Below are 57,671 nucleotides of genomic sequence, written 5' to 3'. Positions count from 1 at the left end.
ACAGCATATCCTAGAAAATTTCCTACTATTAGCAATTATGATAAAGCCATTACAATAAATATAAGATAATAAGTAAAAGAAATACTTAGAGTAATAAGAACTTTAAGTATTTCTTTACTTATGTAGGAGAATTATCATGAGAAAAAAACTAAGCGTATCTATATTTTTAATTACTGTGCTAATAGTTTGCGCATCATATTATTTATATCCTAGAAAAGGAACTTTAAATAATTTTTTATTTAGTAATTATAACAAGGAAAATATAGAGGAAATTGAGATTAGAAGTACATCTGGAGGTGAAGATAAGACAATTAAAGATAAGATTGAGATAAACGATATTTTATTTAATTTATCTAAAATAAAACTAATTCAACATTATGGTAGCATATCAAATAGGGCAAAAGGTTCTTATCATATATATATTTACGATAAAAATAGTATATCTGCTGAAGTTACTATACAAGGCAAGGAATATATCAGTATTGCTAATAATATTAATAATTCTAATAAAGAATATAGAATTATTGAAAATACTTTAGATTTGGATTATATAAATAAACTAATTTCGCAGTGAGGAATATCCAGCGTTCATATAAGTCAATAATATGTTTTTAATATTTGGATACTAAAATACAAATAAGCTTCGAGTAGTATGTTTCTATAGCTATAATTACATATAGATTAAGCATTTATATTTTAAGTAGGCAAAATAAAATTTTTATAAATTAAATGTTGTGTATATTGTATAGACAAGCAATACAGTATATATTTTCTAGATAAGATTAAGGAAATTTAGGCTTTTTATAAGGTAATTGAGGTATAAGAACAATACTAATAACATAAAAAAGAATACTAAAATAAGTATTAAATTTAGATAGGCAATTTATAAGTAGATTGTATTACAATTCCCATATGAAAGTATTTGAATGGAATATAGGAGCAAGAAAGTAGTTATGACAACATATATAATAGTGTGCTAAGATTGAATAGTAAGATAGTAATGTATTACAATAATGTTATTGCAACTATTGAAATCGTATAATAATTAGAGGATGATTAAAAATGAAAGTTGATCTAAGCAAAATTGTTAATAATAAAAAAATCACACCTATAGAAGAACAAGTATTAGAATATATAATCAATAATATTGATAGTGTAATGGATCTTGGCGTTAGAGGGCTTGCTGCTGAAAACTATACATCGACATCAACTATTATGAGACTTTCAAAAAAATTAGGTTTTACAGGATTTATTGATATGATTTATAATATAACACCATTAATAGATGGTGGTAGCAAGGGAATTATAGAAGAGTCAGAAGCATTAATAGGTACTGATATTAAGTTTTTGTCTAAATATATAGATGAGGAAAATGTAAAAAAATTTATAGAGATATTAGCAAGTGGAACCAAAAAGTATATTTTTATTTATGCAAGAGGCTACTCCGAAATTACTGGAGAATACTTTAACAAAAAGCTGCTTGGGGTAGGGATAAAGAGCATATTGATAGATTCTAAGGGCAGCTTTGAAAATAATTTAGAAGATATGGAAACGCTAATAGTAATATCAAAATCCGGAGAGACTAAAGAAGTGCTAGATAAGGTTCAAGTGGCGAAGAAGAAAAATAAAGTAGTAATTTCCTTCACAAAGGAAGTAGAAAACAGTATTTCAGCTCTTTCGGATATTTCATTTAAAATATTTGATATGCATAAATTGGATGACAGTAATGTGCTGGCTAACTCGTTTTTTGCAAATATGCTTATGTTTATGGAATACTTAATTTACAGATATTATCAAGAAACAAGAAAAGAAAATAAATAGTCAAATTAAGAAACCTGTTATCTTTTAAGCTAACAGGTTTCTTAATGCTTGAAATCTATTTCAATTCAATGAAAACGTATATATAATGAGCCTATGGATGACACAATAATTTGATAAGAGGTGGAATATATGAAGGATAAAATTATGAATGCTATGCAAAGATTTTCGAAGGCTATGTTTATTCCAGTATTAATACTTCCGATTGTAGGTATATTAATAGCTTTTGGAAATATTCTCACAAATACCAAATTAGCAGAATATGCACCGTTCTTAAAAAATAGTGTAATATTTGGATTTGGGAAAATATTATCAGGATCCTTGGTTCCTATACTATCAAACCTTGGAATAATATTCTGTGTTGGTTTAGCTGTAGGACTTGCAAAAGAGAAAAAAGCAGAATCAGGTTTCACATCAGTATTAGTTTATTTAATATTTAATAATGCGATGAATATTTTCTTGAGTTTATCAGGGAAGTTAGTAAATCCAGATAATTTAAGAGGTTCTGGTCAGGCGATTGTGCTTGGGACTCAAGTTTTGGATATGGGAGTTTTTTTAGGAATAATTTTAGGTATAGTGGTAGCGTATTTTCATAATAAATATTGCAGGAAAGAATTTAATGGAGCATTTCAAATATATGGAGGTTCAAGATTAGTATTCTTAATATTAATTCCAGTAGTTGTTGTATTAGCTGTAATACTTTCTTATGTTTGGCCATCAGTACAGTGGGGAATATCAAGTTTAGGGTATTACATACAAAAGAGTGGTAACTTTGGAGTATTTATGTATGGAATGCTAGAAAGACTTTTAATTCCAACAGGATTGCATCATTTGGTATATACTCCATTCTTATATAGTCAGCTTGGAGGAATAGAGACTATAGGGGGAAAGGCGATAGAAGGAGCAAGAAACATTTATTTTGCACAAATTGCAGATCCTTCAATTAAAGTTTTATCTAGCACAGTTATATGGGATGCTAGAGGATTATCAAAGATGTTTGGATTAGTAGGAGCGTGTTTAGCACTTTATCACACAGCTGATGCTGATAAGAAAAAGAAGGCTAGAGCGATTCTTATACCAGCAGCAGTAACCTCAATAATAGCAGGTGTTACAGAACCTATAGAATTTTCATTCTTATTTACAGCACCAATATTATTTGGAGTACATGCAGTTTTAAGCGGTCTTGGAATGGTAGCTTTAAATATATTAAACGTAAGGGCTATAGCACCTAATGGATTTATAGATTTCTTACTTTATAATTTACCATTAGGTATAGAGAAAACAGGTTGGCCAATGTTTATTTTAGTAGGTGTAGTGCAATTCGCAGTTTACTATGTAATATTTAGATTTCTAATAGTTAAGCTTAACTTAAAGACTACTGGAAGAGAAGACAGTAATGAAGAAGTTAAACTTTATACTAAGCAAGATTATAAGGATAAAGTAACAGGAGGCCAAGGGTCTGGAGATAAAGAATCAACATCAGGAAATGAAGCACTTGTAATAATAGAGGCCCTAGGAGGAAAAGAAAATATTAAAAAAGTAGATAACTGTTTCACAAGACTAAGATTAATCCTTGATGACACATCAAAAGTTGATGAAGCTACATTAAAGGGAACAGGAGCTACAGGAGTAGTTAAAAAAGGAGAAAATGTTCAAGTAATTTATGGGTTACATGTAACTAGAATAAGATCTATAGTGGATGAAGCATTAGGAATTGTAGGAGAATAATAATATAAATCGTAGAAGTATTTGAAGAATAATATAAATTAAAGGAAAGAGGTAATATATATGAAAAAACATTCTATTGTTATTGCAGGAGGCGGAAGTACATTCACTCCAGGAATAGTTATGATGCTATTAGATAATCTACACCGTTTTCCAATTAGAAAATTAAAATTATATGATAATGATGCTGAGCGTCAAAGTGTCATTGGTGAAGCTTTAGAAATTGTATTAAAAGAAAATGCACCAGATATCGAATTTTCTTATACAACAGATCCAAAGGAAGCGTTTACGGATGTTGATTTCTGTATGGCCCATATACGTGTTGGAAAATATGAAATGCGTGAGAAGGATGAAAAGATTCCTTTAAAATATGGAGTGCTTGGTCAAGAAACTTGTGGACCAGGAGGAATTGCTTATGGAATGAGAAGTATAGGAGGTATGCTAGAGTTAATAGATTTGATGGAAAAATATTCACCAGACTGTTGGATGTTGAATTACTCTAACCCAGCATCAATTGTTGCTGAAGCCTGCCGCAGATTAAAATCAAATTCGAAGGTATTAAACATTTGTGACATGCCGGTTGGAACACTTCGTCGTATGGCTGGTATTGTGGACCTAGAACCAAGTGATTTAGAAGTTAAGTACTTTGGATTAAATCACTTTGGATGGTGGACTAGCATTAAGGATAAACAAGGGAATGATCTAACAGATAGAATTAAAGCCTATGTTGCAGAAAATGGATATTTGACAGTAAAAGAAGTAGAGACACAACATACTGATCCAAGCTGGCAGGAAACTCATAAAAAAGCAAAGGATTTATTAGCAGTAGATCCAAGATTTTTACCTAATACTTATTTAAAATATTATCTATATCCAGATTATGTTGTAGAGCATTCTAATGCAGAATATTCTAGGGCAAACGAAGTAATGGACGGAAGAGAAAAAGATGTATTTAATGCAGCGCGTGCTATTACAAAGGCAGGAACAGCAAAAGGCGAAGAATTCCATATTGATGCTCATGCTACCTTTATCGTAGATTTAGCTAGAGCGATTGCCTATAACACTCACGAAAGAATGTTATGCATTGTAGAAAATAAAGGTGCTATTTCTAATTTTGATTCTACAGCTATGGTGGAAGTTCCATGTATTGTTGGAAGTGATGGACCAGAACCTTTAGCACAAGGAGAAATTCCACAATTCCAAAAGGGATTAATGGAGCAACAAGTATCAGTAGAAAAATTAGTTGTTGAGGCATGGATTGAAAATAGCTATTTGAAATTATGGCAGGCACTTACTTTATCTAAGACTGTACCAAGTGCTAGAGTTGCTAAATTATTACTAGATGATCTTATTGAAGCTAATAAGGGCTATTGGCCGGAATTAAAGTAGGAGTATGTATGTTTAAGAATTTGTTTAATAAAAATAAGAATAAAGTATTTTATGCTTTTGCTAATGGTGTAAGTGTTGACCTAAGTGAGGTTAATGATGAAGTGTTCTCACAAAAAATGATGGGGGAAGGAGTTGCGATTAAACCAAGTGAAGGAAAAATATATTCACCTTGTGATGGAACGATAGCGGCAGTTATGAAGGAAAGTAAGCATGCTGTTGGAATAAGGACCAAAGATGGAGTAGAATTTCTAATTCACGTGGGAATTGATACTGTAGCTCTAAACGGAGAAGGTTTTGAACTATATTGTGAAGAAGGAAAAGCGGTAAAAAAAGGTGATCTTCTTTTAAGCTTTGACAGAAAATTTATTAAGGAAAAGGGCTTAGACGATATTACTATGCTAGTAATATCAGAACTTAATAATCATAAAATTGTGGATATTCATATTGATTTGGATATGAAGGCAAATGAGATAATCCTACTAGAGTACAACTAGTTTGTTAAAGATATAATAAATTAAAATGATAAATTATGAAGGTTGATTTAAATAATCTAGAGTATAATATGCGAATATATGCTCTAGATTATTTTTTACTCTCTAAGATTATAGTTGTTAAATAATCCTTTGTATAAATCAATATACTGGCAAGAGAGTCAAGTCTATATACTGGAGTGACTTATGCAAGTGATAATGTTTATATAATATAAAAAACAAAATACGAAAGAAGTCGAGAGATTTTATAATTTTTATACTATATTTTTACAAAAAATGTAAAACAAGTGTGATATTGTATGTAATGTATAAATCGTAATTACATTATATACATTACGTAGAATGGGGGGATACGATGAAAGATGCTACCATAATGCTCAGAGTTACAACAGAACAGAAGCTAGCTATAAAAAGAATGGCTAGAAAGCAAGGAATGACTATTACAGAATTTATGCTATTTAATATGATGAAATCGATTAGTAAATCTGAATTATCTGAAATAAATGGAGATATTGATTTGGATTTAGAATCCAAAGAATAGCAAGTTGATCTTGAGTTTTATCTGCTTGCATATAAAGTATAGACAAGCAATACATTGTACAAATACTGTTTAATGGCCTAAGGTAATAGCAGTATGATAGCTATATAAACTACATACAAAGGAATATTAATGGAGAAACATTTCATAAGGATAAATAATTTTTAGGTGAACAGTGGTATAAACGCCATAAAAAGATATTCAAATAGAATGTAAAAGTAAAAAAGGGGGATTAAAAAATGAGAATCAGTGCAGATATAGGCTACAATACAACAAATTTTATTGGACATAACATAGAAGGCTCCTTTTCATCGACAGTAAAAGAAAAGATGCACGAGTTAGAGACCGCTAAATATACTGTTGAGTACAATAATAAAACATATTTAATTGGTAATGATGATGGATTTACCAGCATAGAACATTCAAGAGATAAGGATATTATATTTCATATTTGCCTATATACAGCTATAGCAGCTACAATGAGTTCAACAATAGATAACAATGTAAGGGTTATAACAGGACTTCCTGCTCAATTTTTTGCAGAACAAAAGAATTCTCTGATAAAAGCTCTTGAAAATAGACGAGTCTTTATGAAACTTAATGGAGAAAATAGAAGTTTTACAATTACCAAAGTAATTGTATTTCCTCAGTCGGCAGGATTATTTTTATATGATAAATCATTAGTAGAAAAGGATACGCTAGTAGTAGATATAGGTGGTGGTACATTAGATATAGCATATATGAGCAATGGCCAATTTAAAGAAGGTAGAACATATCCATTGGGAGTAAATCCCACATATGATGTACTTCTACAAGAGTTAACCAAATATGGAGTGAACTATTCTAATCGTATGAAAGCAGAACAAATAATTGCAGATAAAGCTATATTTGTAGAAGGAAAAGAAGTAGATGTAAGTAACGATATTGATAATGTATTAAGTTTGAGAGCAGGAGAAATAATAAATGCTATAAAACAGGCATTTCCAGAGCAATCAAAATATTCGAGATTTGTTTTCATAGGTGGGGGAGCCTTATTGCTTAAAAATTATTTAAAAGACTACAGAGTATTAGATGATGCACAGATGATTAATGTAAAAACTTATGACATAATAGGTAAGAGTAAGAATGTGTAAAAAGTTAAAAACTACAATTACTTTAGCTCCCCATATTAAGGAATTTGCATCTAAAGAAGCCAAATCTCTTGGCTTAGATTTTTCTGCATATATAACTGTACTAATAGGTGAAAAAATGAGAGGTACTATGATACCTTCAACTATTAAAAAAGTTAGTAATGATAAAGTTGATGAGGCAGCTATATCTATAGATGAAAAAGAATCTATAAAAATAGATAGTGATCAAGAAAATGAGATAGATAGATTGCTTCAGTGGTAGAGAACAGATGAATTTTTTCATCTGTTTTTATTCATCTTATTATTAGTAAAAGCATATGAATTTATGGTTGTTGGATTATAGAAATTTATATGAAATCTATGTAATATTTCACAAAAAGTAAAGGAACTAATACAATTTATTTCGTTTAATATGTATAATAGTAATTAAGTATAAGTGAAATGAGATTTTCATCAAGATAAATTTTAATTTTATACTTACTATACGATATGAATTAATTTAAAATATTTACTATAGGTATAAATGTTTAAAGGGGAGTGAGAATATGGAAGTTGTTTTAGAACAGTTTATTCCATCAGATAAGCCTAAGAGAATTAGTAACATACTTCAAAAAATTTCAATTGTTTTTTTAGTAGTTGGATTAATGATTGTTTTTGCATCACCAATAATCGGAATAGCGCTAATAATAGTAGCATTAATATTTTTTGTGGGAAGTTACTTTATGTATATTGATTATGAGTATGAGTTATATAATGGTGATATAACAATAACTAAGGTCTATAATGCAAGTAGAAGAAAGATTGCTCAAAAGATTAGTAGAGATGATGTGAAAAAAGTATACATTACAGAACGAAAAAATGCTCTTAAGAGCGGGGTGTCAGCATATTATAATACTAATATAAATGGACTAAAGATTTATACTTTTGAATTAAACAACAATAAAATAATACAATTAGCCTTAAATGAAGAACTTGAAAAAATAGTTAAGATAATTTATGTTCAAAAAATTACATTTTAAAAATAAAGTATAGTTAATAAGTGTGTTCCTTAAACTACAAAAAGGAGTACACTTTTTTATTTTCTGAGAACTGATTGTTTTATATATAAATTTAATTTTTAAAATTAGTAATGCTAGTGGGAACAGTACCATATGAAATGAATTGTAGTTTTTGAAAATATAAATCATATGAATAGGAAGGCATAATAGATAATATATTAGAAAATATGCATTATACATGGGGCAGAAAGGAAATCTATATAATTTATTATTTACGTAAAAAACGTATTGACACATTATATATGGAACTGGTATCATATTAACATGAAAACGGTTTTTGAAGTTAATTAAATTAGGAGGGGACATTAATGAAGGAACAAATAGTAGCAAAAGAAATTCTAGAGAATATTGGTGGAAAAGAAAATATAAAATCAGTAGAACATTGTGCAACTAGATTAAGACTTATACTTAATGATAAGGAAAAAATAAATGAAAAAGCTATTGAAAATATTGATGGTGTAAAAGGACAATTTTTCTCGGCAGCGCAATACCAAATAATTCTTGGAACAGGATTTGTAAATAAAGTTTATGATGTCATAGTTGGACAAAATTCTGACTTAGTAACTGGAAATAATAAAGAGGAAGCTTATAGCCAAATGACATTAATTCAAAAAATATCTAGAACTTTTGGAGATGTATTTGTACCTATAATACCAGTATTAGTTGCAACAGGTTTGTTTATGGGACTAAGAGGTCTTCTGACAAATCTAGGAGTCCAAATGAATGAGAATTTTATTCTCTTTACTCAAGTATTGACAGATACTGCTTTTGCATTTTTACCAGCATTAGTTGCATGGTCAACCATGAAAAAGTTTGGAGGTACACCAGTAATAGGTATAGTAATAGGATTAATGCTTGTATCACCTAGTTTACCAAATGCTTATGCTGTGGCAGCGGGAACAGCAACTCCAATTAATCTAACTATACTAGGATTAAATATTCCTGTAGTTGGATATCAAGGATCTGTATTGCCAGCATTAGTATTAGGAATTATTGCAGCTAAAACTCAAAAGGCACTTAAGAAAGTAGTTCCAGATGTATTGGATCTAATAGTAACTCCATTTATTACATTATTATTTTCAATGGTATTGGGATTATTAATAGTTGGGCCAATTATGCATAATGCTGAACAATTAATATTTGGAGCAATCAAAGGATTCATGGGGCTTCCATTTGGATTAGGTGGACTAGTTGTAGGAGGAGTACATCAACTTATAGTTGTTACTGGAGTTCACCATGCATTAAATGCTTTAGAAGTTGAATTGCTATCTAGCACAGGAAAAGATGCATTTAATGCAATGATAACTTGTGGTATTGTAGCACAAGGTGGGGCAGCTTTAGCAGTAGCATTCAAAACAAAAGATAAAAAGAAGCGTTCATTATATATTTCATCAGCAATTCCAGCATTTTTAGGCATTACTGAACCAGCAATATTTGGTGTTAACTTAAGATTTATAAAGCCGTTTATATTTGGATGCGCAGGAGGAGCAGTTGGAGGAATGCTTTCAGGAATACTTCACCTAGCAGGCACAGGAATGGGAATTACAGCATTACCAGGTATGCTATTATATGTGAACAATCTTGGAAGTTATATTTTAGTTAACGTTGTAGCTATAGCAGTTGCTTTTTGCTTAACATTGTTCTTCTTTAAGGCAGAAGAATAGGAATAATAAAAAATATTTAGATGAATTATAGATAGATTTAGTAGGGATAATTTTGCTTGCTAAATCTATCAAGCTATATAAAGCTATATTTTATATATTAATATCCATATAAGTTTATAAGTTATCTTTTCAATAATATGTATTAATGATATATAATAATATTTATATAAAACATATATGGAGGATAATATGGATCGAAAAGTCACAATTCAAGATATTGCTAATATGGTTAATGTTTCAAAGAGTAGTGTTTCTAGATATTTGAATAATGGATACGTGAGCGAAGAAAATGCTAAAAAGATAAAAGAAGCGATCGAAAAGACCGGATTTGAAACTAATTTTTTTGCAAAAAGATTAAAGACTAAAAAAAGTAGATTAGTTGGAATTGTAATTCCTAGAATCGATTCTGTTACAATAGGCAAAGTATTAACTGGTATCAATAAAAAATTAATGGAAAATGATTATCAAGGAATTATCTTGATCAGCGAACTAGATATAGAGAAAGAACTAGCAAATATCAATAGCCTTTATCAGCAAGGAGTTGATGGAATAATCATTAATTCTATGGCTATTACTAAAAAGCATATTCAATTAATTAGCAGGCTTAGTATTCCAACTATATTTACAGGGCAAAAAAATGAATTTACTAATTATATAAAAATAGATGATTATGAAGCAGGAAAAATACTTGGAAGCTATTTTAAATCTAAGGGACATAAAAATATAGTATTTTTAGGAGTAAATGAATGGGATATAGCAGTGGGAGTGGATCGTAAAAATGGATTCATTGATGCTGTGAAGAAAGATAATCCAGATTGTAATGTTCAATTTGTTGAAACTGATTTTTCATTTACCAATGCATACAGTAAGGCTAGACAGATATTAGAATATAAGCCGACAGCAATAGTTTGTGCAACTGATAATATTTGTTTAGGAGTACTTAGATATTTACATGAAAATAATATTAAAGTTCCAGAAGAAATTTCAGTAGCTGGATTTGGAGGATATGATATAGGAAGTGTTTCATACCCTACACTTACAACAGTAGCTTTTGATTATGAATTAATTGGTATAAAAGCAGCTCAAGGAATCCTAGATTTAATAGAGGGAAAAGAGTTAGAAGAGAATAAGGATACTTCCTTGAAGCTAATAGAAAGAGAAAGTGTGGGTGGGATTAATTAAATTAATAGGAGAAGAGGAAAGATGCCAAACCCAAAATCATACCAGGAAATAAACCAAAATTTAAATAATTATTACAGTAATAAAGAAATGAGTATATGGCGAAACAACTTTCACATTGAGATGCCATTTGGTTTGATCAATGACCCAAATGGATTAAGTTATTACGACAATAAGTTTTATATATTCTATCAATGGAATCCATTTGGATGTGAGCATAAAACAAAGCACTGGGGATTAGTAACAACAACCAATTTCACTAACTTTACTAAGCCCCAAATAAGTTTAAAACCACAAGATTGGTTTGATAGAAATGGATGCTATTCAGGTTGTGGATTGGTTAAAGATAATGAGTTAAAGTTATACTACACAGGAAACGTGAAAGGTCCAAATGGCGAAAGAGAGTCATATCAGTGCTTAGCCACTTGTAATAAAGATGGAATAATAGAGAAACATGGAGTAATTATAGATAAGCAGCCAAACGGATATACAGCTCACTTTAGAGATCCATACGTATTTATAGAAGATGACACTTATTACATGATATTAGGCGTTCAAAGTGAAGATTTAAAAGGAAGGGTTTTAATTTATGAATCTATAGATTCAGTTAAATGGAACTTGCTTGGTGAGTTAAAAACCGATATGAAGGACTTTGGATACATGTGGGAATGCCCTAATATAATAAGGATAAGTAAAGATAAACACGCATTTATATTTTCACCACAAGGTTTAGAAAAAGAAGAATTGAAAAATCAAAATTTATATCAGTCGGGATATGTAATTGGTGAGCTAGATATAAAGAGTGTTGAGTTGAAAAATCATAGCAGATTTAAAGAATTAGATATGGGATTTGATTTTTATGCTCCGCAAATATTTAATCATAATGGTAAAAATATAATGATTGGATGGATTGGAATGCCAGATAGGGACTCTGAATACCCGACATATGAGCATGGTTGGATGTATTCACTAACTATGCCTAGAGTTTTAGAGTATAAGAATAATGTCCTTTATCAAAAGCCTATTGATGAAATTAGAAATTTAAGAGAAACTCAGTTAATAGATATTAAAGGGTTAACTTTGAATAACTACAATTTAGCTTTAGAGTCTCGTTCAGTAGAAATAATGATAAGTATAGAAGTTGAGAATGTTGAATTTACAGAAGTTAAATTTAAATTTAATGACGAGTATATTTCCATAACATATGATAATAAAAGACAACTATGTACAGTTGATAGAAGTAATATGAATATTGGCGGGAAAGGTATAAGAAAATTTAAATTGAATTCTTTGAAAGAACTAAAAATGAATGTATTCATTGACAATTCTGTGATGGAAATATATTATCAAGATGGATTAGAAGTAACAACATTAACATATTACCCTAAGAGTGAAGGATTAGAACTTCAAATAAGAAATGATAGCAAAATTACAATTAATGAGCTAAATATATGGAACTTAAGGAGTGTGAAGTATGAATAATAATGTTTTTTGTATTGGGGAACTTTTAATTGATATGGTTTGTGTAGATAATAAAGGTTTAAAAAATGGAGAGAAATTTGAGAAAAAAGCAGGTGGAGCACCAGCAAATGTAGCGGCGAGTATTTGTAAATTAGAAGGTAATGCTTATTTTTTAGGACAAGTAGGTAATGATTTTTTTGGTAAGCATTTAGTTGAGTTGCTAAAAAGCTTGAATATAAATACTGAGATGACCGTAGAAAGAGGAAGTACAACAATTGCATTAGTTGGAATTGATGCAAATGGTGAACGTAACTTTGACTTCTTAAGAGGTAGTGATGGGGAATATTCGTTTGATAATATAGATTTATCAAAGATAAGTAATTCGGATATAATTCATTTCGGGTCCGCAACGGGATTTTTAGAGGGAGAGTTAAAAAAGACATATTTTAAACTATTAGAATATGCGAAATCTAATAACATATATGTATCATTTGATCCTAATTACCGCGATGCATTAATCACTCAAGACAAGTTAGAGTTATTTGTTGAGGATTGTGTTAAATTCTTGAAATACAGTAACTTTACGAAACTAAGTGATGAAGAATTATATTTAATAACAAAAGAAAAAGATATAGAAAGCGCTGTTAACAAGTTACATGAAATTGGAGTTAAGGTTGTGACGGTTACTTTAGGGTCTAAGGGCACATACTTAAGTGTTAATGGAAAAAATGAAGTAATACCATCTATAAAAATTAAGCAAGTAGATTCCACTGGTGCAGGAGACGCATTTGTTGGAGCTGTATTAAGACAGGTATCTGATATTGATGACAAAGAGAGTATAAGTTTTGATAGATGGAAAGAGATAGTTTCATTTGCAAATAAGGTAGGCGCAATAACATGCACTAACTACGGTGCTATAGCTTCAATGCCGACACTAAACGAATTAAATTAAGCCGAGCTAGATGAATTCATATATAGGAGGGAGATATTTTAAATATATCCCTTCTATATTTTTGGATTTTTATTTGATCATTGAATATAAGTTGATAATAATGAGTATGAAACTTATGATTTTATATTTTTATTATATGGTAGAATATTGAGAAAGGAACATATATAATATTAAAAATATTTAGTCAAGAAAATTCATGATGGGAGCATTACAGATGGTTGATTTTCTAAAAATTGCAAAAGAAGAAGCTAAGATGGCAATGAAAAAAGGGGAGATTCCAGTAGGAGCAGTAATTGTATTGGATGATAAAATAATAGGAAGAGCTCATAATTTAAAAGAAACCTTAAATGATAGTACTGCTCATGCTGAGATTTTAGCCATTAAAGAAGCTTCGAAATTTATTGGAGATTGGAGATTAAATAGAGCTGAGATGTATGTTACATTAGAACCTTGTCCTATGTGTGCGGGGGCGATAATTCAGAGTAGAATATCTAAAGTATATATAGGAACATTTAATAAAGATATGGGTGCTTGTGGTTCAGTAATTGATGTTACAGATAATAAATGGTTAAATTCTTTTGTAAGTACTAAATGGTTATACGATAAAGAATGTTCTGATATCATGTTGGAGTTTTTCTCCCAGAGAAGAAATAAGTATAAATAAATTATAAAAAATATATATAGTTAAGAATAGCGTTAAATTTTAATTTTATTACAATATGGAAATGTACTGTGCACTTTAAATCTTAAAAGTATTAGATTTAAGGTGATTTTTTTATTTAAAGAGATTAGTAAAGATATAGGTAGTTAGTGAGAGCCAATTGGAAATATGGGGAATAAAATCACATTTTTAGAATATTATGAAGTTGAGATATAAAAATAAATATGATATAGTAATAGCAACTGGTCAGACCACTATACCAATGATTTTTACACAAGAGGTGATTTTTAGTTGAAGTATTTAAAGCAGTTAATGATTATTCTAGTATCATATTTTTTAGGAACAATAGTACAAGTAGTTTTTAAATTACCTATACCAGGGACAGTTTTAGGTCTCATTTTTCTTTTCTTAGCGTTATATTTTGGAATTGTTAAAGTTGAGATGATTGAAGATATATGTGAGGTACTAATATCTCATATGTCATTCTTATTTATTCCAGCAGGGGTAGGGTTAGTGACATCCTTTCAAGCAATTAAAGGTAAGATTATACCTTTCTCCACTATAATTGTTATTTCTACATTTGTAGTTTGGATTGTGACTGCCTACGTTGTTAAATTTTTAAGGAGGGTGACTTCAAAATGAATGATATGATAAATTCACCTGTTTTCGGGGTTTTAATATCTATTATTGCTTATGAAATAGGTCTTTTAATAAAACAAAAACTTAAGCTTTCAATATTTAATCCATTACTTATAGCGATAATAATTCTGATTACATTTTTATTAAAATTTAATATTAAATATGATGATTACAATAGCGGGGGACAAATAATTTCTTTCTTTTTAGCTCCAGCAACTATTGCATTAGCATTACCATTATATAAAAAGTTTTCTTTGTTTAAAGAAAATGCTTTACCTATTTTATTAGGCATTTTATTTGGAGCTGTATCTGGGATGATATCTGTAATTCTGCTTTCGAAGGCATTTAATCTTTCAAGCGAGCTTACAAAATCATTAATTCCTAAATCTATAACAACTCCTATAGGAATGGCATTATCTAAACAGTTAGGAGGGCTTCCTTCTGTAGCTGTTGTTGCTATTATAATTACTGGAATATTGGGTTCTATTATTGGACCATTTCTATATAAAATATTAAGGATAAATGATAAAGTAGCAATGGGAATTGCTATGGGAAGCTCATCACATGCTGTTGGGACAGCAAAAGCTATGGAAATAGGTGAAATTGAAGGAGCTATGAGTAGTTTAACTATTGCAATTTCTGGGATTGTGACTGTACTGATAGCACCTGTATTATGGAGTTTATTTTCAGTATTTTTAAATTAGTTAGGGGGGATTATCTTTGAATGGAGATAAAAATAACTACAAAAAGGGAGAGAGTCCAATTAATAAGTTGTTTAGTTCTATTGATAATTTATTAATTGAAGAGAGAGAACAGAGGTTAAAAGTAAAGTTAGGAAAAGAGATAAAAAATAGCATATTTACAGATGAAATTATAATGAAACTTAATGAAAATGACTTCTCTGGTTTAATTGATGAGGAAGATAATAATATGGCGATGCTTTTTTCAAGTATATTTCCAGTATTTATAAAAAGTAGAGATGTTGTTTTTAGACTGTATAAGCATAAAATAGAAGTTAATTTATCTGATGAAATGAGCGATAGATATATTTATATTTTTTCTGATGGGAGGTTGACCTCTGGATTATTTCAATGTTTTAAACTGAGCGATGATGAATATGTATATGGAATAAAGAGAATAATTGATAGTATTCCTCTTTTTAAAATTGCTATTATGAACACATTGGATAGCTTTAGAAAAAATATTAGTATACATAATCATAAAATAGAGAATTCAAAAAATAAAGAACTGTTAGCAGAAAAAAATTACAACGAATTACTTAACTACTTATCAAAAGCAAACATATAAAGTTTTGAGAGGATGATATCGATGTTAAGTCCTGTGAAGAGTACAAAAATATATGAAATAGTAATAGAGCAAATAAAAGAAATTGTTAAAAGAGGAGAACTAAAGAGTGGAGATAAATTACCATCGGAGAGAGATTTATGCGAGAAGCTTGAGGTTAGCAGAGCATCTGTTAGAGAAGCACTAAAATCTTTACAAATGCTTGGACTTATAGAATCTAAGCATGGGGAAGGGAATTTTATCAATGAAAAATTTGAAAATAGTCTGCTTGAACCTCTATCTATTGTATTCTTACTTCTAGGAAGCAAAAGTGAGGATGTTCTTGAGCTTAGAAAAATAATTGAACCAGAAACAGCAGCTATCGCTGCTAAAAATATAACTGATGAACAACTTATAGAATTGAAGGAAATAATGGGCGAATTAAATAATAATTCAGATATTGAAGCCTGTGCTATATTAGACAAAAAATTTCATTATAAAATAGCGCAAGCTACTGGCAATCACTTAATTTCAACTATAATGTTTTCTATATCTTCTTTGGTTGAAAAATATATTGAAAATTCAAAAGTTCATACTATTAATAAGATACTTGTAAAAAATCATCATGAAGAAATATGGAGAGCTTTAAAAGATCATGATTCTAATGCAGCTTCAATTGCGGCACAAAAACACTTGGAATTAAGTCATATTGTTTAGAATCTATTTATAAATTTAATTTGCATATTTCTGTTTAAAGTTCTATATTTAATAATTAATTTTAAATAGGGAGATGATTATCGTGATTATTGATAAAATATTTTACAAAACATTATTTAAAAATTTATTTTCAGACTCTTTTGAATTAAAACTTTGGGATGGAAGTTCAGAAATTTATGGGGAAGGGAATCCAGAATTTAGAATAATATTTAATGAGCCCATTCCTAAAGCCGATATTATAAAGGATCCTTCATTAACATTTGGTGAAGCTTATATGACTAAAAAGATAGATATTGAAGGAAGTATTCAAAAGGTTATAGAATCTTTATATAATAATCAGGAAAGTTTTTTGAGTAATAGTGACAAATATGCAAATTTACTAAGGATGGCTACAAATAGTATCAAAAATAGCAAGAAAAATATTGAGTTCCACTACGATATTGGAAATGATTTTTATAAATTATGGTTAGATGATACTATGACATATTCATGTGGATACTTCAAATCAAAAAGTGATTCATTAACTCAAGCACAAAAGAATAAAGTAGAGCATATTCTTAAAAAGTTAAACTTAAAAGAAGGAGAAACACTACTTGATATAGGTTGTGGTTGGGGTGAACTGATAATATCTGCAGCAAAAAAATATAAGGTAAAAGCGATGGGTATAACTTTAAGTTCTGAACAATTAGCAAAAGCTAAAGAAAGAATAAAAAGTGAAGGATTAGAGGATCTTCTTGAAGTTGAACTTGTAGATTACAGGGAACTAAAAAATAGAACATTTGATAAAATAGTTAGTGTGGGAATGTTAGAACATGTAGGGCAAGATCATCTCGCAGAGTATTTTTCAAATGTTAATAACTTATTAAATGATAAAGGTGTATCTTTACTCCACTGCATAACATCAACAGAGGTTGGAGGAAATAATACATGGATTGATAAATATATATTTCCAGGTGGATATGTTCCAGCTGTTAGAGAGTTAATCAATTGTATGTCGGATGAAAAGTTCACTTTAATCGATGCAGAAAACTTAAGACTTCATTATGGAAGAACTTTGGAGCATTGGGCAAAGAATTTTGAGAATGCATTGCCAGAGATAAGGAAGACTAAGGATGAAACATTTATAAGAATGTGGAGATTATATTTAAATGCTTGTGCAGCATCTTTTAACTCCGGAAATATAAGTATTCATCAATTTGTATTCAATAAAGGAGTAAACAATGATTTACCATGGACTAGAGAGTATATGTATAAATAAGTTTATATAAGCACTTTAAGAGATAACTTTGTGGTATTACTATCTATATTCATTATAGAAATGATAGCTAATTAAATTAGAAGTAATTTATAGTAGGCAAAAGTACTTAAATTTTAAGTATTTCTGCCTACTATTTGCATTAATTACGAAAATGGAAGGATGATGGTTTATATTGAATATGAATAAATAGATTCTATTATATTAAATGATAGGATTTCTATATATAAAATATTCAGTTGAATCGATAACAATTATATGATATTATAATAAAGCATTAAATACTATATGGAGAGATGTCCGAGTGGTCGAAGGAGCACGCCTGGAAAGCGTGTATAGGGGCAACTCTATCAGGGGTTCAAATCCCCTTCTCTCCGCCAATATGCTCAGAATACCTATAGTGTCACTTACACACGATACAAGATAACACACGTTTAGTTATGAAAAAATAGCTAGACGTGTGTTATTTTTTCGAAAAAACGTGTGTTAGGAGTGTTAACTATGAAAAAGATTGAAATGACTAAGAAAGCCACTTTAGACCAAGGATATGACGAGTTCATATTTAATTGTAAATCTAGGAATTTGAGAGAATATACTATAAAGTTTTATGACAATAATATGTTGAACATTTATAAGTTTATTGAACCTAAAACACCTATTTCTTCAATTACAAAAGATACAGTTGATAATTTTATATTGTCTTGCAAGAATGAACTAAATATAAACAGCGTGACTTTAAACACGTATGTTAGGGCGTTAAAAACAATTCTATACTTCTTCATGGAAAAAGGATACATGAAAGAATTTAAAATATCTTTGCCAAAGATGGATAAAAAGATTATTGAAACTTATTCCTCAAATGAATTAGATTTATTATTAAAAAAACCTAATGTTAAGACGTGTAATTTCGTGGAATACAGGAATTGGGTTGTATGTAATTTCCTTTTAGCTGTGGGATGCAGATTAAATTCATTAATTAATATAATGGTTGAAGACATAGATTTCACAAACAATATGGTTTATATAAAGACTACTAAGAACAGAAAGCCATTAATAATTCCATTAAGTAAAACAATTATACCAATATTAAAGGAGTATATAGGCATTAGAAAAGGTGAAAATGAAGATTATTTATTTTGCAACGCGTATGGTCAACAATTGAATAGAAATACCTTGAGTGAGAATTTAAGAAGTTATAATAGAAGAAGAGGTGTAAAAACTACTGGAATACATAGATTTAGACATACATTTTCGAAAAATTGGATTTTAAATGGTGGAGATATATTTAGATTACAAAAAATTTTAGGTCATAGTGATATGGAAGTTGTAAGAAATTATGTTAATATGTTCACTAATGATTTACAAAGGGACTTCAATGAATTTAATCCTCTGGAGAATATAGTAAATAAGAAAGAGAGCAAAAGAACTATAAAAATGAAATAATTTTAAATGCATCTAATGTATGAATTGAAAATATTGCTTACTATAACTTAAAAAGATAAGAAACATAAAAAATACTCCTCTTTATTTTAAAATAATACCTATGAAGAGGCGTTTATTATTTATTATAAAGCCACCAGCTACAATTGAGTGGGAATAGGGGGAAAGTCTGTTAAGCAAAGCGTTTAAGCACTTATAGAAAATTTGATAAAAAATTTAGTGGCTTAGATATTATCCCCAAAAAGGTAACATCTAAGCTACTTTTTTATTGATTTGTGGAGGTGTAGTAAATGAGAAAAGCAGCAAAAACAGGAGGTAAAAAGTTCATAACAATAACAGAAATAATTTCATACGAACAACTATACAAGGAATTTATAAGAAATTGTAAGGTAAGAGGATTAGCTGAAGAAACAATAAGGAGTTATCATTATCAAAATAAATATTTCTGTGATTTTATAAATGTAGAGGATGCATCAGAAATAACAAGAGAAGTTTTGGAAGAGTATATTTTATATATGCAAGAAGTACAAGGAATTATTAATAGCACAACGATAAATAGCTACATTCAAAATACATAACCTATTATTAAGCATGGAATGGCTAAAGGCTTAATAGAAGAATTTAAAATACCATTTGTGCAAGAGCAAGTAAAGTTGAAAGACATTTATTCGGAGAGTGAGTCGAAAGCATTGCTTACTATACTTAAAAAGAATGATTTTCTTATGTTAAGAGATAGTGCAATAATATGGTTATTAGCTACAACGGGGGCAAGGGCAAAAGAATTAAGGAATATAACTATTAATAATGTTGATTTAGATAGAAGGGTGATAACACTTCAATGTAACCAAGAATAATCAAGCAAGGCAATTACCATTATCATTAAATGTTATAGAAGTATTGGAAAAGTACATGAAGGTTAGAAAAGGGCGTAGTGATGATCATCTATTTATATCAATTTATGGTGACCAAGTAGCAAGAACAACATTACAAAATATAGTATCTAATTACAACATAAAAAGAGGGGTTAATAAGGTTTCAATACATTTATTTGGCCATACATTCATAACTAATGCAGTAAGAAAAGGTGTTAATCCATTAATATTAAAACGAATTACAGGGCATAGCAGTTTGCAACAACTTAATAGATACTATAATTCAACTGCTGATGATATTGTAAATATAATTGATGATATAGCATCAAAACAAATTAAGAAAGTATATTTAAAAAGAAAATATGATATTAAAGTTAGGAATTTTTAAGCTTGTTTTAGATATTAAGTATACAAAATATGGATAATTTTAGAAGAGCATTATGTAATAGAAAAAACATTATATTGAAGATAACCACTTATCGTATTCGGTATAGTAACTTAAAATTTCGAAAAGGCAAAGAAGAAAAATGAAATTGTATGTAAAGAAAAGAAAACACGAGAAAAAGAGAGATTTTATTTTATAAAGCAAAAGTGAGTAGTATTCTAATCTAAGGTGACATGTTTAAAATTCTAAGGGACATATTTTAAAATTTAGGGGGACATATCAAAAAATAAGGGGAGTTGTCAATTCTAAGTTGTTAAAGATATATTTTTATGAACTGGCTTAAATGGAAATTGATAATTCATTAAGCTTATTGTATTCTAATAACAGAAGCCGGCTTACTATTATTAAAAGGAGTTATTAAAATATGAATAGACAGTGGTTCTTTAGAATAATGTGTTTTTTACAAAATAATAAATCAATAACAGCAAATCTAATATATGAAAATAGTAAAGAACAAGTTAAGTTATGGAAACAAATAAATGATGGTAAGGATGGGGAAAATAGAATTAAGTTTGCATTGAAAACTTTAGAATTAAAAAATGTTGTGAAAAAAGTTGATGTGGGAACATGGAGTAAGGGAAATAAATTTGATAGTTATTTCAAAAAACTTATACAAAAAATAGCCCATGAATTTCAGTTTGAATTTATATTAAATGGAAATAACTATGATGATTTTAAATATAATGATTACTTAGAATATGGGAAGGAGTTCAAGGATATTAAATTTTTAACAGATAATGATTTTAAAGAATTAAGAAATTATTTACAGATTTATGATTTAGTAGAGGAGAATTTAATAACATTAGAGGAGGATGAGGAAGAAAGTTATAATTATATAGTAATGGCAAAATAAAATATATATAGATAAAAAGAGCAACTATATTATATAGGGGTTCTTTTTTATTGATGTTTCAATCTATTTATTTGTAAAGAAAAGCATTTATTTCAGATATATTTCAGCTTAATCAATATTCTCCTAGGAAAGGTTGTATAATATGTAATGTAGGACAAAAATCAAAGAGAGAAAAAATTTAGTTATAAAAAAGGAGAAACTATATGTTCGAATACACAGACGTTCAACTATTATGTGGTGCTGCTAAAGAAACCCTTAGAGAGCACTTATCAAAAGAGTACAGAATATATACCGATAATGAGTCTATAATTGTGGAAAGTCAAGGTGATGGTTACAAGTGTTCATACGAAATACATAACGAGCAAATAGAGAAATTTCTTAATGTACTTGGCTTCGAACTTTTTTATGCACTAGGTTTGTTTATAAAGTGTGAATTTACTATGATTATTAGTGAAAATGCTAACTTATCAGTACAACTTGAAATGGAGTTAGATTGGTTGAATATTATAATATTTGATTATTTGAACAATTGTAAAGAACAATTCCATAATTCAATTATTGAAGATATTCAAAATTTTATAAATGTTCTTAATAGTGATGCATACCAGTACAGATATGGAAGTATAATTAATGATTTAAACAGAGAAATTCTTTTTAAGTATAGGAGTAAATATAGATTATTCGCTAGTTTTTTAAATCCAGATATAAAATGGATACCTTCAGCTTAGTTTTATAAATAAGGGGAACTGAAAATCTCCTTTTATTTTATGACTTGCAGTAATTATATAGGTATATTTACATTATTGTACATAATAATATTTGAAATAGGTGGTTCTCGTGGATAATGATTTTAACAATAATATTTTAGGATTACTCTGAAAACAATTTTAAAGTCCCTATAGTACACTTGTTTCGAAACAGACTAAGGTTAAAAAATAAGCCTTGATTTTATTTTGTTTAGAAAAGATATATATTGGAGTTCGTTTAGAGTATACTGCAAACAATAACAAACCAACTCTTGTAAAAGTCCTATTATTTCGTTAAAATTAACTTATTTTGGTTTATAAAACAAATTAACTCTAAATGAATTGTTTAGTATAATTAACTCATAAGTTAATTAGTTCATAAGGTGAAAATATGGTAGCGCTAGAGTTAGAGGGTATTGCAACTGAGAGAATAATAGTAATATGTTTTTTAGTCGTGATATTTCAATTGTTAAAGATATGGGCAAATAGATAAGGCTAGGGAGTAATGAAAACCTCTCTAGCTTTTATTTGCATTGACTATAAAGTTATAACATCTACAAAGTAATTATGGCTACTTAGAGAGGCTTTAACTATTAGAACATAAGACATTTAAAATGAACTCAGAGAGCATGTAGAGGATATTAACACCCATATATCCACCGTAGTTCTAATTACTCGATACGATAAAACATAGCTATTTTAGAATATTATGGGTGTTATAATATTCGTAATTACAATACTTTTACGATTGCTAATTCGATGCAGACTGGTATTTATGCAAGAGAAGTTACGCAACAATTATAAAGCTTAATCACAAAAGTATTATAGCTTAAAGTTTTGATACTTATCGGTATGGAAAAGAATCAGATGCTTTCAAGTGATTTTTAAGAGATTAGACAATTTTACAAATTTAAATTAACTTATATGAAAAATGTGGTAAAATTTAAATGAAAAGTAATATTGATAGAGGGGGAGAAATAATGGAAGAAAAGAAATCTTTTTATGAAGTTATTATTGAAAACTTAACAGGTAAATGGTGTGATGGTTTAGCAATATTAGATGTGTCCGATGATGAAATAAGCATTGATAATATTTATGATAATAATGAAAAAAGAATAAGTATAAATGATTATCCTATTCCTTTAAAAGAAAAAGTGCTTTCTAAAGTTGTAGAAATGGATTATAAAGAAGCTATTAGCGAATTTATTGTAAATAATAAAAATATTATAAGTCCTAAAGTATCAACCGATGAAATAATTACATTTGATGGATGTAAGCACATTGAATATGGTGGAAATGTTTATTGTCATACTCAAAATAATAAAATAATAGTAAATGATAAACACCGTTTTGATGATTTTAATGAAATTTTAGAGACTGGTTTTATAAGCGAAAAAGAAATAAAAGGAAAATGGTTAGTGTTTTAAGGTAATTGTTAGGCTAATAATTTAATATTATTAGCTTTTTTTCTATAACATTGCATTGCTTAAGTGTCATAACTTTTAAGTATTGACACCAATAAAATCAGAACGCATAATAAGGGTATGAAGAGGTGTCGAAACTTAGTGTCAAAACAAAAGTACAAAAAGTGAGGATATGAGATATGATTTATGGATATTGTAGAGTAAGTAGCAAAGGAAAATTAGATAATAATAGTTTTGAGCAACAAGAAAGCGTTATATTAGAAAAGTATAACCATGCAATAATATACAAGGAACAATTTACAGGAACAACAACAGATAGACCAATATTAAACCAACTAATTGAAGATTTAAAGCCAAACGATACATTAGTTGTTTCAAAGTTAGATAGATTAGCACGTAATACAGTTGAAGGGATAGAGTTAGTGCAAGAGTTATTTAATAAAGGTGTGAGTGTTCATGTATTAAATGTCGGATTATTAGAAAATACGAGCATGGGTAAATTCTTTTTAACTACATTGTTAGCAGTGGCAGAGATGGAACGGAATACAATAGTTGAGCGTACACAAACAGGCAAAGCAATAGCTAAGACTAAAGAAGGCTTTAAGGAAGGTAGACCGAAATCATATACGGATAAACAACTTGATAATGCGTTATCAATGCTGAGTATTAATGGTGGTGATAAGAGTTATAATGAAGTTGCAGAATTGCTGGGAATATCTAAAAGTACACTTATAAGGGAGAATAACAAACGTAAAATTAAATAATCTAGAGTGCATAGGATACGGTATAAGAAACATGTATTTTCGCAATATTATTATAAAATTCAACATTTAGTATGATATAATATTAATTAATAGGAAGTTAATGGAATGATGGTGTAACTTTTACAATTAGTAATGATAAAGGAGAACTTTAACTATGTCTATAGTAACAATAATTACATCAATTCTATGCGCAATAGTGTTTAATTATTTGATTAAACCAATGCTAGATAGAAAAGGATTTACATTAGATATTCAAAAACTAATTCAAGAAAATACTGATAAAACTTATAAAACAATTGCGAAGGATTTCAATGAAACGCCTAGTATTTTATGTTTATCTTATATGGATGGAATTTTATTTGGAATTATTATAGTTATTATTTTGATTAGCATAGCAAGTAGAGTAAATTTAAACCTCACTCAAGTGGTTGATAATAACTCAAATGTAATCCAAAATTTTATGTTAGGATACTTTTTATTTGCAATTTGGTATTTGTTCTTACAGTTAAATCAACTTAAATATATTAATAGTGCAATTGTTCATTACAAGCAATTGTTAAAAATTATTACTCCCAATATTAGCAAAGAGGATTTTGATAAATATGAATCACAATTTGCTAGAATACAATCCAAAAACGATTATGTTACATTAATAGCGCAGTTGGTAGCAATTTGTAGTACTAACAAAATAGAATTACCACAGTTTAAAATTAAATAATATATACTTAAATGCTACTATCATTTCATATAACTTTTCTTTAAAGCATCTATTTTAATTATAATTAACTTTATAATATTCTTTTGAATTATGACTTATTATATAAATGTTAACGCTTGCGTTAAGAAAAATACTTATAACATTACAAAAACTTGTAGGTGATATTATTTTATGCATACTTTGAATACCTAATATATAGTTCCCTTAATTGTTCTTAATAAAACCTAAGTTTTATTGGAAAAATCAAAAAATAAAAGGTAGTAAATTACGTGTTTTTAGAGGTGTGATTTTAGGGTTTTAGAGCATCTTTAGATAATTTTAGTTCATAAGCCATCTAATGAGATGATAATTAAGACGGTGGTCAACTTTAAATTTTAAATCAATGCTAAGACCATTCTGAGGATATCACATAGGTAATATTACAATTCTAAGTGGTAAAGTTCTATATAGTGGGGGTACGAAACGTTTTGGAATAAATTTAAGGTTGGCATTAATATTGCTACCAGTAGCACATACACCTCACAGAATTAAAAAACTACGAGTTGAGTTAAAGTAAGTGTTTTAAACTATTTTTAGGCAGTAGCAAAGAAGTTAGAAAGTTATTTAGCCAGTAATTTATAAAAAAATTTCACTATATATTTATTAACAAAATAATTTAAAGTTTTACAGGGAAACCTGTACAAAGCAGTAAAAAAATGGTATACTGGGATTAGGGGCAGGAAAACAAGATATACTGCTGTCAGCTACAGTAAACGATTACAAAAAAGGTGGTGAGGAAATGAGTATACAAAAGAAAAATATAAATTTAAATACAAGGGAGAAATGTGAAATGGAAAAGACTATTAGCTTGGAATATGTAATTAATGTGTATAGAAAGGCTTATGAGGATTGTTTTATTTGGTTCAATAATGAGTTGGTTGAATTTAAGAGGTTTATGGATTGTTATAAAACAATGGATATTGCTAAAGTATTCACTGATAATGAAAATCACTATATATTAGAGAGGGATGGGGTTTATTATACAGTTAGTACTTGTAATCCAGAAGACGATTGGGAGCAATAACGATAAAGGGGGATTATCCCCTTTATGAAAATATGACGTTTTAGAAAAGGCAATGTAATTAATTGCTAGAGTGTCAGCCTAAATGCAAATATATATAAAATTACTAGGCTGATACTATAATAATAGACAAGCTATTAGCTATTTACTAATGATGAAAGGATTTGATACTATGAAATACAATTACAATTTTGATAACGTTAAATGGGGAAAAGAATGTAAATATTGCGATTTATGTGATATGTTACAGATACCAAGAAAAACAGGTAATTCAAAATCAGCACAGATAAAAGATATGAGGACAGTAATGGAATTAGATAATAGGGAAAAAGGTATATTTATTCCTAGAAGATTGTATGATATTGAAAAGACACAACTATCTAGTGGGTTACTAAGAGAAGAGATTGAAGTTCTCACACTAGATTTGTTGGCTAGAAATGAGGGCAGGCATATATCATTGACTATAAAGCGTTTGATGAGAGCCTTAGAAATGATTAATGACAATTATATCAAAGGATATAGTTATGAGAAGATATACCTTGATTTAGAGGAATTGACAAAAGTGGATATTGAGACCATTGGAGATGTATATGGAGTAATAAATACTAAGGGGGCAAGAAATATAAAGGAAGCCTTAAAGGATTTACAAGATAAGGCATTGATAATATGGGAATTTAAAATGATGGTTTGTGTAAAGGAATGTATATACAAACATAGTGTAAGTGGAAAACTTATGTATGACGAGAATGATAATCCGATGGTAGAAAGAGAAGAGATGGTTAGTCGTTTCCCAACAGATAGAGAGAAAGAGATAGTATTGGATATTGAAAGAAAAGCTATGAAAGAGATGAGTGTTAAGAAAAAATCATTCTTTAATTTTTGTAAGGAAGCTGGTAGTAAATTCAAGGCTAGATGTAAACAACTATTGAAAGATACAGATATTGAATATTACTACTATGTTTATGATATAACTTACAATAGTGAAGAAGTATTAGAAGAATTAAAGAGAAGTGAATTAGCAGAGGTAAGAAATAGGCTTAATCTTAAAATGATAAACCAAACAATCAAGACAATAGAAGAGCGTAAAGAAAATAATGAACTACAATTACAAGAAACGTTTGGAGATGCATATGACATATTAGATGCATATGAAGACAAGCTGACTAAGGAACAAAGAATAGTACACAAAGATGATTATGAAAAAGATGCGAAGAAAACGGCTAGACTATTAATTAGTAGAGGTATTCGTAGTAGAGATAAGTTGAAATAATAGTTTGGCTAGTGAAATTTTGAAAGTGGATATTTAAAATAGTGAGTAAATAAATAATATTATTGTATATCAACCTCATTGTTTTTGTACAAGAATATGTCATATTATAAAAATAAGAATTATAATATGACGTGTTTATGTACAAAACAGTCTCGAAAAATATAGTAATATTATAAGATTATAATAAAAATTTCACTAGCCAAAACATAATTTGGAGCATCTCAGGAACTTAAAAGAATAGTAATAGCACGCTCCTTGGTTTGCCAAACGGCTTACCTTGGAGCGAACTTAAGAATAGATGTGAGGTACGAGCATCTACTTCTTAAGCTTGGCAAGGTAAAAGAGTGTGGTGGAGGAAAAGTGTAATACGAAGTCATTTGAAGATTTAAAATAATAATTTAGCTAGTGAAATTAGAAATAGCATGCATTAAAAAGTTAGTAAAAATAAAAAGTGTACCATAGAAATGAATACATTATACTGTAATATTATATAATGTTGTCGTTTTTATGGTACACCTTTTTAATGGATGTCTAAAACAAGGCGTTTATAGAGATTTACTCACTAGCCAAAGTATTTTAATATTGGAAAATATTAAAAAAACGAGTGGCAATATATAGTTACTTCAAGAACTCTGATACCTATGCTCTGCAATGACGTTATATTGTTGTAAATTAAATAAGAATAAATTTTGAATTTAAAGAGTGTCAAAAGTCTTAAACATATAACATAAGTTAATGTTATATGAATCTTATAGAAAATGATTTGTGTATAAGGAAGTAAATTATGGTATAATATGAAATAAAATGTGATTTATGGGGGGATAATAAATGTTAAATGAATTAGTAGATTATTGTGATATGTCATATAAAAATTCAGAAACAACTTGTAGATGTGAGAATTGTAATAATAATTGTCATGGGTCTTGTGAAAAATGTTTAGATAAAATACATTTTGGTGATACTCGAAGATATAATTGTTTCAATATAACAAATTATTATTTTTGTAAATATATATATAAGTATTCATCGGAAATAGAACATGTATTTATGAAATTTAATATTTTAAACTCAATTGAGAAGTTGAATGTTTTATCCATAGGTTGTGGACCGTGTACAGATTTAATGGGAATAATAAACACTATTTCGAAGGTAAATCCAAATATAAAACTTGACTATACTGGGGTAGATTTAAATGATATATGGAATCATATACATGAGCATATACAACAGAACAATAATGATAATATTCAAACTAGATTTATATATGATGATGTGTTCAATATATTGAATGGTGAAGATGAAGGTATAGAATTTAACGTTTTGGTATTGCAATATGTAGTGTCGGATATGGTGAAGTATGACTTAGATGGTACTAGCACATTTGATTTTATAGATAAGTTGGTAGATTGTATAATAAAGCATATGGAAAAAGGTTCCATAATTATAATGAATGATATTAATTATATGACAACAAGAAAATACTTCGATTATATGCTAACAAAACTGAATAGTCACTATGAATATGCATGTTGCCATTTCAATAATAATTATAGGGATAATCATTTTGATTATGGAGAGGAATATAACAGTAATGAATTAACTACAATCATACCTACTAATATACTAGAAGACTATAATCCGTGGCAATTTTGTAGTAGTGCACAAATGATAGTAAGAAAGAAGGAATAAAATGATAGTAAGTGTAAGTAGACGGACTGACATACCAGCATTTTATAGTGAATGGTTTTTTTATAGGCTTAAAGAAGGGTATGTTTATGTGTTAAATCCAATGAATTTAAATCAAGTCAGTAAAGTCGAATTAACACCAGAAACAGTTGATTGTTTTGTATTTTGGACTAAAAATGCTAAACCAATGTTAAATAGATTAGAAGAACTAAGAGATTATAAGTATTATTTTCAATACACTATAACTGGATATAAATCAGAAGTTGAAAAGGGAGTACTTAATAAAAAGGAAATAATTGAAACATTTAAGGAATTATCAAAAAAAATAGGAAAAGAACGTGTTATTTTGAGGTATGACCCTATTTTTTTTAGTGAAGAATATACTGTAAGTTATCATTGTAAAGCCTTTAAAAAGTTATGTGTACAATTAGAAGGATATACAGAAAAATGCGTCATTAGTTTTATTGACTTATATAAAAAAACTGAAAGAAATACTCAGAATCTTAATATATTAGCTACTACTATTGAAAGTATTAATAATATTTCTAGGGAATTTTCAAAAATAGCACAAGAGCATAACATTGTTGTGGAGACTTGTTCGGAAGCATATGACCTAACTGAATTTGGGATAAAAAAAGGCAAGTGTATAGACGATAGTGTGATATCAAGAATAATGGGTTATGAAGTAAATGTAAAAAAGGATGATACACAAAGGGAAGTTTGTGGATGTGTAAAAAGTATAGATATAGGTCAATATAATACGTGTATGCATCATTGTTTATATTGCTATGCAAATTTTAATTATAATCAAGTAGAAGATAACTTTAAATTACATGATAAAAATTATCCTTTATTAATAGGTAAAGTTAGAGAAAATGCAAAAATAACTGTACGTCCTATGAAGTCAGTTAAAGGAAGAAAATTAGGGCAAGAACAACTTAATATGTTAGATAGTTTATAAAAAAGAAGAAGTTATTTTAATATTATGTAGAGATTTCACTTTTATAAATATTGACTAAAGAAACGAAATTGAATACAGTGGTTTTAGATGTCATCTAAGCGACTATTGAAAAGTATAATCAGTTGGAGTTATAGAAGATTAAAGAACATATTCTTACAAAATAGCATTGAAGAGGTTTTAATCATCTTCTTTTCTGTTGGAATAAAACTTAGTTATATACTAGAGCAAATCAGAATTACCCAAGTGGAATGCCTATACATTTAGGCAGTTTAGTATTATCTAAAACTTAATAGCTAACAGTTGAGTACATGTACAACATTAAACGATAGGGGTTATTCATATATTAAGGAAATACAGTAATATAATTAGATTTTATCGTAAGTATAATTGTAAGCAATCCATAAAAGAGTTAATATTGACATACGTTTAAAACAATAGTAAATTAGTATTAATAACTAAATGTGCGTTATTTTGATATAAGATAGCGTGTGTTGAGTGACAAGAATAGACGATTTAACGGAGTTTTAACGCTTTTGACGCCTGGAAAGCGTGTATAGGGGCAACTCTATCAGGGGTTCAAATCCCCTTCTCTCCGCCATGGAAATAAGATGTAAAAAGTGCGTGAGTCTTTAGTAAAACTAAGGACTCATGCGCTTTTTTAGTTGCCCAAATAATAGGTCAAACTACCGTATAAAGCGTTAATTTACCAGCTATATTGTAATCAAATTTAATCAAAATAGGACGATGCAACACTTTATGCGAGCGTGGATGGAAGATAATAATATAAAGAGGAGTGCGCTACTTAGCCTGGAAAAAGACTTACGTAGTTTTTCGAGAGATATAGAATTTTAAATGAACTGTTATGGCTAGATAAAAAATATAAATAAGTTTGTAAAAATAATTTTGAAGGCAGTGGAGAACTAAGATGTGAAGATGAAGCGTTGCAAGATTACAACAAATGATTAATTGCACCTATAGCCATATCATCATTATTACCAATTATGAGTTAAATGAGTTTTTGCTTCATCTTCATAAAATATGTAAAAATAAACAAATAGATTGACTAGTCAACTCGACGATGACAAAGTATTGTTGACTGGTCAATTATATTGGGATATGATAAGATGATAAATTTTAAAATTATAACTCATATTCCGCCTAACTAATTTTTCCTATTTAACCTCAACTATTCACTATATTATTTGACTAAAAATTATTATGATTACGGTATGCAAATAATATTTAATGGGGGGATTGGAATGGATAAAGAGTTGTTATTGGAAAATATTGAAATGGAAGCATATAGCCATGGAAAAGCGACGCTTGTAGCAGGTATGTGTAAGAAACTAGGAGTTATCAACATCTTTGATCAATATTTGACTAAACAAAATGGGAGAAAGCCTGATATAGCTTATGGGATAATGGCTCAAATGATGTTAGCAAATCTTTGTCATTCAAGACGACCATTATATCTTATGGATGAGTATTTTGAACATATTGATATTGAAGGGACATTTAACAGCGATGCGAAGCCTCATAATCTTACAGATGATAGATTTGGCTGTTTTCTTGATAATTTTCATGAAGCTGGTCCAAGAAAAATTTTTTCTGAAATAAGTATGACTGCTTTCGCTACGTATGGATTGAGTATAAAGAATATTAATTACGATACTACCTCAAAGGTAATGTGGGGCCAGTATGAAACAGAAGAAGGTAAAATAGATGAAATATCAATTGATTATGGATATAGTAAAGATAAAAGAAATGATAAGAAACAAATAAAAATTGGAATTGGAACAGCTAACGGTATAGTTGTAGACGCAAAAGTTCTTTCGGGTAATACAGATGATAAAACTTATAATAATGACGCTATAGATGATGTTGATGAAATTTTAAAAAAATCCAAAACTAGTAAAGATTCATTCTACTATGTTGCAGATAGTGCATTTTTTACAGAAGAAAATATTAATAAAGCAAATGGTAGAGATATAAAATTTATAACAAGAGCTCCTGAAACAACAAATATGTCTAAAATCTATATTGGTAAATTTTTTAGTGAAAGACAGTTAACAAAAGATGTTATTTTTGAAAATGCCCAAGGTAAAAAAGTTAAATATCAAGTATTAGATTATAAATCAGAATATAAGGGGATTCCAGTTAAACTGGCAGTCTGTTATTCCTTCACTCTTGAAGAAACCAAAAGGAAAACTATTTCTAGGCATGCAGAAAAAGAATATGCCGAATTAGAGAAAAAAATCAAAGTATTTTCCAAGCGTAGCTTCGCGTGCGAAGCAGATTCACAAAAAGAAATAGAAGAGTTTTTAAAGACTAAAGGGAAAAAATTAAAATACCATTCTGTTAATTTGAATATTGAAATGAATGAAAAACGTAAGCGTAAAAAAGCTGATAATAAGGATTCACAAAAGGAATATGAATATACTATTAATTTAGAAATTAACCGTGAAGATTCAAAAATTGAAGCAGCAATTGAAAGAGAGTGTACTTTCATCTTAGCAAGTAATGATTCTGATATTTCATGTGAAGAAATGCTGAAAGAATACAAAACTCAAAGCAGCGTAGAGAAAAAGTTTCAGCAGCTAAAAGCACCAGAGTTTATAGATGACCTTTTTGTAAAAACTCCCAAAAGAGTTGAAGCCTTAACATACATGATACTTATTGGTTTAATGATTTTATCAGTAATGGAACATGTAGTCAGACGTGAGATGAAGAAAGATAATACGATTATACTTGGACCTGGAAAAATAAAAATGTCCAAGCCGAGTTTAAAAGCTATAATGGGTATCTTTGAGTATGTGCCTATACAAGTAATTAAAGTTAATAACAATTGTATAAGAAAGTTTCAAAAACCACTAAAAGATAATCAACGGCAGATATTGAATTATTTAGGTTTGGATGAAAGTATTTTTGTTGGACATGCTATTTAACAAGTATATATTTCAAAAAATTTAATAATGATTCCATTAGGGATAGTTTAGAAATTTACTATGGAATAATTCACATATAGATATATATTATTCCAAACTTTAAATAAAGAAAAGATATTTCACTGAAATGCATAGCATTCAGCGAAATATGAGTTATAAATTTGATAATGTTTATAAGTAAATATTGACAAGGAGTTGTTATGTTATCACTTTGTAGTAAGAGATCAATTACTATGCTTTCAATAATTAAAAAGATTATTCAAAAGTAATTTATATAAGTCTGTTGTGAGAACGGGTTGTATGATGATCAAGATTATGTGAATACAAATAGAATATTTGTATTCTATTTAGTAAAAATGTTCCATTATAAAAGTTGACAAGTCAACATAGTGTAAATATAATATAGTAGACTAATCAATTATATTATAAGGAGAGAATGATTATGGATGTTGAAAGCATGAACCTCATAATGATTACAAGTAAAATTTTTAGATATAAGCAAATGTATTTAGAAAAGGCCTTAAAAAAATATGGATTAAGCAGTGGTTCCAGCCCATATTTGTTTAATCTTGAAGGAAACGAAGGTATAAGCCAAAACGGCTTAAGCAAAGAACTTGGTAATGACAAGGCAATGTCTGCAAGAACAATTACAAAATTAGTAGATCTTGGTTATGTTTATAAAAAACAAGATGAAAAAGATAGTAGATCTTATAAATTATATTTAACAGAGAAAGCTAAAGAAGTATTGCCCAAAATTCATGAAGATGTTCAAACGTTGATGAGTTTAATAACACAAGATGTATCAGAAGCAGAAATGTTAATTACAATGCAGTCTTTAAAGAAAATTTTAATCAATATTCGAAGATTAAACGAATTTGAGAATTAAGGTAATATGGCTATGTAGGCTAAATAGTGACAAGTGATAAAGGAGGAAAATTAATGGAAAATGTAAAGAATAGAAACAAGTGGTCTATATTGGTAATAGTTTTAATGTTTACAGTTATGTCTGCCCTAGATGGTAGCATTGTAAATGTAGCATTACCTAAAATGGCCATTGCTTTAAATGTAACAACATCTAGTATACAATTAGTTGCAACAAGTTATTTAATAGTAATCGCTGGGACAGTATTGATTTTTGGAAGACTTGGAGACATGGTTGGAAAATCCAAGATGTTCACATTTGGATTAGGATTATTTACCCTTGGATCGTTACTATGTGGTATAACAAAATCTTTTCCAATACTTATTTTAGCAAGAATAGTACAAGCTATAGGCGCTGCTGGAACTATGGCTAATAATCAAGGGATTATTACAGAAACATTCCCTCCACATGAAAGAGGAAAAGCTCTTGGATTTTTAGGTACTTCTGTAGCTTTAGGATCTCTAATAGGACCAGGACTTGGAGGACTAATAGTAGGCGCAGCAAGTTGGGAATATATTTTTTTAATAAATGTACCTATTGGAGTAATAGCATTATTTTATGCTATTAAATTGTTACCGAAGGGGAATAAAACAGTTAAGGGAAAATTAGATATCTTAGGAGCTGTATTATTTATGTTTGCAATAGTTCCACTTTTTGGAGCTTTAGATGAAGGTTTAAACATTGGTTTTTCAGATCCAATAATTTTATTGAGCTTTGCCATAGCAATTATCTCATTTATAATATTTATTTTTGTGGAAAAGAAAAAAGAAGATCCTCTATTACAATTGAATATATTTAGTAATAAATTATTTTCTTTAAGTATATTTTGTGCATTTGTAACTTTTGTGGCAATCTTCTGTAACAATATTATTCTGCCATTTTATCTTCAGGATGTAATGAATTATACACCAGAGCATACTGGATTAATAATGATGGTTTATCCATTACTCTTAACTGTAGTAGCACCTCTTAGTGGAAGCCTATCAGATAAAATTGGCTCAGAGCTTTTAACCTTCATAGGTTTGATACTTATAAGCCTAGGTTTAATATTAATGTCCACTTTAAATGTAAATTCAACTGTAATAATCACAATAATATTCATAGGAATTATGTCTATTGGTATGGGATTATTTCAATCGCCTAATAATTCTTTGATAATGTCAACAGTACCTAAAGAGAAACTTGGAATTGCAGGAAGCGTAAATGCTCTTGTAAGAAACTTGGGAATGGTATGTGGGATAGCTTTAGCTACAACGCTTTTATATAGCATGATGAGTTCTATAATTGGATACCGTGTTACAGATTTTGTAGCAGGAAGAAATGATGCTTTTATATATGCTATGAGAACTGTATATATAGCGGCTGCAGTAATAAGCTTAATTGGTGCTGCCTTGACTTTTTTAAGACTAAGAAGTAAAAAGCTGAAAAGCTCTAATATGTATTTGGAGCACCAGTTTAAAGTTTAATATGAACAAAGGTAAATATATATACCTTTATTCATAGAAACATATTTAAAAAGATAACTATATTCCTATGTAACTATAAATATATGTAAATATTTATAGGACACATAAGAACTTGAGGCATCATTGTGTAAAATAAGAGTTTATGAAATATAAGCTCTTATTTTTTTGTAGTTTGCCCAGCATGGGCGCGTGCTAATCGGTGAAAGTCCGTAATGGGGGCTGATAGTGCCAGAATCATAATTATAAGAAATATACGAACATATGTTTGAAATTAATGCATTATTATTGTATAATATGGATAAAGTATAAATTTAAGGAATAAGGAAGAACGAAAGCTATGGGTATAAAGAGTGAACTTGAAAGAACTAGAGAAGAATTAAATATATTAATTGAGAACAAGGAAATAATTACAAATGATAAGGAATTATTAGAACTTAGTATAAAGTTAGATAAATTGATTAATGAATATATGAATAGTATTAATAAAAGTATTTAGGTATTTTTTTATCGCAAAAATTCGAACTGATGTTTTTATATTATCTGTAGATTAGTATCTATAAATCATATAGTTTTATGAAGATATAAAAACAATGATATTAGCCAGAAAATAATAAAACATGTTCTTACCATTTGCACTTAAGTGAAAATAGCAAGGCATGTTTTTCTCTTGCAAGTGTAATATTAGAATATAAGGGCTTTACAAATTTATAATTTTAATAATTCATATAAAGATAAAATAAAGTAAAATAGTCCAAGTATTAACCCCAAAGAAGAATAACTTTTAATTTTTATATCAGTTTTTTTAGATTTTATTAAAGATATCAAACTAATTACTATAGTAACAGCTGGGATAATTATTATATAACGATCTAGTATAGTATTCAATAATCCACCCATAATGAATAATGTTAAGCCTAGCAATGCCCCGACTAAAGAAAGTCTAGTGTTTAGTTTATTCGATTCCATTTAAACACCTCCTATTACAATTATATCCATTATAATAGGATTTTCAACGCTAATTTATGAAATGTATTATGAAAGGTGAATGTGGAAGTCACGGGCCATTAATTGAGCATTAACTAGTGCATATAAATTATTATGATGAAAAAAATTATAAGCTTTTTAATAGAAGAAATAATACTATGTGGAATATATGGTTTTATATTCTAGTATATTTAATTTTATATTACACACAATAATAACTGAAAGAGGTGGTTCTCATGGACATTGATTTTAACAATAATATTTTAGGATTAGTCCGAAAATGATTTTAAAGTCCCCATAAGTACACTTGTTTCGAAACAGACCAGGGTTTAAAAATAAACCCTGGTTTTGTATTTTTTATAATTAATGAAATACTAAAAATGAATTGTTTTAATGTAGTTTAAATCTTAATACCAAGGGAAATAATTCTAATATCATTAAATTCATGGAGGAAAGTACGGTATGAATGATAAGGAAGAAAATAAAAGTGAACTTGAGGGTGTTGGAGGCATGTTTTATGGTATTGGTTGGGTAGAAGTTTTATTGATTTTAGCATATATATTTGCACCATTATTAATTAGAATACTATGACAGTTACTTCTACAACAACTGAATAGATAAGAGAGTATTAAAATAATGTTTGCATTTATTTTAATACTGTTATTTTAACTGCGTTTCAAATACTTTAGTTTCTTAGCTTTAACCTTATTAATATTTTTCCACTTAAAGTTATCATAAACTCCAGTATAACTTTCATTAGCTATGTAAAGTTTTATATTTTTTGATACTCTTGATTTTAATTATTTATAACCAAGAATATCAATATGAATAAGTTGAAATTCATAAAATGGACAAAATAGTAATCGCATTTATAGACGTTTGAGAATACTGGAATTTCCATCGCTTAGTATTTAATTAACTGTAGATTAAAAGTTTCTATAAGTTTTTGGAGTCATATTCATAATCTTAAGAAAGTTTCTATTAAATGAACGGATGCTTGAGTAACCACATTTATAAGTAATATCAGTAATCGGGTCTTCTGTATTTTTTAATAAATATGCCGCGTAATTAATTCTATTTTGATTAACAAAATCAACAAACGATATTCCGAGTACATTATTTAAATATTTGGATAGGTAATTGTAACTGTAGCAAAATTCATCTGCAATGCTTTTTAATGAGATATCTTTAGTAAAATTATTTTGAATATAGTTAAGAATTTTATGTAATAATTCATAATCATTTTTCACGCTTACAAGTAATTGCGTATGTTCCATAACTTCAGAACAAAGCAAATAAAGACAAGCTTTCATCTCGAGAACATTGACATTATCTCTGAAAATTTTGTCTAGTATAAGAGATCGCGCGTTATGTGATAAATTAAAGACTGGATTTTCGAGAAATTTACCATAGATCATGCTGTCAAATGTTTTTACATATTCAGGGGAAAATATGCAAATACGAGCATCAGAGTACTTATTAGTTGAGAGAGAGTGGATTTCGTAAGGTAAAATTAATATGCATTCATCCTTTTTTACTTCAAAATTTCTATTATTAACAGAAATTTGAAGATCTCCATCAATAACAGATATGAACTCGAAGCTTCGATGTAGATGAACAGGGTAATTAAGACTAATTGGATGGTAGTGGGAAAAAAGAGTGTTTTCTCCAAAGTGGTGCGACTCGTATTTTAACATAGAATACCTCCAAGAGAGTAAATTTTGTCTACAATTATATAAATACTTTCTTGTTAAGTCAACCATAAATTTTATATTATTAAATTACAAATTGAATATTGTATTATAGATTTTAATCTCCATAAATATTTAAGGAATAGAGGGATATAGATGAATGGTGAGCAAGAAAATACTCATGAATTTGCAGTAAAGGCAGCAAAAGAATTAGTATCTAAAATGACATTACAAGAAAAAGCGGAGCAATTAACTTATCAATCACCAGCAATAAAGCACTTAAATGTACCTGAGTATAATTGGTGGAATGAAGGCCTTCATGGGGTAGCTAGAGCTGGAACAGCAACTGTGTTCCCTCAAGCGATTGGTTTAGCCGCTATATTTGATGATGAATTCCTAGGAAAGGTTGCAAATATTATTGCTACAGAGGGACGTGCTAAATACAATGAATACAGCAAAAAAGACGACAGAGGCATATATAAGGGACTAACTTATTGGTCTCCAAATATAAATATTTTTAGAGATCCTAGATGGGGACGTGGACATGAAACTTACGGGGAAGACCCTTATTTAACATCTAGATTAGGGGTTGCATTCATAAAAGGATTGCAAGGAGAAGGAAAATATTTAAAGTTAGCTGCTTGTGCAAAACATTTTGCAGTTCATAGCGGACCAGAAGGGTTAAGGCATGAATTTAATGCGATAGTTAACAAGAAGGATCTATATGAAACATATTTACCAGCATTTGAGGCATGTGTAAAAGAGGCAAATGTTGAAAGTGTAATGGGAGCATATAACCGCACAAATGGGGAGCCATGTTGTGGTAGTAAGACTTTGTTGAAAGATATCTTAAGAGGCAAATGGGGATTTAAAGGACATGTAGTATCTGATTGCTGGGCTCTTGCAGATTTTCATTTACACCATATGGTTACAAGTACTGCAACTGAATCAGTAGCATTGGCTATAGAAAATGGCTGTGATCTTAACTGTGGAAATATGTATCTTAATTTGCTATTAGCTTATAAAGAAGGTTTAGTAACTGAAGAACAAATAACTACAGCAGCAGAAAGATTAATGACAACAAGATTTAAATTAGGTATGTTTGATGAAGATTGTGAATATAACAAGATACCATATGAAGTAAACGATTCTAAAGAGCATAACGATGTTGCATTAATAGCTTCTAGAAAATCAATGGTATTGCTAAAGAATAATGGAACGCTTCCATTGAATAAATCAAATTTAAAATCAATAGCAGTAATTGGCCCGAATGCAAACAGCGAAATAATGTTGAAGGGAAATTACTCTGGAACAGCATCTAAGTATACAACAATATTAGAAGGAATTCATAATGCAGTTGGTGATAATGTGAGAGTATATTACTCTGAAGGATGTCACCTATTTAAAGATAAAGTGGAGGATTTAGCAAGACCAGATGATAGATTATCAGAAGCGATTTCAGTAGCAGAAAGATCTGATGTAGTTGTATTATGTCTAGGATTAGATTCAACAATTGAAGGAGAACAAGGGGATGCTGGTAATAGCTACGGGGCAGGAGACAAAGAGAATTTGAACTTGCCAGGAAGGCAACAAAATTTACTTGAAAAAGTACTTGAGGTTGGAAAGCCAGTTATTGTTGTCCTTGGAGCTGGAAGTGCTTTAACACTAAATGGTGCAGAAGAAAAATGTGCAGCCATTTTAAATGCATGGTATCCAGGTAGCCACGGAGGAACTGCTGTAGCGGATATATTATTTGGAAAATGCTCACCGAGTGGGAAATTACCAGTAACTTTTTATAAAGACACAGCTAAGCTTCCTGAGTTTACTGATTATTCAATGAAGGGAAGAACTTATAGATATTTAGAACATGAGAGTTTATATCCATTTGGGTATGGTTTAACTTATTCAACAGTAGAATTATCTAATTTACAAGTGCCTTCTGTTAAGCAAGGCTTTGAGAGTTTTGATATCAGCATAGAGATTAAAAATACTGGGGAATATGATATTGAAGAAGTAGTTCAATGCTATGTAAAAGATATAGAATCAAAGTATGCTGTATTAAATCACAGCCTAGCAGGATTCAAACGTGTTTCATTGAAAAAAGGGGAAAGCAAAACTGTAATAATGAAATTGGATAAGAAATCATTCGAAGTTGTAAATGATGATGGAGAAAGGCTTCTTGATAGTAAGAAATTCAAATTATTTGTAGGGGTATCACAACCAGATAAGAGAAGCTTTGAGCTTACCTCAGTAGCACCATTGGAAGCAAATATTGAATTAATATGAAGATTTAAATTAAGTATTAAACGCTTAAATCGTAATTATAAAAGAATAATCATAAGTTGACTCATAAATAAATATTCAAAGAAAAGATAGGAGAGAATCATATGAAAAATATTGCAAAACAAAACGAACCTCTAGTAACTCATATTTATACGGCAGATCCTTCTGCTCATGTATTTGAAGGTAAAATCTACATCTACCCTTCTCATGATCTTGACCAAGTACAGATCTCAAACGATAATGGTGACCAATATAACATGGAAGATTACCATATTTTATCTCTTGATGATACTAATTCACCTTGTATCGACAATGGAGAAGCACTGCACTTAAAAGATATTCCATGGGCAAGTAAACAATTATGGGCTCCAGATGCTGCTTATAAGAATGGAACTTATTACTTGTTTTTCCCAGCAAGAGATAAAGATGATATCTTTAGACTTGGAGTAGCTACTAGTTCATCTCCTGCTGGACCATTCAAAGCGCAAGAAAGTTATATACCTGGTAGCTATAGCATTGATCCTGCTGTTTTAATGGATGACGATAATAGATCATATGTTTATTTTGGAGGCCTTTGGGGAGGACAGCTAGAAAAATGGCAAACTGGAACTTTTAATCCAGATGGAGAAGGTCCTGCTGCTACAGCACCTGCTATAGGACCAAGAGTAGCTGAATTAAATGATGATATGCTTACATTTAAAGAGGCTCCAGAGGAGATATCAATTGTTGATGAAGATGGAAATCCTATACTTGCTGGTGATGAAGAAAGAAGATATTTTGAAGGACCATGGGTTCATAAATATAATGGAAATTATTATCTTTCATACTCTACTGGTAGCACACATTGCATAGTATATGCTATGAGTAAGAATCCAAAGGGACCTTATACATTTAAAGGGAAAATACTTGATCCTGTAATTGGTTGGACAACTCATCACTCAATTGTTGAGTTCCAAGATAAATGGTATTTATTCTATCATGATAGTTCTTTGTCTGGTGGAGCTGATAACAGACGTTGTGTAAAATACACTGAAATAAAGTACAATGATGATGGTACTTTACAAAAAGTAGAGTTGTCTTAATAATCGAAATTATGATAAATATGTATCTTGAAGATTTATAAAAAGGTACTTCATATTTGAAATTCACTCTGTCAAGTAGACAGGAGAAATAATGAAAAATTATGATGCTAAGGTCTGATTTCCATAGTCCATTGGAGTCAGACCTTTTAATATTTTCTGTAGTCTTTCTATATATAAAATTCTTAACTTAAGGAGGAGAATTATGTTAAAAATTAAAAATCCCATCTTAAAGGGCTTTAATCCAGATCCATCTATATGTAAAGCTGAGGACAATTATTATATTGCAACCTCTACTTTTGAATGGTTTCCAGGAGTTCAAATTCATCATTCCAAAGATCTAGTGAATTGGGAGCTTATAGCACATCCCTTGAATAGAGTCTCTCAGCTAAATATGTTAGGAACACCCGATTCAGGTGGAATTTGGGCGCCATGTTTGTCCTATAATAAAGGTATCTTTTACTTAATATATACAATAGTAAACAACAATGGACATATTAAAGATACCCATAATTATCTGGTAACCTCAAGTGATATTTGTGGTGAGTGGTCAGAGCCTGTGTATCTTAATTCAAGTGGTTTTGATCCATCTCTATTCCATGACGATGACGGAAAAAAGTGGCTTATAAACATGAAATGGGATAATCGTATAGGAAAGAATAATTTTGCTGGTCATCTTTTACAAGAATATGATGAAAAAAACAAATGCCTTACTGGCCCTGTAATGAATATTTTTAAAGGGACAGATTTGGGTTGTTCTGAGGGTCCTCATATATATAAGCATAATGACTACTATTATTTGATGGCGGCTGAAGGAGGCACTAGTTATGAACATGCAGTAACACTTGCTCGTTCGAGAAAACTTACGGGTCCCTATGAGGTTCATCCACAAAATCCAATTCTTACTTCTGTGGGAAGTGATATGCATAAAGTTCTTCAAAAAGCAGGGCATGCAAGCATTGTGGAAGGCCCTAATAATGAATGGTTTATGGTTCATCTTTGTGGAAGACCTCTTCCTGAAACAGATCGCTGCATTCTAGGAAGAGAAACAGCTATACAAAAGGTGGAATGGCGTGAAGATGATTGGCTTTATTTATGTTCTGGTACAGATAACTTACCTTCTTGGGAAATAGAAATTAACAATGATAGTGAAAGTGAATCAAATAATGAAGAAGATGTCTTAGTTTCACAGTATGACGATTTTAATAATACTTTATTAAATATAAATTTTCAGTCCTTAAGAGTTCCAGCGGAAACCTTTATGTCACTTACTGAAAGGCCAGGATTTTTAAGGTTATATGGAAAAGAATCAATGTTTTCCAAGTTTACACAAAGTATGATAGCAAGACGTCAGCAGAACTTTGTTTATTCTGCCGAAACCTGTGTTGAATTTGAACCTGAAACAACGTTGCAGCTTGCAGGATTAATTTGCTATTACAACACAGAAAACTATTATTATTTGAGGATAAGTATGGATGAAGAATTAGGAGGCAAATGCATAGGGGTTCTAGCTAGCATAAATAATGATTTGTCAGAGTCCATGACTCAGGATGATAACATCTTGATAACTGATGTAGAACGCATTTATCTAAAAGTGGAAGTGAATTTTGGGCAACTTAGATTTTTCTTTGCTACCAATAAGGACGAGTGGAGGCCTATAGGCAAAGTTTATGACTCAAGTACATTGTCAGATGATGCGATTAAAGGTTCATGGGCTTTCACTGGTGCTTTTGTAGGAATTGCGTGTCAGGACTTATCGGGTATGAATAAGTATGCAGATTTTGATTATTTTTCATATGTAGAAGGGATATAAGTTAAATCAAAAAGATTTAGATGGAGTGGAAGAAGCGGCAAAAGATAAAGAAATTGAAGCTGAAATGATTAATTTATATGATTTTAACTTCAGATTGCCAAAAGGCATTTGAAATAGGAGCTAGTCTAATCGGGTAATATATTCTTACTATATAAATTTAAGCATAAAATATTTTACAAAGTTATAATAGATGAGGTATAAAGATATTAACTTAAATGAATGGAGATGTATATATGAAATTTATAGAATTAGCTACCAAAAGATATTCTGTGAGAAGTTTTGACACAAAGAAAATCAGTGAGGAGGATTTAAATTTAATTTTAAAAGCAGGCCAATTAGCTCCGACTGCGGCAAATCGTCAGCCGCAAAGAATTTTGGTACTTGAAAGTGAGGATGCTCTTGCTAAACTACAAACTTGCACAATTTATCATTTTAATGCACCGTTAGCCTTACTTATATGCGCTGATAAAAATGAAGCATGGGAGCGTAGTTATGATGGAAAAATCCATACTGATATTGATGGAAGTATTATTGCTACACATATGATGCTACAAGCTGCTGAGCTTGGTTTAGGATCAACATGGGTGGGCCATTTTGACCCTGTTGCTATACGTGCTGCTTTTAATATACCAACAGACCTTGAACCAGTATGTCTTTTACCAATTGGTTATCCAAGTAACGAGGCTAAACCAAATCCTAACCACGAAAAAAGAAAAGATATTTCCCAAACTGTCTTTTATAATAAATTTTAATGAATGATTTATCTATTAACATAATTTAATCATACAATTAATGTGAGTTCTTCGGAATTCACATTTTTTTTATTATTTAGGAATTTATATTCTAGTAAAAAATGTTCTTATATGCAGCAGAGCTGCTATTTCTGATGTGCAGATTTTTCTCGCATGCGTTCGAAAAGGCAGATGCGTGAAAAAAATCTACACCTATGAAAAGAGTGCGAAGCACAATACGGAACTTAACCACAGTCGCCTGCGACTTTTTTATTCTTCAGAGAATTATATTCATAAAATTGAGGTTCTACAAAACTAAATCTGTTGGTTTAGCAACAGTTTCTATTAAATTTAATAAATAACGACTTTTTAAAATAAGTTTAATAAGTAAAGATTTCAAATGTAGAGGTAAAGATATTACATATAATTAATTAATGCATTACTGTAAAATAACAAATGTAAACGATGTTAAACGCTTTGAAGATGAGAGTTTAGCAAACGTATTCTTAGAGATTTAATAACTTTTTAATCATTATTTAAAAAGTAAAAATTTCAAATGTACAGGTAAAGATATTAAATATAACTAACTAATATATTATTGTAAAATGTTCATGAAAACGATTAGTGAAAGTTGAGGTGGTTAGAATTGAGTAATGTATTTTTAGAAATGAAAAATATACATAAAAGATTTCCAGGAGTTTATGCTCTTAAGGGAGCACAGTTGGAAATTAAAAAAGGTGAAGTACATGCTTTATTAGGAGAAAACGGTGCTGGAAAATCAACTTTAATGAAAATACTTGGAGGAGTTCATACACAGGATGAAGGTCAAATATTTGTTGAAGGAGTTGATTGTGGAGTTATTAATCCAACTAAAGCTGCACAATTAGGTATTGGATTTGTTCATCAAGAGCTAAATCTAGCAGAGACATTGACAGTTGCAGAAAATGTTTATATGGGAAGACTACCATATAAAAATGAAGCCTTGGGCATTGTTGACTACAAGAAATTACACGAAGATACAGATTCTATAATAAAAAAATTAGGAATAGATATAAAAGCTACTGACCTAGTTATGCAGCTTCCAACTGCAAAGAAACAGATGGTGGAAATAGCAAAGGCAATAAGTTTAAATGCAAAAGCGATTATTTTTGATGAACCAACAACATCGTTATCTCAGAAGGACGTTGAAAACCTTTTTAAAGTTATAAAAACACTAAAAAAGGAAGGTGTTGCAGCAATATATATATCACATAGATTAAAAGAGGTTTTTGATATTTGTGATAGAGCTACAGTACTCAGAGATGGTACTTATATTGAAAGCTGTGAACTAGAAGGGATAACTCAGGAAAGACTTATAAATATGATGGTAGGAAGAGATTTGACAGAGCTATTTCCTAAGGAGATTTTTGAGCCTAAAGAATACGTTTTAGAAGTAGAAAATATTAGTGATAATGTTGGTAGAGTTAAGAATGTTAGTTTAAAAGCAAGAAAAGGTGAAATTTTAGGACTAGCTGGTTTGGTTGGATCAGGTAGAACAGAACTTATGAGGCTTGTATTTGGCGCTGATAAAATAAGTGAAGGTAAGGTAAAAATCAATGGGAAGGAAGTTAAGATTAATTCACCTATGGATGCAATCAATAATGGTATCTGCCTTTTAACAGAAGATAGGAAAAGTCAAGGATTATCTCTAGTAATGAGTGTACTTGATAATATAACTTTAACTAACTTAAAAGATTTTGTGTTAAATCATAAAAAGTTAAGGGAAACTGGAGAAAGATTTAAGGACGCACTTGAGATTAAAACAGCAAATCTTGATGTTATGGCAGGAACATTATCAGGTGGAAATCAACAAAAATTAATACTAGCTAAATGGTTAAATACGGACTCGGAAATATTTATTTTTGATGAGCCAACTAAAGGAATAGACGTTGGTACTAAAGCTGAAATATATCACATAATGAATGATCTAGTTAGAAAGGGCAAAGTAGTTATAATGGTGTCTTCTGAATTACCTGAATTATTAGGTATGTCAGATAGAATATATGTTATGTGTGAAGGAAAACTCACTGGAGAACTTAGCAGAGAAGAAGCGACACAAGAAAAGATTATGAAATTAGCTACGCTTGGAGGGATTAATAAAGATGAATCAAACAATTAATAATAAAATTGTACAAGAAGAAGGTATTAAGATGAAAAAGGAAGGGTTTAATATTAAAAACTTATTTCTCAAATATTCAATCTATCTAGTACTTGTAGTGCTTATTTTAGTATTCTCAATAGCAAGCCCGGACTTTTTGGGAGCAGCAAATGCTTCAAATTTCTTAAGACAAATTCCTACAGTGGGAATTTTAACTGTTGCTATTACTATGGTAATAATAACTGGAGGTGTTGATCTTTCCATTGGTGCAATAGCTGCATTTTCTGGATGTACAGTAGCCTATCTAGCTGTAAAAGGGGTTAGCGTACCAGTTTCTTTACTTGCAGGGTTATTAGTAGGTGCAGTTTGGGGATTATTTAATGGAGTATTAATTACAAAATTTAAATTAGAATCTTTTATACTTACTATGGGTACAAGTTATTTAATAAGAGGATTAATACTATTTTTTACAAATGGGATTTATATAAAGGGTGTTCCAGATTGGTTCTATAATATTTCTAACACAGAAGTTGGAATATCAATAATACACACTAACACCATAGTATTCATCATAATAGTATTAGTAATGGCTTACTTAATGAAAAATACAAGATTTGGTAGATACTGCTATGTGGTTGGATCAAACAAGGAAGCAGGAAGATTATCAGGAATAAATGTAAACAAGCATGTTATAAAGGTATATGCAATAGAAGGTGTTTTAGCTGCAATAGCTGGTATATTACTAATGTCTAGTATAAATGTTGGTGCTCCAAGTGAAATAAATGGTCCAGATCTATTTGCAATGGCTGGTGCAATCATGGGTGGAGTACAATTCGGTGGAGGAGTAGGAACCATCGGTGGAGCTATGGTAGGAATATTTACTATACAAGTATTCCAAAGTGGATTAGCAATTCTTGGAATTAACTCATTCTTACAACAAGCTGTAACAGGAGCTGTTATTGTACTTGCTATAGTTGTTGACTTCTACAGAAAAGGAAGTTTATTTAAGAAAAAAAGCTAATCATAAAAAGTCGTTTGAGCGTAATTTGGTAGATTTGAGGCTTAAGTGTTTACTACTGAATAAGGCTTAAAATATAAAAACATATCTAAAAAATTGGAATTACGAAAGGGGAAAAATTATGAAGAAGAAAATAATTGCTTTATTATCAACAGTGTTTATTGTTGGTAGCTTAGCAGGGTGTGGAACAAAGACACAATCTGGGGGAACAGCAAGTACAAGTGGAAAAAAGGTTATTTATTTTATTCCAATAGTTGATACAGGAGCTTACTGGTCACCTATGAAGAAAGCAGCCGAGGATGAGGCTAAGGCATTAGGATATGATTTAGTAGTTAAAACTTCACCACCAAATGAAACACAAAAGAACGAAAAGCATATAGGATTCCTTGACGAAGCTATAAAGAATAAAGCAGCAGGGATAGCTATTGCTCCAATGGATCCAGATATGTTTGATAAGAAGGTTAAGGAAGCAAATGATAAGGGAATTCCAGTAGTAACTTTTGATGCTGATGTAAAGACAAAAGAAAATAGAACATCTTATATAGGAACAGACAATAAGCTAGCAGGAGAACAACTTGGTGAAAATGGTGCTAAAGCTTTAAAGGAAAAGGGCATCACAAAAGGTAAAATTGCAATGGCAGCAGTAAACTTAACTCAAACAACTATGACATATAGACAAGATGGAATAAAAGCTGGATTTGAAAAAGTTATGGGAGCAGATGCCAAGAATTTTGAGTGGTTAGAACCAATCCAAGATAATGACCAATCAGCAGAATCTAAAAGACAATTAGAAGGACAAATAACATCAAATCCTGATATGGTAGCTGTATTCTCATTAGGATCAGAAGGACCAGATACAGGTGTAATGGAAGCTATAAAATCTCAAGGTAAATCAGGAAGTATCTATCACTTTGGTTTTGACTATACTCCAACTTGGGAAAATGGTGTAAGTAGCAATTTAATATCAGGAATTGTTGACCAAGATTCTTATGCAATAGGTAAAACTATAATTGATACTTTAGATAAGAAAATAAAAGGTGAAAAAGTTGATGATGTTTATCCAGTACCAGTTAAATGGGTAACTCCAGATAAAATTGTTGAATACGGAAAAGAAAAACAAAAGCAATTTACAACAGAAACTAAATAATAATTAAATACAAATAAAATTAATAAGGGCTAACTCAAATGATTAATGTATTCAAATTTACTTTAGTATATTTTCAAATTGAGTTACCCTTTTTATTGCTATTTAATTAAATAACTATACATATTAATTGGTAATAGGGAATGATTTATAAGTGATTTAAGATACATATGAAAATCAAGCTTTGAACTAAAGGTTACAAGGAGGTTTAGAGGATGAATTTTGGGAATAATTTTAGTGTAGGCAAAAGATTGGTAATTTCATACACGCTATTATTCATAATTATAACATCGGTAGGAGTCATAGGTTTAAAGAGTTTAAGTAAAGTTAATAATGCATCAGATAGTATGTACAATACAGATCTTGTATCTATAGATGTTTTACATAGATTAAACGCAAATTCATTGGAAATAAATAATAACATATTAAGCCTAATTTATGATAGAGATGAATTAATGATAAAAAAATTAAATGATGACATTTTAAAAGGATTTGAACAAGGAAATATACTTATAGATGAATATAGAGAGCTAAATTTAGATGACTATCAAGAGAATGAGCTTCTAAATTATAATGAAATTTATAAGGATTATAAGGAAAAAAGTAATTCATTGCTAAAGCTTGTAAAGGAAAATAATTATGATGAAGCTATACTAGATTATCGAAGTTTATCAGTATCACGAAGCAAGGTTGCAGCATCGCTAACTAAATTACTAGAGTATAGCTCGATTAAGGCAAAGAATGAGAATATTAACAATGCTGATTTATATAGTAAGGTAGAGATACAAATATTAACTTTTATAATAGCAGGGTTGATTCTTACTATAGTTTTAGGATATGCAATGACTAGAAATATGATAGTACCTTTAAAGAAGATAAAGAATTATGCAAATAATCTTGCACAGTATAATTTTTCGGAGGAAATTATACTTAAGGGAAAAGATGAATTTGCACAAACAGGAGACGCTCTTAATATAGCATTGAAAAATGTAAGGGAACTTATTAGGACAATTCTAGATAACTCAACAGAACTATCAGCGTCATCTGAGGAATTAACTGCATCTGTTCACGAGATAAGTTCAAAGCTTTCTTTTATAAATGAATCGACAGATGAAATAGCAGTGGGAGCTGAGCAGACGAGTTCATCAACCGAGAAATTTGTTTTATCTATCCAAAAGATTAATGAAAATATAAATAATCTAGCTGCAATAGTAAATCAAGAGGTTAGAAAATCAGTAGATATAAAAACTAAATCAAGTAGCATGATGGAAAAAAGCGAAGATTCCATACAATTATCTAGAAAGATATATGAGGAGAAAAACAAAAAAATTAAAGATGCTATAGAGAGGGGAAAGGTAGTTAAAGAAATAGAAGTTTTAAGTGAATCTATAGTAAGCATTGCTTCAGAGACTAACCTTTTAGCCTTAAATGCAAGAATAGAAGCAGCAAGAGCGGGAGAAATGGGAAAAGGTTTCTCAGTTGTTGCAGATGAGGTTGGAAAGCTAGCAGAAGAATCTATTACTACTGTAAGTGGTATTCATGGAATTGTAGAAGAAATAAAAAATGTATTTGAATATTTATCAGAAAATTCAAAAGGAATTTTAAAGTATATAGAACAAAACGTAAACGATGATTATGAGTTTATGATAGAATCCAGTAAAAGTTATGAAAATGATGCTAGATTTATAAATGAAATGTCTGAGGAAATTGCTATCATGGTAAAGGCAATAAATTCAAATATTGACAATGTAGATAGTACAATGAGAGAGTTTTCAAGTAATATAGAGAAATCTAAAAACAATTCTAATGAAATATTAGATAGTATAAATGAAGTAACCAAAGAAGTAGAACAAATTTCATTTAATACGCAGAATCAAAGTGAATTAACATTAAAATTGAATGAGGTAATTAACAGGTTTACTATCTAAATGAGCTGTATTAATAGGTGAATTTCGGTTTTATCAAAACATAAAGTATATTTATGCTTGAAGAAGAACTTGAAGTCTTGCAGTAAAAGCATAATACAGATATAGTTAAAGAAGGAAAATTTAAAGGCAGAAAGATCTAGAATAAGTTTATCAACTATAAATTAGGAAACTGATGATATCATAGTAAAGTACATTAAAATTTATAATGATAAGTGAGAATTTTTTATCAGGTAGGAAGATGAGATTAGTTTTGTTTATAAAAATGCTTATAGCAAAGTTATACAGTAATTGCTCAGTATCTATCTAATTATCAGTTTCTTTGGGAGGGATAATTATTAAAAAAGTAATTTTATTTCCTATAATTTTAATATTTTTAGTTAGTTTCGGTGGTTGCTCTTTAGATAACAAAAATGATACAGAAAATAAAGAAAAAATAACATTAACAATGTGGCATATATGGTCACAAACCACAATGGATGCTAATGGAAGGATAATTCAGGATACGGTGGAAGAATGGAATAAGGCTAATCCTAATGTCCAAATTAAAGTTGAGGCTGTGGAAAATGAAAGGTATAAGGCAAAGATAAAGACAGCATTTGCTGTAAACGAGCTACCTGATATATTTTATTCTTGGGGAGGTGGCTTTAGTAAGCCATTTATAGAATCTGGAAAAGTATTAAATCTTAATGAATATATAGATGAAGATACAAAAGATAAGATTAATAAAGATATGCTTAACAATGTAACTTACGATAACAACATATATGGATTACCAATGACCTTATCAGTTGGGACATTTTACTGTAATACAAAGCTTTTTTCACAAGCAAATATTAAAGTACCAGAAAATTATGATGAATTTCTAGATGCAATAAAAGCTTTTAGGAATAAAGGTATAACACCTCTTTTAGTAGGGGAAAAAGATAATTGGACAGGAATTCTCTATTATGATATTTTAGCGCTACGAGAAGGAGGAATAGGCGGAACTAGTGATCCACATATAGGCGCAAATAAAAGTGATACAATATTAAAGGCCGCATATAGATTAAAGGAATTAATAGATTTAAAGGCTTTTAATGAATCAAGTATGGAGCTTACAAGAGATGAGTCTGAAATTTTATTTAAACAAGGAAAGATTCCTATGTACTATACAGGAAACTGGTTCATCGGTGAGATAGGGAATATGGACCCATCTATAAAGGAGGATGTAATCGTTAAGAAATTCCCGATAGTTAAAGAAGGAGATGGGAATGATAGAGAATTTTTAGGTGGAGCAGTGGATCACTTAATGGTAAGCAATAATACAAAATATAAGAAAGAGGCTGTTGATGCGGCAAAATTTATAGCTGAAAGAATATCAAAAAGATATTTTGAATTCGGTTCGGGACTTCCAGCATGGAAATACACTGATGATAAGAGTAAGGTAAATAAATTATCTAAAGAATTAGAGACGTTAACAGAGAACGCATCATATAGCTTATATGGCGATATTTACTTGGGGGAGGAAAAAGGAAACAAAGAAAAGGAATTAGTTAGTCAGTTGTTTAAAGGACAAATAAGTCCTGAAGAATTCACAAAGGAAATGGTGAAAATAGAATGATGAGGATATGATTAAATGTATAATAAATTTTTTATATTAAAGAATTTGAAAGATAAATATTTAAATTCGAAAATAAGTATAAAAATTATTGTATATTTTTCAATAATTTTTGTGCTTTCAACAGTCATACTTACCTTTGCATATAAGAAAATAAATTCTATTTATAATATAGAAAAGATGAAACAAAGTTCAGTTGAGGTTTTGGAAAGTGCAGAAACTAATACGAGCATGATAATTGATAATGTTAATAATGTCTCAAAGATGATTATATCAAGTGACAATGTTCAAAATACATTAAAGAGAGTTCAGAAAGAAGGAAATGCCTATGATAATATTAGTAATTATCTGATACAATTCACTAATTTTAGCTCTAATATATCTTCAATATATATATTAGATAACTATGGCAATAAGTATTATTCTGAAAATGTCTTTTATAAGGATTTTCAGATGGATAAGATTAAAAATTCTGAATGGTATAATGAATTATTAGAGGGTAAGGGTAAATATATACTAAGATTAAATGGTGGAGGATTTTTTGAGGGTTATGGTAATAATTATGTATCCCTCATAAGAGAAATAAATGATATAAATACCGGTGAAAAAATTGGTTTAATAATTATAAATATGAACGAGAATGCGTTCTATAATTTAAGTTTGAAGCTAAATAATCAGTATGGAACAAGACTGATTATAAAGAATGATAAAGGTGAATTGATAACAGGGTCAGAGGCTGATTCTAAAATGCTAAGTAGAATAAAAAATTATAATGATTCTAAATCAAAAGTGTTTTTTCTAGAGGAAAGAATACAAGATAAAGATTATATAATATCAAATCTTAAAAATTCAGACTACAACTGGAATCTGACGACTGTGGCAGAATACAATGAATCTCCAGAGCAAACAAAGTATACTAATTATTTTCTTTTATGTTTTAGTATAATAAATTTCCTATTAATCATTATTGGGTCTATAGTAATATCTAAATTTATAACAATGCCTTTAAAGAAGCTTAGTGAATCAATGAAGGGGATTCAAAGTGGAGAGTTTAATATTGTTAATATAAAAACGTACAATGATGAAGTAGGAGAATTAAAAAAGGGATATAACATTGCAATTTCTCAAATTAATTTACTTTTGGATAAAATACGTAAAGATGAAAAGATAAAAAGGCAAAATGAATTGAATTTGTTAATGTCACAAATAAAGCCTCACTTTCTATACAATACGTTTGATACTATTAATTCTTTAGCTCTACTCGGAAAAAATAAAACAATATATGAAATGATAAAAGCCTTGGGTAAATTCTATAGAACAAGTTTAAATAATGGAAAAGATATTATTACTGTAAAAGAAGAAATAAATACTGTAAAAAGCTATCTGATAATTCAAAATATAAGATATGAGGATATGTTTGAGGTTGAATATGATTTAGATCCACGATGCGACGATTTTAAGATAATAAAGTTAGTATTACAGCCGTTAGTTGAAAATGCTATTTATCATGGGATTAGAAGCAGCAAGAATAAAGGAATAATAAGGATATCTACCTTTCAGGAGGAAGAAAAAGTTATATTGACCCTAGAGGATAATGGGAATGGCATGGATGAATCACAAGTTAGAAATATAAACGAAAATAGAACTACTGGCATTGGAGTAAGAACTACAAAGGAAAGATTAAGAGTGTTCTATGGAGAAGAGCACGAATTTATTGTTGAAAGCAAGAAAAATGTTGGTACCAGAATAACTATTAAGATGCCTAGAATTAAGAAATAGATTAAGATTTCTAACGAATATTCTAAAGGGAAGTGGATTATTTTATGGATAACATTATAAAAGTTATGATAATTGATGATGAACATCTTATAAGGGATCTAATAAAAAATTGCATTGATTGGAATGAAATTGGCATGGAGATAGTAGCTGAAGCTTCTAATGCAGTTGAGGGATTGAATCTAATAAATAAAGAAAAGCCAGATATTATTTTAACAGATATAAATATGCCTGTAACAGATGGATTGGATATGAGCAAAAGCATATTAGAAAGATATCCAGATATAAAAGTCATTGTAATTACAGGTTACAATGAATTTGAATATGCTAAAAGAAGTATAAAGATTGGTGTGAATGATTTTATTCTTAAGCCTATAGATGAAGATGAATTAAGAAATTCAGTTTTAAAGCTAAAAGATGAGATTCAAGATGAATATCTAAAGAAAAAAGAATATAAGGATATTAAAGAAAAAATGGTTGTGTACAACAATATAATAAATTTAAATGATACTAATGAAACTGAGAATAAAAATTTAAGTATAGAACAAATTAAAAAATTTATAGTGAAAAATATATCTAATCGAGATTTATCTTTAAAACTGGTAGCTGAATATTTTTATGTTAATCCAAGTTACCTAAGCAGAATTTTTAAGGAAAAAACTGATGAGACTTTTTCGGAATATATTGTAAATACTAAAGTGAAAATAGTTACTGAAATGCTCAAAAACCCAAATGCGAAGGCTTATGAAATTTCAAAAAAGATTGGTATTGATGATCCTAACTATTTTAGCAATTGGTTTAAAAAGTGTACTGGTCTATCAATTAAAGAATATAAAAAACAAAAATCATGAATTTACAAGAATATAGAGATATGCAGTAGAAATGTAGGAATATGTAGTTTATAAAAATTATATATTCTTACATTTCTTTTTTTATATTTAAGTTTCAATAGCCTTAAATCAACAAATAGATAATAAAAAATAGAAGTAGAAAGTTATAATTTTCACGATAATGTTTATATTCATCAACTAATGAATATAAAATAATTCACAAGAATAAAAAATTTAAAGACACAGATAATAAAATAAGTTATGAATGATTAGTCTATGTTTAATGCAGCTAGGCATTTAAACAATAAAGCAAGAAAAAGGAGAATAAAAATGTTTAAAGAATTTAAAGAATTTGCTATGAAAGGAAACATGGTTAGTCTTGCGATAGGAGTTGTTATTGGTGGAGCTTTTAGCAAAATTGTTACATCTTTAGTTAATGATATTATAATGCCACTAGTTGGCTTATTGATGGGAAGAGTTGATTTCTCCAATTTATTTTTTACTTTAGGAAGTGGGAATTTTAAAACTGTTCAAGAAGCTAAAGATGCAGGAGTAGCTACAGTTAACTATGGGATATTTATAAATAATATAATAGATTTTCTGATTGTAGCATTCTCAATTTTTATTATTATACAGCAAATAAGCAAACTTACCAAGAAAAAGGAAGAAAATATTATTCCTGATAAGAAAAAGTGTAAATACTGCTGTACTGAAATTGATCCGAAGGCAACAAGATGTCCTAATTGTACATCTGAATTGAAAGAAAAATAGATAAGTGAGATGGTATATAAATACAGAAAAATGAAAGAAAAAATTTTTTAAATTTCATATTTATGAAAAAAAATAACTTATAGCCATAGTAAAAATCGTGTAAAAATTAATAGAAAAGATAAATAATATGTATCATTTAGCGTCAAATATGTTATAATCAATATATTAATTTTTTAATGAACAAAATTTGTATTATGACAACTTATGAGTTATAAAAATTGCATAATTAGTTTTTAAGAACTAATCCATGCATTAAAAGATAATTCATATGAAATAAAAAATAAGCATTGAAGGAGTTGTATTTTAATTGGGGAAAAAATTTAAAAGAGTACTGGTTGCAAACAGAGGCGAAATAGCAATAAGAATTTTCAGAGCTTGTCATGAACTTGGAATAAGAACTGTGGCTATATACACAGAAGAAGATAAGTTTGCTCTTTTTAGAACTAAAGCTCATGAAGCATACCAAATTGGAAAAAATAAGGGGCCAGTTGAAGCTTATTTAAACATTGACGAAATAATAAATCTTGCATTAAAAAAACATGTAGACGCTATCCATCCAGGATATGGATTTTTATCTGAAAATCCAGACTTTGCTAGAAGATGTGAAGAAGCGGGTATAGAATTCATTGGTCCGAAACCAGAAATGATGGATAAATTAGGGGATAAAATCAAATCAAAAATAGTAGCTAAAAGTGTTGGTGTTCCAGTAATACCAGGAGTAGAAAAGCCTATAGCTTCTGAGGATGAAGCCTTTGAAGTTGCTAAATTGTGTGGTTTCCCTGTAATGATAAAAGCTGCTGCAGGTGGTGGCGGCAGAGGTATGAGAATAGTAAGGAACGAGGAAGAACTTCTTGTTGCTTTTAGAAATGCTAAAAATGAGGCTAAAAAAGCTTTTGGTAATGACGATATGTTTATCGAAAAATATATCGAAGGACCAAAACATATTGAAATACAGGTGCTAGGAGATAAGTACGGAAATATAGTTCATCTTTATGAGAGAGATTGTTCTATTCAAAGAAGACATCAAAAGGTTGTCGAAATTGCTCCAGCATTATCATTAACGCAAGAAAAAAGAGAAGAAATATGTGCAGATGCACTTAAAATAGCTAAATCTGTAGGATATAGAAGTGCAGGAACTTTAGAATTTTTAGTTGATATGCATGGAAATCACTATTTTATAGAAATGAATCCAAGAATTCAAGTTGAACATACAATAACTGAAATGACTACAGGTATTGATATAGTTCAAAGCCAAATATTAATAGCAGAAGGATACGAATTAGGTTCTAAGGAAGTAGGAATAAATTCTCAAGATGATATAAAACCAAGAGGATATGCAATACAATGTAGAATAACTACAGAAGATCCTACAAATAACTTTTCACCAGATACAGGTAAAATTGATGTGTATAGAACTGGATCAGGTTTTGGTATTAGACTTGATGGAGGGAATGGATATAGTGGCGCAATAATAAGTCCATATTATGATAGTTTACTTGTAAAGAGTACTGCATATGCGAGAACCTTTGATGATGCAGTTAGAAAGTCTATACGTGCAATTAAGGAATTAACAATTTCAGGCGTTAAGACAAACGTTGATTTCTTAATAAACGTGTTAAATCATGAAAAGTTCAAAAAAGGTGAATGTGATACTAACTTTATAGCTGATAATCCGCAATTATTTGATATAACAGCGAGAAGTGATGAAGAATATAGAATTTTAAAATTCATTGGAGAAAAAGTTGTAAATGAGACTAAAGGAAAGAAGAGAGAATATGATGTACCGGATATTCCAGTTATAACTTCTTTAGATGGATTAAGTGGTACTAAGCAAATTTTAGATGCTCAAGGTCCAGAAGGTGTAGTTAAATGGATAAAAGATCAAAAGAAACTACTTCTTACAGATACAACAATGAGAGATGCACAACAATCATTAATGGCAACTCGTGTTAGAACTCAGGATATGAAGAACATAGCGAAGGCAACAGCTGTTTATGGAAATGACTTATTCTCACTTGAAATGTGGGGTGGAGCTACTTTTGATACAGCTTATAGATTTTTAAAGGAATCTCCATGGAAGAGACTTGAGTCATTAAGAAAGAGAATTCCGAATGTTATGTTCCAAATGCTTATTAGAGGGGCAAATGCTGTTGGATATAAGAACTATCCTGACAATGTAATAAGAGAATTTATAAAAGAATCGGCAGAGAATGGAATAGATGTATTTAGAATTTTTGATTCACTCAACTGGTTGAAAGGCATAGAGGTGTCATTAGATGAAGTACTAAAATGTAATAAGGTAGCAGAAGTTGCATTATGTTATACTGGTGATATTTTAGATGAAACTAGAGACAAA

General features: G+C 29.4%; 53 protein-coding genes and 1 tRNA gene (2 of these 54 running past the window's edge). 52 read left to right on the top strand and 2 right to left on the bottom strand.

The features are described from left to right. The 38 genes from PZA12_RS24435 to PZA12_RS24250 all read left to right on the top strand — a co-directional run. Positions 1-69 carry the 3' end of a DUF4179 domain-containing protein gene (locus PZA12_RS24435; RefSeq protein ID WP_103698984.1) on the top strand. The gene continues 882 nt to the left of window position 1, outside the view, so the window shows 69 of its 951 coding nt (coding positions 883-951); its start codon lies beyond the left edge, outside the window; it ends in the stop codon at positions 67-69. Between the two features lie 67 nt (positions 70-136). Next, positions 137-574: a hypothetical protein gene (locus tag PZA12_RS24430; RefSeq protein WP_103698983.1), complete on the top strand. Its 438-nt coding sequence runs from the start codon at positions 137-139 to the stop codon at positions 572-574. Positions 575-1,062: 488 nt separating this feature from the next. Then, entirely contained in the window at positions 1,063-1,821 is a 759-nt protein-coding gene (locus PZA12_RS24425) for a MurR/RpiR family transcriptional regulator (protein ID WP_103698982.1), read from the top strand. A gap of 129 nt (positions 1,822-1,950) precedes the next feature. Beyond that, positions 1,951-3,546: a PTS transporter subunit EIIC gene (locus PZA12_RS24420; RefSeq protein WP_103698981.1), complete on the top strand. Its 1,596-nt coding sequence runs from the start codon at positions 1,951-1,953 to the stop codon at positions 3,544-3,546. Positions 3,547-3,606: 60 nt separating this feature from the next. Then, positions 3,607-4,932, top strand: coding sequence for a 6-phospho-alpha-glucosidase (locus PZA12_RS24415; RefSeq protein WP_103698980.1), 1,326 nt, complete (start codon positions 3,607-3,609; stop codon positions 4,930-4,932). A gap of 8 nt (positions 4,933-4,940) precedes the next feature. Then, a complete protein-coding gene (locus tag PZA12_RS24410) occupies positions 4,941-5,426 on the top strand; it encodes a PTS sugar transporter subunit IIA (RefSeq protein WP_103698979.1) in 486 nt (161 codons plus the stop codon). A 352-nt stretch (positions 5,427-5,778) separates the two neighbouring features. Beyond that, complete coding sequence (locus PZA12_RS24405) at positions 5,779-5,964, top strand: DUF1778 domain-containing protein (protein WP_077838487.1); 186 nt, start codon at positions 5,779-5,781, stop codon at positions 5,962-5,964. 236 nt (positions 5,965-6,200) lie between these two features. Continuing rightward, on the top strand, positions 6,201-7,094 hold the full coding sequence (locus PZA12_RS24400) for a ParM/StbA family protein (RefSeq protein ID WP_077309960.1): 894 nt from the start codon (positions 6,201-6,203) through the stop codon (positions 7,092-7,094). Then, positions 7,087-7,353 (top strand): hypothetical protein, encoded by a 267-nt coding sequence (locus tag PZA12_RS24395; protein ID WP_077838486.1) that lies wholly within the window; start codon positions 7,087-7,089, stop codon positions 7,351-7,353. The genes PZA12_RS24400 and PZA12_RS24395 overlap by 8 nt, the downstream gene beginning before the upstream one ends. A 283-nt stretch (positions 7,354-7,636) precedes the next feature. Beyond that, positions 7,637-8,110: a hypothetical protein gene (locus PZA12_RS24390; protein WP_103698978.1), complete on the top strand. Its 474-nt coding sequence runs from the start codon at positions 7,637-7,639 to the stop codon at positions 8,108-8,110. A gap of 347 nt (positions 8,111-8,457) precedes the next feature. Beyond that, on the top strand, positions 8,458-9,813 hold the full coding sequence (locus PZA12_RS24385) for a sucrose-specific PTS transporter subunit IIBC (RefSeq protein ID WP_103698977.1): 1,356 nt from the start codon (positions 8,458-8,460) through the stop codon (positions 9,811-9,813). Between the two features lie 189 nt (positions 9,814-10,002). Further along, positions 10,003-10,995, top strand: a complete 993-nt coding sequence (locus PZA12_RS24380; RefSeq protein WP_103698976.1) for a LacI family DNA-binding transcriptional regulator — start codon at positions 10,003-10,005, stop codon at positions 10,993-10,995. 21 nt (positions 10,996-11,016) lie between these two features. Further along, positions 11,017-12,474, top strand: coding sequence for a glycoside hydrolase family 32 protein (locus PZA12_RS24375; RefSeq protein ID WP_103698975.1), 1,458 nt, complete (start codon positions 11,017-11,019; stop codon positions 12,472-12,474). After that, positions 12,467-13,405: a carbohydrate kinase family protein gene (locus tag PZA12_RS24370; protein ID WP_103698974.1), complete on the top strand. Its 939-nt coding sequence runs from the start codon at positions 12,467-12,469 to the stop codon at positions 13,403-13,405. Before PZA12_RS24375 ends, PZA12_RS24370 begins: the two co-directional genes overlap by 8 nt. Positions 13,406-13,619: 214 nt before the next feature. Continuing rightward, positions 13,620-14,069, top strand: a complete 450-nt coding sequence (locus PZA12_RS24365) for a nucleoside deaminase (protein ID WP_103698973.1) — start codon at positions 13,620-13,622, stop codon at positions 14,067-14,069. A gap of 288 nt (positions 14,070-14,357) precedes the next feature. Continuing rightward, positions 14,358-14,708 carry a CidA/LrgA family protein gene (locus PZA12_RS24360; protein WP_012061156.1) on the top strand — a complete coding sequence of 117 codons (351 nt, stop codon included), beginning with the start codon at positions 14,358-14,360 and terminating at the stop codon, positions 14,706-14,708. Continuing rightward, positions 14,705-15,409: an LrgB family protein gene (locus PZA12_RS24355; RefSeq protein WP_077830653.1), complete on the top strand. Its 705-nt coding sequence runs from the start codon at positions 14,705-14,707 to the stop codon at positions 15,407-15,409. The genes PZA12_RS24360 and PZA12_RS24355 overlap by 4 nt, the downstream gene beginning before the upstream one ends. A 16-nt stretch (positions 15,410-15,425) precedes the next feature. After that, positions 15,426-16,013: a hypothetical protein gene (locus PZA12_RS24350; RefSeq protein ID WP_012061154.1), complete on the top strand. Its 588-nt coding sequence runs from the start codon at positions 15,426-15,428 to the stop codon at positions 16,011-16,013. A gap of 21 nt (positions 16,014-16,034) precedes the next feature. Beyond that, positions 16,035-16,706: a FadR/GntR family transcriptional regulator gene (locus PZA12_RS24345; protein WP_103698972.1), complete on the top strand. Its 672-nt coding sequence runs from the start codon at positions 16,035-16,037 to the stop codon at positions 16,704-16,706. 82 nt (positions 16,707-16,788) lie between these two features. After that, positions 16,789-17,964 carry a cyclopropane-fatty-acyl-phospholipid synthase family protein gene (locus tag PZA12_RS24340; RefSeq protein WP_338481373.1) on the top strand — a complete coding sequence of 392 codons (1,176 nt, stop codon included), beginning with the start codon at positions 16,789-16,791 and terminating at the stop codon, positions 17,962-17,964. A gap of 287 nt (positions 17,965-18,251) precedes the next feature. Beyond that, a tRNA-Ser gene (locus tag PZA12_RS24335) sits at positions 18,252-18,341 on the top strand. 121 nt (positions 18,342-18,462) lie between these two features. Further along, positions 18,463-19,404: a tyrosine-type recombinase/integrase gene (locus tag PZA12_RS24330; RefSeq protein WP_103698971.1), complete on the top strand. Its 942-nt coding sequence runs from the start codon at positions 18,463-18,465 to the stop codon at positions 19,402-19,404. Between the two features lie 287 nt (positions 19,405-19,691). Further along, positions 19,692-19,979: a phage integrase N-terminal SAM-like domain-containing protein gene (locus PZA12_RS24325; protein WP_103698970.1), complete on the top strand. Its 288-nt coding sequence runs from the start codon at positions 19,692-19,694 to the stop codon at positions 19,977-19,979. A gap of 18 nt (positions 19,980-19,997) precedes the next feature. Further along, positions 19,998-20,255: a tyrosine-type recombinase/integrase gene (locus tag PZA12_RS24320; RefSeq protein WP_103698969.1), complete on the top strand. Its 258-nt coding sequence runs from the start codon at positions 19,998-20,000 to the stop codon at positions 20,253-20,255. A gap of 43 nt (positions 20,256-20,298) precedes the next feature. Further along, positions 20,299-20,661 carry a site-specific integrase gene (locus PZA12_RS24315; RefSeq protein WP_103698968.1) on the top strand — a complete coding sequence of 121 codons (363 nt, stop codon included), beginning with the start codon at positions 20,299-20,301 and terminating at the stop codon, positions 20,659-20,661. A 421-nt stretch (positions 20,662-21,082) separates the two neighbouring features. Beyond that, positions 21,083-21,571 (top strand): hypothetical protein, encoded by a 489-nt coding sequence (locus PZA12_RS24310; protein WP_103698967.1) that lies wholly within the window; start codon positions 21,083-21,085, stop codon positions 21,569-21,571. 203 nt (positions 21,572-21,774) lie between these two features. Beyond that, positions 21,775-22,299: a hypothetical protein gene (locus PZA12_RS24305; RefSeq protein WP_103698966.1), complete on the top strand. Its 525-nt coding sequence runs from the start codon at positions 21,775-21,777 to the stop codon at positions 22,297-22,299. A gap of 998 nt (positions 22,300-23,297) precedes the next feature. Beyond that, entirely contained in the window at positions 23,298-23,744 is a 447-nt protein-coding gene (locus tag PZA12_RS24300; protein WP_103698965.1) for a hypothetical protein, read from the top strand. Positions 23,745-23,920: 176 nt separating this feature from the next. Then, positions 23,921-24,505: a recombinase family protein gene (locus tag PZA12_RS24295; RefSeq protein WP_103698964.1), complete on the top strand. Its 585-nt coding sequence runs from the start codon at positions 23,921-23,923 to the stop codon at positions 24,503-24,505. Between the two features lie 154 nt (positions 24,506-24,659). Then, a complete protein-coding gene (locus PZA12_RS24290; protein ID WP_103698963.1) occupies positions 24,660-25,223 on the top strand; it encodes a hypothetical protein in 564 nt (187 codons plus the stop codon). A gap of 778 nt (positions 25,224-26,001) precedes the next feature. After that, the gene (locus PZA12_RS24285; protein WP_103698962.1) at positions 26,002-26,286 is read left to right on the top strand and encodes a hypothetical protein; all 285 of its coding nucleotides are present in this window, start codon (positions 26,002-26,004) and stop codon (positions 26,284-26,286) included. 169 nt (positions 26,287-26,455) lie between these two features. Next, positions 26,456-27,553, top strand: coding sequence for a hypothetical protein (locus PZA12_RS24280; protein WP_103698961.1), 1,098 nt, complete (start codon positions 26,456-26,458; stop codon positions 27,551-27,553). Positions 27,554-28,381: 828 nt separating this feature from the next. Beyond that, on the top strand, positions 28,382-29,242 hold the full coding sequence (locus PZA12_RS24275) for a hypothetical protein (RefSeq protein WP_103698960.1): 861 nt from the start codon (positions 28,382-28,384) through the stop codon (positions 29,240-29,242). A gap of 1 nt (position 29,243) precedes the next feature. Next, entirely contained in the window at positions 29,244-30,200 is a 957-nt protein-coding gene (locus PZA12_RS24270) for a DUF1848 domain-containing protein (protein WP_103698959.1), read from the top strand. A gap of 1,259 nt (positions 30,201-31,459) precedes the next feature. Beyond that, on the top strand, positions 31,460-33,145 hold the full coding sequence (locus tag PZA12_RS24265; protein ID WP_181006061.1) for an IS1634 family transposase: 1,686 nt from the start codon (positions 31,460-31,462) through the stop codon (positions 33,143-33,145). Positions 33,146-33,587: 442 nt separating this feature from the next. Next, positions 33,588-34,031, top strand: coding sequence for a MarR family winged helix-turn-helix transcriptional regulator (locus PZA12_RS24260; protein WP_103698396.1), 444 nt, complete (start codon positions 33,588-33,590; stop codon positions 34,029-34,031). A 53-nt stretch (positions 34,032-34,084) separates the two neighbouring features. Further along, positions 34,085-35,533 carry an MFS transporter gene (locus PZA12_RS24255; protein ID WP_103698397.1) on the top strand — a complete coding sequence of 483 codons (1,449 nt, stop codon included), beginning with the start codon at positions 34,085-34,087 and terminating at the stop codon, positions 35,531-35,533. 337 nt (positions 35,534-35,870) lie between these two features. Then, positions 35,871-36,029 (top strand): aspartyl-phosphate phosphatase Spo0E family protein, encoded by a 159-nt coding sequence (locus PZA12_RS24250; protein ID WP_077839597.1) that lies wholly within the window; start codon positions 35,871-35,873, stop codon positions 36,027-36,029. 209 nt (positions 36,030-36,238) lie between these two features. Here PZA12_RS24250 and PZA12_RS24245 read toward each other — a convergent pair whose 3' ends face one another. Further along, positions 36,239-36,499, bottom strand: coding sequence for a hypothetical protein (locus PZA12_RS24245; protein ID WP_103698398.1), 261 nt, complete (start codon positions 36,497-36,499; stop codon positions 36,239-36,241). A gap of 480 nt (positions 36,500-36,979) precedes the next feature. Between PZA12_RS24245 and PZA12_RS24240 the strand changes: the two genes are divergently transcribed. Continuing rightward, the gene (locus PZA12_RS24240; protein ID WP_264646455.1) at positions 36,980-37,108 is read left to right on the top strand and encodes a hypothetical protein; all 129 of its coding nucleotides are present in this window, start codon (positions 36,980-36,982) and stop codon (positions 37,106-37,108) included. A gap of 335 nt (positions 37,109-37,443) precedes the next feature. Here the strand turns inward: PZA12_RS24240 and PZA12_RS24235 are convergent, their stop codons facing one another. Beyond that, on the bottom strand, positions 37,444-38,214 hold the full coding sequence (locus tag PZA12_RS24235) for an AraC family transcriptional regulator (RefSeq protein ID WP_041900575.1): 771 nt from the start codon (positions 38,212-38,214) through the stop codon (positions 37,444-37,446). Between the two features lie 150 nt (positions 38,215-38,364). On the opposite strand from PZA12_RS24235, the gene PZA12_RS24230 reads away from it, so the two are divergent. The 13 genes from PZA12_RS24230 to PZA12_RS24165 all read left to right on the top strand — a co-directional run. Then, the gene (locus PZA12_RS24230; protein ID WP_103698399.1) at positions 38,365-40,494 is read left to right on the top strand and encodes a glycoside hydrolase family 3 C-terminal domain-containing protein; all 2,130 of its coding nucleotides are present in this window, start codon (positions 38,365-38,367) and stop codon (positions 40,492-40,494) included. A 101-nt stretch (positions 40,495-40,595) separates the two neighbouring features. Next, entirely contained in the window at positions 40,596-41,573 is a 978-nt protein-coding gene (locus PZA12_RS24225; protein ID WP_077839601.1) for a glycoside hydrolase family 43 protein, read from the top strand. A 202-nt stretch (positions 41,574-41,775) separates the two neighbouring features. After that, positions 41,776-43,383, top strand: a complete 1,608-nt coding sequence (locus tag PZA12_RS24220; RefSeq protein ID WP_103698400.1) for a glycoside hydrolase family 43 protein — start codon at positions 41,776-41,778, stop codon at positions 43,381-43,383. A gap of 233 nt (positions 43,384-43,616) precedes the next feature. After that, positions 43,617-44,135 carry a nitroreductase family protein gene (locus tag PZA12_RS24210; protein WP_078117533.1) on the top strand — a complete coding sequence of 173 codons (519 nt, stop codon included), beginning with the start codon at positions 43,617-43,619 and terminating at the stop codon, positions 44,133-44,135. A gap of 625 nt (positions 44,136-44,760) precedes the next feature. Beyond that, a complete protein-coding gene (locus PZA12_RS24205) occupies positions 44,761-46,272 on the top strand; it encodes a sugar ABC transporter ATP-binding protein (RefSeq protein ID WP_103698401.1) in 1,512 nt (503 codons plus the stop codon). Beyond that, on the top strand, positions 46,256-47,272 hold the full coding sequence (locus PZA12_RS24200; RefSeq protein ID WP_077839605.1) for an ABC transporter permease: 1,017 nt from the start codon (positions 46,256-46,258) through the stop codon (positions 47,270-47,272). The genes PZA12_RS24205 and PZA12_RS24200 overlap by 17 nt, the downstream gene beginning before the upstream one ends. A 118-nt stretch (positions 47,273-47,390) precedes the next feature. Then, a complete protein-coding gene (locus PZA12_RS24195; protein WP_077839606.1) occupies positions 47,391-48,416 on the top strand; it encodes a sugar ABC transporter substrate-binding protein in 1,026 nt (341 codons plus the stop codon). 212 nt (positions 48,417-48,628) lie between these two features. Further along, a complete protein-coding gene (locus tag PZA12_RS24190; protein ID WP_077839607.1) occupies positions 48,629-50,341 on the top strand; it encodes a methyl-accepting chemotaxis protein in 1,713 nt (570 codons plus the stop codon). Positions 50,342-50,660: 319 nt separating this feature from the next. Continuing rightward, positions 50,661-51,941, top strand: coding sequence for an extracellular solute-binding protein (locus PZA12_RS24185; protein WP_192927350.1), 1,281 nt, complete (start codon positions 50,661-50,663; stop codon positions 51,939-51,941). A 15-nt stretch (positions 51,942-51,956) separates the two neighbouring features. Beyond that, positions 51,957-53,717, top strand: a complete 1,761-nt coding sequence (locus PZA12_RS24180; protein WP_078117531.1) for a sensor histidine kinase — start codon at positions 51,957-51,959, stop codon at positions 53,715-53,717. 44 nt (positions 53,718-53,761) lie between these two features. Continuing rightward, positions 53,762-54,565 carry a response regulator transcription factor gene (locus PZA12_RS24175; RefSeq protein WP_078117530.1) on the top strand — a complete coding sequence of 268 codons (804 nt, stop codon included), beginning with the start codon at positions 53,762-53,764 and terminating at the stop codon, positions 54,563-54,565. Positions 54,566-54,874: 309 nt separating this feature from the next. After that, positions 54,875-55,315, top strand: coding sequence for a large conductance mechanosensitive channel protein MscL (gene mscL, locus PZA12_RS24170; protein WP_078117529.1), 441 nt, complete (start codon positions 54,875-54,877; stop codon positions 55,313-55,315). Positions 55,316-55,622: 307 nt separating this feature from the next. After that, positions 55,623-57,671 carry the 5' portion of a pyruvate carboxylase gene (locus PZA12_RS24165; protein ID WP_078117528.1) on the top strand. It continues 1,392 nt past the right edge of the window, so 2,049 of the gene's 3,441 nt are visible here — the first part of the coding sequence; its start codon is at positions 55,623-55,625; its stop codon lies off the right edge, out of view.

The sequence above is a fragment of the Clostridium beijerinckii genome (assembly GCF_036699995.1).
Lineage (GTDB): Bacteria > Bacillota > Clostridia > Clostridiales > Clostridiaceae > Clostridium > Clostridium helianthi.
Note: the sequence above shows the minus strand (reverse complement) of the source record. Positions and strands in the feature narration are given on the sequence as shown.

Bases quoted from the DNA above. Each gene is read 5' to 3' on its own strand.
- PZA12_RS24430 (WP_103698983.1), top strand. From the start codon at position 137: ATGAGAAAAAAACTAAGCGTATCTATATTTTTAATTACTGTGCTAATA.
- PZA12_RS24425 (WP_103698982.1), top strand. From the start codon at position 1,063: ATGAAAGTTGATCTAAGCAAAATTGTTAATAATAAAAAAATCACACCT.
- PZA12_RS24420 (WP_103698981.1), top strand. From the start codon at position 1,951: ATGAAGGATAAAATTATGAATGCTATGCAAAGATTTTCGAAGGCTATG.
- PZA12_RS24415 (WP_103698980.1), top strand. From the start codon at position 3,607: ATGAAAAAACATTCTATTGTTATTGCAGGAGGCGGAAGTACATTCACT.
- PZA12_RS24410 (WP_103698979.1), top strand. From the start codon at position 4,941: ATGTTTAAGAATTTGTTTAATAAAAATAAGAATAAAGTATTTTATGCT.
- PZA12_RS24405 (WP_077838487.1), top strand. From the start codon at position 5,779: ATGAAAGATGCTACCATAATGCTCAGAGTTACAACAGAACAGAAGCTA.
- PZA12_RS24400 (WP_077309960.1), top strand. From the start codon at position 6,201: ATGAGAATCAGTGCAGATATAGGCTACAATACAACAAATTTTATTGGA.
- PZA12_RS24395 (WP_077838486.1), top strand. From the start codon at position 7,087: ATGTGTAAAAAGTTAAAAACTACAATTACTTTAGCTCCCCATATTAAG.
- PZA12_RS24390 (WP_103698978.1), top strand. From the start codon at position 7,637: ATGGAAGTTGTTTTAGAACAGTTTATTCCATCAGATAAGCCTAAGAGA.
- PZA12_RS24385 (WP_103698977.1), top strand. From the start codon at position 8,458: ATGAAGGAACAAATAGTAGCAAAAGAAATTCTAGAGAATATTGGTGGA.
- PZA12_RS24380 (WP_103698976.1), top strand. From the start codon at position 10,003: ATGGATCGAAAAGTCACAATTCAAGATATTGCTAATATGGTTAATGTT.
- PZA12_RS24375 (WP_103698975.1), top strand. From the start codon at position 11,017: ATGCCAAACCCAAAATCATACCAGGAAATAAACCAAAATTTAAATAAT.
- PZA12_RS24370 (WP_103698974.1), top strand. From the start codon at position 12,467: ATGAATAATAATGTTTTTTGTATTGGGGAACTTTTAATTGATATGGTT.
- PZA12_RS24365 (WP_103698973.1), top strand. From the start codon at position 13,620: ATGGTTGATTTTCTAAAAATTGCAAAAGAAGAAGCTAAGATGGCAATG.
- PZA12_RS24355 (WP_077830653.1), top strand. From the start codon at position 14,705: ATGAATGATATGATAAATTCACCTGTTTTCGGGGTTTTAATATCTATT.
- PZA12_RS24345 (WP_103698972.1), top strand. From the start codon at position 16,035: ATGTTAAGTCCTGTGAAGAGTACAAAAATATATGAAATAGTAATAGAG.
- PZA12_RS24330 (WP_103698971.1), top strand. From the start codon at position 18,463: ATGAAAAAGATTGAAATGACTAAGAAAGCCACTTTAGACCAAGGATAT.
- PZA12_RS24325 (WP_103698970.1), top strand. From the start codon at position 19,692: ATGAGAAAAGCAGCAAAAACAGGAGGTAAAAAGTTCATAACAATAACA.
- PZA12_RS24320 (WP_103698969.1), top strand. From the start codon at position 19,998: ATGGCTAAAGGCTTAATAGAAGAATTTAAAATACCATTTGTGCAAGAG.
- PZA12_RS24310 (WP_103698967.1), top strand. From the start codon at position 21,083: ATGAATAGACAGTGGTTCTTTAGAATAATGTGTTTTTTACAAAATAAT.
- PZA12_RS24305 (WP_103698966.1), top strand. From the start codon at position 21,775: ATGTTCGAATACACAGACGTTCAACTATTATGTGGTGCTGCTAAAGAA.
- PZA12_RS24300 (WP_103698965.1), top strand. From the start codon at position 23,298: ATGGAAGAAAAGAAATCTTTTTATGAAGTTATTATTGAAAACTTAACA.
- PZA12_RS24295 (WP_103698964.1), top strand. From the start codon at position 23,921: ATGATTTATGGATATTGTAGAGTAAGTAGCAAAGGAAAATTAGATAAT.
- PZA12_RS24290 (WP_103698963.1), top strand. From the start codon at position 24,660: ATGTCTATAGTAACAATAATTACATCAATTCTATGCGCAATAGTGTTT.
- PZA12_RS24285 (WP_103698962.1), top strand. From the start codon at position 26,002: ATGAGTATACAAAAGAAAAATATAAATTTAAATACAAGGGAGAAATGT.
- PZA12_RS24280 (WP_103698961.1), top strand. From the start codon at position 26,456: ATGAAATACAATTACAATTTTGATAACGTTAAATGGGGAAAAGAATGT.
- PZA12_RS24275 (WP_103698960.1), top strand. From the start codon at position 28,382: ATGTTAAATGAATTAGTAGATTATTGTGATATGTCATATAAAAATTCA.
- PZA12_RS24270 (WP_103698959.1), top strand. From the start codon at position 29,244: ATGATAGTAAGTGTAAGTAGACGGACTGACATACCAGCATTTTATAGT.
- PZA12_RS24265 (WP_181006061.1), top strand. From the start codon at position 31,460: ATGGATAAAGAGTTGTTATTGGAAAATATTGAAATGGAAGCATATAGC.
- PZA12_RS24260 (WP_103698396.1), top strand. From the start codon at position 33,588: ATGGATGTTGAAAGCATGAACCTCATAATGATTACAAGTAAAATTTTT.
- PZA12_RS24255 (WP_103698397.1), top strand. From the start codon at position 34,085: ATGGAAAATGTAAAGAATAGAAACAAGTGGTCTATATTGGTAATAGTT.
- PZA12_RS24250 (WP_077839597.1), top strand. From the start codon at position 35,871: ATGGGTATAAAGAGTGAACTTGAAAGAACTAGAGAAGAATTAAATATA.
- PZA12_RS24245 (WP_103698398.1), bottom strand. From the start codon at position 36,499: ATGGAATCGAATAAACTAAACACTAGACTTTCTTTAGTCGGGGCATTG.
- PZA12_RS24240 (WP_264646455.1), top strand. From the start codon at position 36,980: ATGAATGATAAGGAAGAAAATAAAAGTGAACTTGAGGGTGTTGGAGGC.
- PZA12_RS24235 (WP_041900575.1), bottom strand. From the start codon at position 38,214: ATGTTAAAATACGAGTCGCACCACTTTGGAGAAAACACTCTTTTTTCC.
- PZA12_RS24230 (WP_103698399.1), top strand. From the start codon at position 38,365: ATGAATGGTGAGCAAGAAAATACTCATGAATTTGCAGTAAAGGCAGCA.
- PZA12_RS24225 (WP_077839601.1), top strand. From the start codon at position 40,596: ATGAAAAATATTGCAAAACAAAACGAACCTCTAGTAACTCATATTTAT.
- PZA12_RS24220 (WP_103698400.1), top strand. From the start codon at position 41,776: ATGTTAAAAATTAAAAATCCCATCTTAAAGGGCTTTAATCCAGATCCA.
- PZA12_RS24210 (WP_078117533.1), top strand. From the start codon at position 43,617: ATGAAATTTATAGAATTAGCTACCAAAAGATATTCTGTGAGAAGTTTT.
- PZA12_RS24200 (WP_077839605.1), top strand. From the start codon at position 46,256: ATGAATCAAACAATTAATAATAAAATTGTACAAGAAGAAGGTATTAAG.
- PZA12_RS24195 (WP_077839606.1), top strand. From the start codon at position 47,391: ATGAAGAAGAAAATAATTGCTTTATTATCAACAGTGTTTATTGTTGGT.
- PZA12_RS24190 (WP_077839607.1), top strand. From the start codon at position 48,629: ATGAATTTTGGGAATAATTTTAGTGTAGGCAAAAGATTGGTAATTTCA.
- PZA12_RS24180 (WP_078117531.1), top strand. From the start codon at position 51,957: ATGTATAATAAATTTTTTATATTAAAGAATTTGAAAGATAAATATTTA.
- PZA12_RS24175 (WP_078117530.1), top strand. From the start codon at position 53,762: ATGGATAACATTATAAAAGTTATGATAATTGATGATGAACATCTTATA.
- mscL (WP_078117529.1), top strand. From the start codon at position 54,875: ATGTTTAAAGAATTTAAAGAATTTGCTATGAAAGGAAACATGGTTAGT.